This window comes from Nonomuraea insulae (assembly GCF_042656245.1).
The window spans coordinates 1-44,922 of sequence record NZ_JBHSPA010000095.1 but is presented as its reverse complement, the minus strand read 5'-3'; the positions used below and the strand labels follow the sequence as shown (position 1 = coordinate 44,922).

The window sequence follows — 44,922 nt, the reverse complement described above, 5'->3', positions numbered from 1 at the left end:
CGGCCATCCGTGGCGACCTCGAATTGGCCACCTGCGGGGACTTTTACATGGCCACGGACAGGCCCGTACCACCTCTGTGACGCGCCCGTCGTCCTTATGACTCGTCACAAGTTGATGGTTCCAAGCGGCCAGCACATCCCGCCCGCTTGATCCAACGACCCCATCGATCGCTACGAGAAAACTGCGCCGCTATGGCCTTACCAGACGGCAGGCGGCCATCCGGCCGGCAGTTGTCCTGAGCCCACCGCCACGCCAACCGATGCAGTTCCTGAACATGCTCACGCGCCCTGTCTCCCGGGCCCTCCTCACGAACAAGCGATGCCTTCGATGACCCGTCCGGCTCCGCATCATCCATCGTCTGCGGAGCCCGGCTCTGCCGGATCTGACCCATGAGCATCTCGTAGGCACCGATCAGCGCGAACGATGGCCAAGCAGCGATCACCCGGGCGATCACGGTCGGGTCGGCGACCGCCACATTCGCGGCCAGGCTGGCCAAGCTCCCTACAACCAGCAGGATCCACGGCAGCGCTCCCCCGCGGCGCCCGCACCGGCTCGCATGCAGGACCGACATGGACGAGGCCACGATCATGCCGTCCACCGCCAGCGGGATCAACGTCGCCCCCAGCCAGCTCTCCCCGTTCTGCACCGCCAGCTCATGCATGTGCTGATACGAGACCACCGCAGCGATCCCCGCCACCAACACCACCGACGTCGTAGTAGTCCGCCGAATCCAAACATCGGCACACGCGACACGCACCCTCATCGCCCCGCACCACCCTTGACCACCGCGACGCGCGCCTCAACGACGAGACGACCAGACGAAACCGCAGGTGGAACCGGCGAAGATTTGGTGCGTGCCCCGCCGGGGGCACTCACCTAGATAGGCATTTCTAGCCCCTGACCTGCGGTTTCTCAGCCGCAGGTCTTTTGCTTTGTGAACCTTGGCAGGCAACCAACAGTGTCCGCATGCAGCCATAAGACCATGATCAGGGGACATATGTGGGATGATCTTGGCCGCGTTTCCCCAGGTCACACCATAATTCTGGACCATTCACGGGTCCGGTAGCCCGCGAGGACCGCCCCCGGCACCGGACCAATTCAGCCGCTGGTCGTGCCAAATACGTGCGTGGCTCCCGCTTGCGGTGCGAGGTCTACCTGCACCGCAAGGGGCGGTCCGGCTGACGACAGGACGTGTTCGTCGCTGGGTACGCGAGCCACCCCGTCCTACATCGTGGCCGATCATGCCGGGCCGGACGCCGGCCAGCGATCGATCACTCAGCAGGCAGCCTCTATGGGGCACTGGAGTGATCACCGGCGCGCACGGGACAACCGCTCACATCGGTTTCTTACGTTCGTCGCGGGCGGGTCTGGCGCTGAAGAACGACTCAAGCTGGTCGTATCGGCTGTCAGCGACAGTCAGGAACGCCTCCACCATCTCAGGATCGAAGGACGCCCCCGATTCCTGGCTCATGATTTCGAGAGCCGCTTCGATGCTCCTCGCCGGTCGGTAAGCACGTCCAGTGACGACGGCGTCGAACACATCGGCCACGGAGACGACCCGGGCGCTCTCCGGAATCTCCCTGCCCGCCAAGCCCCTGGGATAGCCGCGGCCGTCGAACCGCTCGTGGTGGTGAAGAATGCCCTCCAGGGCAGCCTCGGTGAGGAGGATTCGAGCGGCTGGTTCCAGGAGGTCGTTGAAGAGTTCCGCCAGTCCTGCAACGATGCTCACGCCGCAGCTTGTGTGCGATTGGATCAGCGCGTATTCCTCCTGGGTAAGAGCCTCGTCTTTGTGGAGGACAGTGCCGGGGACAGCGAGCTTGCCGATGTCGTGAAACAGCCCAGCCAGGCGTACGGCCTCCAATGCGTCAGGGCGCATTCCCATTCCTTCGCCGATCATGACGGCCAGTCGGGAGATGCGTTCGCTGTGCCGGCGCGTGTAGGGACTCTTGATCTCCAGTGCCGTCATCAACATTTCGCCCAGATCATCGGCGGTCACTTCGCCGCCGAGCCGCTCAGGTGACCGGGCGGTGGCGAAGCGGCCGACATCGACCTGGGTCCGCCACAGTGCGGGCACGTCCTGCGGGCGCCCTTGTGCGACCAGGAGACCGGCCATCCGTACGGCGGCCGCTCTGTCGCCGGTGTCAGCATCGGCCTGCCTGCGTGCGAGCTCCCGTTCTGCTCGGTTCTGTTCGTCGAGAAGGCTGGTCAGCGTCGTTCTCGCGGCGCCCTCACCGGCATCGGCCCGGGCCCGCCACAGCGCCACCGCGTCAGCTGTTCGGCCCTGTCCGACCAGGAGCATGGCCAAGAGCCCAGTCGCCTGCCCGCTACCAGAGCGGATGGCGTGACGGTACAGATCTCGAGCATGCTGGTACAAGAGGCGATGTTGTGCGGCATGGCCGACACGAGTCTGGTCACCAGGGTCGGTGAGATGGTCGACCAGTGCCTGCCAGCAGGTACACGGCACCTCGACCAGATGGCGGTGCTGCCCGGCGTGCTGCTGGAGGTAATCGGCGACTTGGTAACCGTTGATCTGCCCCATGGTGGTGGAGCCGGCGACCGGGGCGAGGGCGGCCGCGGCGCCGTTCAACGTGCCGGTGGCATACGCGAGGGCGGTCTCGAACCAATCAGGTGGGGCGGCGGCGCGCTGACGGACGTCGCAATACCCGGGTGCTGCAGCACGCAGCAGGTCCGGGCTGAGCGGGGACACGACGCCGAGGCGAGTGGCGTCGATGGCGGCGTTCAGCACCGCGGCGGCGTAGGGATTCGCACCGCGCCACCGACCCACCAGTTGTGGAGCCGCGGCGATGATCTGGGTGAGTCCGTAGTCTCCGGATCGCAGGGCCAAGGCGATCCGCTGGTCCCCAGAGGTCGCCACAGCTTCGGCGCGCTCGCGCTCCGCGGCGCTGAAGGAGCCCTGCAGGTGAACCACGTCAGCCAGATCGAGCAGTTGCCTTTCAGCGGCGTACAGATCCGGCTGCCCTGGGCCCGGCATCGCTGTGTAGGCGGTATAACGCTCTGGCCAGATGGTCGCGACTAGTACTACGCCTGACTGCAGCAGGATGCGGACGGTGGCGGCGCTCAAGCCAGCCGAGCCGCCCAAGTATCGTTGTAGCTCGTCCAGCCATACGACCAAGCGTCTGGTCGTCTGCTCGGCGGCCTGACGGACCTGCCCGGCATCTGCGGGATGGAGCAGCCACCAGTGCGGTAACGCCGCCCGGATCGCCTCGTACGCGCATCGGGACTTACCCACCGATGACTCACCGACCAGCAGCACCATGCCGCCTTGGTCCGCGGCCTTCGCCAGCAGATCCCGAACTCCACGCGGGGTGGTATCGGTGTCGCGAAGGATGTAGGCGGGAAGGTCGCCGGTCGCGCCTGGAGCGTCGATCGCAGCATGCACACCCAGCAGCCGTGGGTCGGCCTGTGTCACCCGGATCAGGCCGGCAGCGCCAGGGGCATCGGCGGTGAGCGCGCGTTCCCGGGCTCCTTGCCACGCCCTCCACTGCTCGCGGGGAACCGCGCAGGCACGCAGGAACACCTCCAGCGTCTCCCGGCTGGCCCTGCCCTTGTTGAGCAGATCCGACAGCGTCGAACTCGGTAACCCTTCCTTCGGCCGGTTGCCGGGGTTGGCTGCCTTGTCGAGGTCGGCGTACGAGCGATCCGCCCGTAAGGCACGTAGCGCGGAGATCAGCTCGGGGATGGTGTGTACCTGACTGGGGTCGGGCATCTCAACGTGCACCAGTGACGCTCCTCCCCATCCTGAAATCCCACCCAGCCGCAGAGTCCTTCAGCCACTGACTCGGACGGCACCGGACCGGTTCTACCCCCATCGTCGGTGCAGCCCCAGTGGCCGTCCAGCCTGCACGCCCGGTTCGCCCTGCGCTGTCGCGCCTCCGGCATGTTCCGTATCCGATGCCGGACCCCCGTCCTGCGCTGACCATGAGAGCAACCACGCATATCTCGGAGGACCCGATGGAGCTTCTGGTTGACCTCATCCCACTGGCTGTCGCCGCCCTCGATCTGGCCATTACCCTTATCAACCGCAAAAGCGCACGCCGACACGCGGCTCACGGGGAGGACGAAGGCGGCACCTATTGCGGCCCGTGTAACAACTGCTCCCGTAGGTCCGACGCCAGACAGAGCGCGAGTCCGTCCCCTATCAGCACCACCGCGCCCATGAGCACGAACGTCGGCCAGCATTCCGCCCGCAGGAGTCCCCGTGCAATGGTCCGGTTGTGGACTGTTTTTGAGAAGAAATGTCCCTACGAGGATCAACCATCAACTCTCTGGTAAGAGTAATCAAAAACGTGCACAATTGCATCCGTGAAAGCGTACGTCGGGGTCACTGACGGAAGTTGGTACCGGTTCCTCTCTGCACGTCCAACGCTCACCGAGGTCAACTTCTGGCGACCCTCCAGCAGCCGCGAATTCCGAGCGCTCGACCACGGCGAACCGTTCTTCTTCAAAACCCACCACCCACACAACCGCGTAGTCGGCGGTGGCTTCTTCAGCGGCTTCGCACCCCTTCGTGTCTCGGAAGCCTGGGAGTTCTTCGGACAGGGCAACGGCTCATCAAGCCTCGGCGAGTTGCGCCACCAGGTCGGGCAATACCGCAGCCAATCGATGAACCCTGGAGAGGACCCGGTCATCGGCTGCGTCATCATCCGCGACGTCTTCTTCTTCCCCGGTGATCGAATCGCCGGACCGCCCCCGGACTTCGCGTCCAACATCGTGCAAGGCAAAAGCTACGACCTCGCAAGCCACCCAGCCGCCGACTACTTCCATGACCTGCTGCACAGAATCGGCATCGGCGTCAACATCGACCTGTCCGAGCCGTGGCACCGTGACGGGCCGGTCTACGGCGATCCCCGACTGGCCCCCCGGCGGCTCGGCCAGCAGGCCTTCCAGGCCGTGGTCCTGCACGCATACGAGCGCCGGTGCGCGATCAGCGGTGACAGAATCCGACCGGTCCTGCAGGCGGCCCACATCCGCCCAGTCGCAGCCGGCGGCGAACATCGCCTGGACAACGGACTACTTCTCCGCTCGGACGTCCACACACTGCTCGACCGGGGCTACCTGGCGATCGACCCCAAGCATCGACTGGTGGTCAGCCCCAGACTGCGCGAGGAGTTCGGCAACGGCGAGGAGTTCTACCGCCGGGCCGGGCAGGAAATCAACGTTCCGGACCGGCCTCGAGACCGACCCCATCCCGAGACCCTCGAGTGGCATCTCGACGAGGTGTTCTTACGCACATAGGCCGCACGGAACACTTGAGAACAGATCCACTAGAAGGTGGGGGGCTGGCGGGGTTGTAGGTGCACTCTGTCGCCAACACGATCGACAGCAACAGATCCGCCACCATAATGCAGGCGGCGGATCAATGACCCGACGACGTCGCGCAGATCGGCCACTCGGCCACAGTCCGCCGAGCCCCCAGCTCGCGCCCGGAGAATGAGCGAGCATCGGAAGTCACCGATCCGGCTTGGTTCATCTGGTGAAAATGGCGTTCACGGCCTTGCTCACCTCCGCGCGGGGAAGCTTCTCACGTTGGCGTTCGAAGGCGATCCATTCCTTGCCCTCCGCGGCTATCCCCTCCAGGACATGCAGAGCGTTGCCGAGCCCGGCCGTATTGAGAGTCCGCTGGGACGCGCCTTGCGGGTCCTTGTCCTCGGTCTCGGTGACGTCTGTGGGTGGATCGGTCACCTTGACCTTGATCGGATCGCCGTTGGTCAGCGTCAGCTCGAAGACGTTCTCTCCGCTGTCGGTCTCGGCGACCTGGACGGAGGTGAACGCGTCGTAGCGGTAGTTGGTGCGTGCCCGGCTGCGGGTGGTGGCCTTCTGGAAGTCGAGGTGCTGGGTCAACTGGCGCACGCCGTCCTTGGTGAGCAGGAAAAGCAGGATCTTGTATTTCGAATACCGCCATGGCCCGTTCTCGATGCGCGCCCTGGCGTAGGAGGGCGTGGCGGGTGCCTCGATGAAGGCATGGGCGAGGACGTCCTGCCTTTTCAGCCGGTAGAGGGTCATCGCCTGCTCCATCAGTGCCTTGCGGTCGCACTCCAGCCAGCGGGCCATTTCGAGATCGTCCGGCCTGTCTGCGAGCTTGTTCTTCCATCGGTCGAAAGCCGCCTGGCGGCCGGCCAGCAGGCTCTTCTTTTCCGCCTTGTCTGCGGAGTGCCGCCTGTACTCCACGGCGATGCGCAACCAGAGGCGAGCCGCGGACCAGACCGAGGCCAAGGTTGCGACCGCGGCCAGCGACACGAGCAACAGCCTGACGTGCGCGCCGCTCCAGATCAGGAAGGCGCCTGCCGCGATCGCCGTGATCGAGGTGAGCACGCATATCGCTTTGAGGACGAAGGGGACGCGCAACTCCTTGCGGTAGTCCCACAGCGTGCCCGCCTGCCAGCGCCGCACGACGTCGGCGACCAAATATCTGGTGAGCCAGGCAACTCGCTTGGCGTTGACCGTGCTCTCCCGGTAGATGGTGGCCACCTCGTCGCGCAGGGCACGACGGACACCTGCCGTCTCCGAAAGCCAGTCGTCCTTGTCCGCGCCGCGTGGAGTGTACAGCGCGAAATAGTGGTTGAACTGCCGGTCGATCTTGCTCGCGAAACCATCGCCGCGCGTGGTGGTAGCCGGCCTGCGCAGATACTCGCGGTCTCTCGCCTGGCGTCGCTGCTTCTTGTAGCGCCACTCCACGCCGCTGCGCACGCTCGCGTAGCAGGCGGCCGCGAGTACCAGCAGGGCGGACAGCGCCGCCGTCCCGTTGTACTGCCATGCCGTGGCGCCGATGAAGCCGACGCTCGCCAGGGCCAGCGCGGTAGTCGCCGTGGCGGCGGTCCGGGTGCCGAATCCGATGCGGAGAGGATCCGCCGGTCGTACCCGTGCGCCGATGGGATCAGGCTGGAAGAACTTCCATGCCCGGCCCAGCCGGTCCTTCGCGCAGCGGTCGCTCCTGGCCGCGTCGAAGGCGCGTGCCCAGAGGGCGTCCTCGGCGGAGCTGTCCAGGAACATCTCCATGTGCTGGAGGACGTCGTTGCGCTGCTCGTCGGTCAGTTTCTGGAACTCCTGCTCCAGGCCGACAACCCCGCTCTCCTGAGGACGGGACGTCAGGAGGTGGTCGACCAGCTTGATCGCGTCGGCCCATTCGTCGTCGTCCTTGACGGCACCGCGCACACAGCGCAACATGTCGATCTCGTTCGGCGGCACCTGTTGCAGGGTGCGTCCGCTGAGCAGGGCCAGCAGCAGGTAGAAGCACGAGTGGCCGTTGACGTAGTTGCGCAGGACCACGGCGTCACGAATGTGCTTGCGCGCCTCCGGAGCCATTCCCGCGCGCAAGGAATTGAGCCCCGCCTCGAAGGTCTTCTCGGGCGAAGGGGCGGCTGCGACCTGGTAGACGTTGACAGGTCCGTGGATGGCCTCCGCCTGGACGGCAACGTTCGCCGAATCCGTGGCGAGGTTGGTCGGACCGGAGGGGGAATCGTTCACAGAACGCTCCGTATGGCCGCGATGACGGCCGACACGTGCGCCGCCAGCTCCGCCACGTCCGCCAGGAGCCCGCGGAGCTTCTTGAGCGCGATCACCGCCTTGCTCCTGCCCGCCTCGGTGCTCTCGGACAACGACTCGGCGGCGACGGCGATCTCACCCTCCGCCGCAGTGAACGTGTCCTCGTCCACCTCCTGAGCCTTGCGCGCCCTGGCAAGCCGGTCGCGCAGCTCGGCAAGCTGGGCGACCGGGTCCGCTACCTGGTTCTGAGAAGAATGGCCGATGGTGACGTCGCCGTAGATGTGCCCCGCCTGCACGCCCACCCGAGCGTTGTCGCGGGCGACGTTCTTCACGCTGTCGGACATGCTGTTCGCCTCTTTCGCCTTGCTCGCCGGACGGTTCTCGTGCTCCACGGTCAGTTCATGGGCGAGGGCCATGGCGAAGGCGGCGGCGTTGGCCGCCGCCTTCGGCTGCCAGTTCAGGCCATCGGTCGCGGTCTTGTTGCCGTCGGCGTGGTCGCTGATGCCTCGCACCACGGCCATGGGCAGCGACCGGTTGTGATGGGCTGCCTGTGCCACGCCGGCCGACTCCATCTCGATCGCGAGCGCGTCGTTGTAGGTCTGGCGCACCCACTGGGCGTGCGCGGAGATCGCGGAGTCCTGGACGACCTCACCGGCCGCGATCGGGCCGAAGCGCAGCGCGGGCACGGCCGCGCCAGCAGGCAGGCGTCGGGTCCAGGTTTCAGTGCGGTAGAGGTGGCGGGCGATCTGGTCGGACTCGTGGTCGATCTCCCAGACGCGCGGGCGGGCTTTGAGGCCGTCATCCTCGCTCGTGCCGCCGTGGTAGGCGTACACGTGCGTGGCCACCACCACGTCGCCCAGGCCGATGCCGGACCACAGGGCCCCGGCCACTCCCACGAACAGCAGCGCCGACGGCGAGAACTCGGCGATCGCCCGCTCGGCGATCACCGCCGAAGGATGGTTGCCCTTGCCGACCAGCCCCAGGGCCACCCGGTGCCCGTCGCCGGCGATGCAACCCAGCTCGAAGCGGGTGCCGGCAGTGTGGCGGTGCACGCGCAGGTCGGTCAGATGCCTGCGTACGGCCTGATACTCCAGATCCAGCGCGGTAAGAATCACGATCACGACCATCGACCTCCTAAGGCCGAGTCATCGGGGGATTGAGGACGTGAACCGGACCCGCCTTGAAGAGCCGGGCGGGCCGCCCGTTCGGGGTCTTGCGCATCGGGCCGTCGGCGACGATGAAGCCGCGGGCGCCCTGTACCTTGCGGTAGAAGTTGCGGGGATCGAGGCGCACGCCCCAGACCGCCTCGTACACCTGCTGGAGCTCCGAGATGGTGAAGGACTCGGCGCAGAACGCAGTGGCCAGGGCGGTGTGCTCCAGCTTGGCACGCGCGCGCTCGACCCCGTCGATGACGATGCGGCGATGGTCGAACGCCAGCTTCGCACCCGGGGCCAGGGCGTCATCCACCGAGGTCCATGAGGCATCAGCGGCGTCGGTACCGGCGACGGGCTCCGGCAGGCGGGGCGCGATGGCCAGGTAGGCGACCGACACGACGCGGCCGCGCGGGTCGCGGCCCGGCTCGCCGTACACGGCCAAGGGCTCCAGGTGCACGTCGGACAGCCCCGCCTCCTCCGACAGCTCGCGCCGCGCCGCTGCCTCGATGTCCTCATGCTCGTCACGCAGGAAGCCGCCCGGTAGCGCTTTGGCGCCCTTGTACGGCTCGATGCCGCGCTCAACGAGCAGCACACGCAGGCGCGAATCACGCAACGTGAGGATCACCAGATCAACGGCGAGCAGGATGGCGGGCGGCTCCCATCGATCGTCGCTCATGGTTCTGACACTAGATTTTTGTCAAACTGACAAAAAGTAGCGCCATGGTTAGCTTCGCCATCCACCGGCGATGCGCGGGGCGGATGCATTTCCGCGCGTGCAACGTTCCAGGCCTGGCACTCCGGTGACAGTACGCCGCCCTTGCGACAATTTCGGCGTCATCCCCACTGACGTTCGGCTGATAGGTCGCGGGAGTACGCCAGCCCGGCAGGGCGTACAAACTCCACAGCCATGACTCAGCCGCGGGCGGGCGGGCGGAACACGTGGTGGCTGTGCAGCGCGCGGGCCAGGTCGGGATGCAGACGGTCGGCGGCCTGGCTCTCGCGCAGGCGGCCCAGCTCCGGGCCCGGGCTGCCAGGGCCATGGCGGGTGTCGACCAGCCAGAGGCCGTCGTTCGTCAGATGGTGGAAGGGGTAGCCAGGGCTGGTGTCACGGGGCGGGCCGTACTCCTTGAGCAGTTTCTTCAACTCGGCCTCGGCGGCGCTGAACGAGATGGGACTGTTGCCGTGCCGCTGGAAACGGCCCAGGGCGTACAGGAGGAGGAGCGGCTTGTGCGGCGCGCGCTCACCGCCCCTGCCCCAGCGCCGGATCTCGGCGACCCGCTCGATTTAGTCCACGATCGGCCAGTGTAGGACGATCTTTTCGGTCTCGGCATACGTATTTCGCGTTGGCCGGCCGCGCCCTATTGTCGCCGGGTGAGCGATCTCCAGCCGGGCGACTATCAGCATCTGGTCACTCGTGAGCTGGATGGCCACTAGGTCACACCGCAGCGTGTGGCGAAGCCACCAGGCCGTCACGCCCTGACCACTGCCGGCGCAACCATGGCTCATGAGGCTCCCGGTGCGGCGGGAGGCGAAGATCGCCGTACCTTATGGTCAACGATCAAGATCAGTGTTTGCGCTTCTTCCGGCGGCCTCGGGCTCCCGGCGGCCGGGTGGGGACGAGGCGGAGGGGATGGCGGACGGTCTGGCGGAGCGGCTCGGCCACCAGCTCGCGTAGCTCCCGCATTCCCACGACATCGGGGTGCCCCGACGCCAGGATCGCCTCCACGAACTCGTACGCGTCCCCGCCCCCCATCCTCTTGAGCTGCTCGACAAGGCCCTCAGGCCCCGCGAGCTCCAGCACCGACAGGAAGTTCTCCGCCCCCATCAGCAGGTTCTCCCGCTCACTCAACGACCCGGGCTTCATCTCCCCGGCATCGATGAGCAGCGTCCACACGGCCGGCCCGAGGACCGGGTCGTGACGTAGGTCATGCAGAAGCCGCCTTTCGGGAAGGGCGTCGGCCAGAACACGCAGCATCGCCCCCACCCGCGTACGGAACGGGCAATCCCGCACGGCCTGCAGCAACATCTCGATGTCCTGCCCCGGCCAGGCCAGCCACCCGTGGAGCTCCGTGACGGCGTCCTGCGGCGGATAGTGCTAGGCGAGCACCCCGAGCAGCTCGGCCGGCGGGGCGGTGGCCAGTTCGCCGATGAGGGGAGCGTCGCGGCCCTCGGCGAGGAGGCGATCGCGGACGCCGCGCACGCCGAGCGGGGTGAGGCGGACCAGCGGAAGGTCGGGCTCGGCGAGAGTGGTGCGCAGGCGTTCGACCGCGTCCGTTGGCAAGGGTTGGTCGTCGTGGTCGAGGTCGCTCGCGTAGAGAGGGTCGGCGGGGCCGCGGGTGAGCTCCACAGCCCCGAGGTCGGACAGGACCTCGAACATGCGCCCCAGGTCCCGGAAGGCCTCGCGGCGCCAGAGATCACGCAGGCGCTCTTCCACCTGGTCAAGAACGAAGTACTCCTGGCAGGCCAGCCACACCGTCTCTTCGAGCCGGACCACCGGCATCTCGTCCAGCCCGTACATGGAGTTGAGCACGTCCGGCAGGATCTCGTCGAAGATCTCGGCCAGGATGGGCTCGGGCCGCCACGTCGCGGCGGGCACGGTGACCACACGGCCCAGCTCCGGCAACGCCTCGAACGCGCGCCGCCACAGCGCCTGCGGGTCGCGCAGCAGGGGCTCGGCCTTGGCCACGCGGAAGAGCCGGCCCTTGCTGGTGCGGGTCAGGCGCAGCTTCTTGGCCCAGGCGAGCAGCAGGTTGAGCTGCGGCAGATCGGTGGCACTGCGGACGCGCAGCTGGTCCTCGCCGGTGCCCAGCAGGGCCGACACCTCAAGGGCGTCGGCGACGCGGAGGTTGCCCGCGTCGGTGAGGGCCCGGCCGTCCTTGCCCACCCAAGCGGCCAGGGTGATGAGACGTTGGACGGTCTGGCTGCGCGCAGCGGCCTCCGTCAGCTCGGACGCAGTGGGCAGGGAGACAGGCAGCTGAGGAAAGGCGCGTTCCTCGCCGATGCCGCCGTTCACGAAGCGGTTCTGCATGATCTTGTCGAGCACCTGCTCGTCATACGGAACGCGACCGCCGTCGAGATCGCGCTTGAACCGCTCGAACGCCCCCGGAACGGTGAGATCGACGCCCTGGCCGAGAGCTGTGTGCGCCCAGAACGTCGCCACCCCCCGCAGCGTGGGATCGTCGAGCGCGGCCGCGTACTCCGCCCGCGCGTCGGCGATGATCTCCTCCGCCTCCGCGAGCGTGGCGCCGCGCGGGTCGCGAAGGCCCGTGACGTCGAGATAGCGCAGGTACGTGCGCAGCACCTCCGGGGCGAGGTCGAGCTCCTCCCGCGGGGCCGTCACCTTGTACGGCACGTACCGCAGCAGGAAGAACCTGATGCGCGCACCATCCCAGTACGCCAGCCGGCCGTCACGGCTCTCGTGCCGCGCGTCGACGGCGGCGGAGAGCAGCAGGTCATCGACCGGATGCCCGTGCTCCTCCGCCCAGGTGACACACCGCCGGATCAGCAGGTCCTTGGCGGCCTCGAACTCCTCGGCCTCTTCGGGCTCGAACCAGGTACGCACCATCCAAGCCTCCCATCCTTCAGGGTCACCGTCTCGCCTGTCAGACGGGAGTTCCCGGCGGCCCAGGCGGATGGCGCACTTCGTCGGGCTGCACGCCATGCGGGATAGCGAGTCGGGACACAGGCCCCGCACGCAGAGCCGTCCCTCTCAGTCGCCTCGCACTGACCGGCTCGGGCGGCAAGTGGACCCGGATCGCGGCGAAGCCACCCCGGAGACCTGCGGGGCCGCTCGCTACGCCTGCTGTTCCGCTTCGACGTAAATCGCAATATCCGTAAGATATGTGGCTCAAGTATCGGATGTTACTTAAGGGGCATACGTGACCGGCCTTTCCCGCAGGGCTCTTCTCGCTGCGGCGCCGGCGGCGCTGATCGCCGCGCGACCGGCGCAGGCGGCGGCACCCGTCCCTGTTGTACGCACGGCGGGAACCGCGCCGACGCAACTGGCGGGATACGACAACCTGCTCAAGAAGTTCGTACTGAATCGCCAGATCAGAGCCGCGCAGCTGGCCATCATGAAGAACGGCAAGATCCTGCTCGCGCGCGGCTACACCTACGACGACTACTCCAGGGTGCCGTCCATCCCGTCGCCGACGTCGTTGTTCCGAATCGCCAGCCTGAGCAAGAACATCACCTCGGCCGCCGTCATGCGCCTGGTGCAGGACGGCAAACTGAGCCTGTCGGCCAAAGCCACCCAGCTGCTCGGCCTCACCCCTGCCGACACCCGGATGGAGCAGGTCACCGTACTCCGCCTCATGCAGCACCTCGGCGGCTGGGACCGCGACGCCTCCAAGGACCAGCTCTGGCTGGACCACACCATCTCGGCCGCGCTCGACGTGCCGCTGCCGATCGGGCACGACGACATCATCCGGTACGCCACCGCCCGCCCGCTCGATCACGCCCCGGGCACCAAGATGGTCTACAGCAACTACGGGTACCTGCTGCTCGGCCGGATCATCGAGAAGGTCTCGGGACAGCCCTACGAGACATACATCAAGACCAAGCTGCTCCAGCCGCTCGGCATCACTCGTATGCGACTCGGCAAGAGCCTCAAGAGCGAGGCCGCGGCCGGCGAGGTCAGCTACGAGTCGCAGTACACGAACAAGACCGTGCTCGACACCTCCGGCACCACCGTCCCGTACCCCTACGGCGGCTTCAACATGCCCAACCAGGACGCCAACGGCGGCTGGCTGGCCTCCGCCGCGGACCTGGTCCGCTGGACTCTCGCCTTCGACCGGCCGGGCACCGTGCTGAGCTCGGCCTCGATCGCCAAGCTGATGGCCAAGCCGGAGATCGGCGTCAACGAGTACGGCACCTGGTACGGCGGCGGCTGGTGGTGCCGCCAGGTCACCGGCCACCTCAACACCTGGCACAACGGCTCGATGCCGGGGACGTTCACGTATCTGGCGCGGCTGCAGAACGGGTTCAGCTACGCCCTGCTGTTCAACCGGCGCGAGGAGAGCGGCTCACTCGACTACGACGGGATCGACGACGACATGAACAAGGTGACCGTGTCCTCCTGGCTCACCACCGACCTGACCTCGAAGTACTTCTGAGCTGCAAGATCGCTCCCCGGGACCCGGGCTATGCACGAACGCAGGTCCGAATCCTGCCGGGGGCACTTTGTGATGTCTCAGGACATCGGAAACCCTCGAACCTACGGGTCCGGGGGTTTCGTCTTGTTGAGGTTTGCCTGGGGTTGGTAGTCGCGGGCCGGGTCGATGGTCAGCTCGCGCAGAAGTTCTCCGGTGATGGCGTCGACGACGCGGACGTGCAGGTCGTCGATCAGGAGAATGGCGTGGGTCCGGGCGTGGGTTCGTCCGACGCCGATGTAGTGCAGCCGGCCGTTCACGCACAGGGTGACGACGCCGGAGAGGTCGTGGCGGACGCGGGGCGTGGGTGTCGGCGTCGCGGCTGCCGTCGGGCAGGGCTTTGGGCGCGGCGGTGTAGGCCGCTGCCGGGGTGGCGCGGTGCGGCAGGGACCGGTGCGGGCGGTGGTGACTGTAGGTGTCGCAGAAGCGGTTCAGGAGTGCTTGCAGGTCGGTGAGGGTGGCCGGCCGGATGGGCTGGGCTCGCAGCCAGTTCTTCATGGTCTGCTGGAAGCGCTCGACCTTGCCGCAGGTGGTGGGGTGGTTGGGGGTGGAGTTCTTCTGCCGCACGTGCAGACGGCGCAGTTCGTGTTCGAAGGCGTTGCGGCCACCACGGCCGCCGGCCAGCCGGGTGGTGAACACCATGCCGTTGTCGGTCAGCGTGGAGGCCGGGACGCCGTGCGCGGCGACGGCCTGGCGGAAGGTGCTCCGCACGATCGGCCCGGTGACGCGGGCGTGCGCGGTCAGCGACAGGGCGTAGCGGGAGTGGTCGTCCAGCCAGGACAAGATCTCGGTGTCGGTGCCGTCGGCAGCCGGTAGTGGGTGAAGTCGGCCTGCCAGGTCTCGTTCGGCAGCGCCACCTCGAACCGGATGTAGGACGAGCGGGGTCGCTTCTTCGGCTCGGGTGTGACCAGGCCGCGCCGGGTGAGATGGCGGCTGATCGTGGCCCTCGACACCGTCCGCCCATGGTGTCGTTTCAGGTGCCAGGCGATCGTATCCGGGCCGGCGTCCAGGCCTGCTCAGCGAGCTCCTTGCGCAGCCGGACGATCAACTCCACGGTGCCGGCGTCGATCGCGTTCGGCGAGGTCTTCGGTCGTCGCGACCGGGGCTCGAACGCCGCCTCACCCTCGGCTCGGTAACGCGCGACGAGCTTGGACACCCAGCCCTTGGAAACCCCGTACGCGCGGGCGACCTCTGCCTGGGACCGGCCCTCGACGACAACGGCGGTGATGACAACTCTGGCCTTGGACACACCACCCAGGCTCATGATCCGCGATGATTGCCTATGTCTCGAGACACACTCTGTTGAAGTTTCCTATGTCTTGCGACATGGGTTTCCTATGTCCTGAACCAGCACACTGTCGGGGACATTCACAGGAAGGATAGGCCGGGATGCGGATCGGTGTGCAGAAGAACAAATGGCCTCTGCCAGGCACGAATGCACCCAGGGTGGCGGCGGAATGGGACGCACGGCTGTTGGGCACCGACGAGTTCGGTACGTGGCTGTTCAGCCGAGCAGGCGAGGTCCATCGGAAGGCCGATGGCACGTCGATGGCGCTCCCCAGCGACGGTGTGCAATTGCTCCCACGCAATGGCTGGTGGGCGGCTTGGTGGTGGCGTAACGACCGCTGGATCAGCGTCGACATCTGCACGCCGCCGACCCTAGGTGTATCGGGGTGGAGTTATTTAGACCTCGAACTGGATTTGGCGCGGTTTGCGGATGGCACTGTCCTGCTGGTCGATGAGGAGGAGTTCGAGCAGACAGTGGCCGAGTGCATGGTTCCCCAAGCCGTCATCACCGCGGCCCGCGCCGCGGCGTCCAACCTGCAGACCAGGCTGGCTTCTGCCACCGAACCGGTCCTCCCCGCGGGCTGGGAGTGGCTGGAGCGGGCCTGACGAGCCGGGTCCACAGGCCACGGTGGTGCTGACTCGTCGAACTCCGTGCGGATCTCCGGGCTCTGATCGACGTTCTGCATGAGCCAGGTGGTCATCGTGGCCTCGCGGATGCGGCGGATGGTGTGTGGAAGCCGTACGCGTCCACAGCCTGTGCGTACTCCTCCGGCGCCACCCACCGGAACCCCCTGAACGGGATGCCGATGCCGCGACAGAAATCCCACTCCCGCGGCCCAGGCGAACGCCTCGAAGTCGAGCACGACCACGCTTCCCCTCCGTGCAGCGCAGCAGCGTAAAGGTCCTTGACACGCTGACGCAGGAACTCGAGATCCTCATCCGCGATGGTGGAGGCGCAGTCCAAGCGATCCTCCACCCGGGCCCATCAATGCCGCGGACGTCTCCGCCTCTTTCCCAGCACTGCACCGGTGGCTCAAACGTCTCGCCGAGATCATCGAGAACGGAAACCCGGACACATTCGTGAACCCTTCTGCGCACAACGCGGAGGCGATCGAGGATGGTACCTCGGAGCGGATGTGCGGCAGCCCGCGAGCCCTGGCCAGCGACCCCGTGACGTGGGTGACGGCGAGTCGATTCTTGAGGCGGAAACTGGGACTGGTCCTACGGACATGTTCTGGGGTCTGGCCACATTTCGAAATCCACCGCTCTGCCGGGCATCGCGGTGGCCCATGCCGTCGTGCTGACGACAGACGACCGCGTCGTGCTGGCGCAGCGGAGTGGCACCGTCGGTTACGCGCCGGGGCCGCCTCCCATGGTTTCAAGGAGGAGTTCGGCGCAGAGATAGAGGAGTTGTGACGCTCCAGGCTCGCACCTGACGCTTGGGAGGCCCAGGACGCGCGGTCTCTTCCCGTACGAGACCTCCCACGGCTGAGCGGCGGAGCCCCGCGGGACGTCGCACCCCTGCACCCCACTTCGGCGATCCGCAGCGCGCCTCTCCAGCGGTGGCTCGCCGCCAATCCGTGAGCCTCCGCGTGGCGGCAGTGGATCAGTGCAGAGAACCGCCGGTCTCCTTCAGGTCTGAGGTCGTGGTGGCCGCCGCGGACACGATCGCCGTCAGCGCCTCGGCGATCGACTGGACGGACATCGACGGCTCGTCGCCATCCGGGACCTGTTCGGGAAGGTAGGGCACGTGCACGAAGCCTCCGCGCACCCCCGGCCGACCGGACTCGATGAGATGCATCAGCCCGTAGAAGACGTGGTTGCAGACGAACGTGCCCGCCGTGTGCGAGACGGACGCCGGCAGGCCGGCGTCGCGGACGGCGGCGACGCACGCCTTCACCGGGAGGGTGGAGAAGTACGCCGCCGGGCCGTTCACGACGATGGGCTCGTCGACGGGCTGGGCGCCCTCGTTGTCGGGAATGCGAGCGTCGTCGAGGTTGATGGCGACGCGCTCGACCGAGATGCCCGGCCTCCCGCCCGCCTGCCCGACGCAGACGACGACCTCGGCACCGGACTCCTCGACGGCCGCGCGCAGCCGTGCGATGGCGTCGTGGAAGACCACCGGCAGCATCACCGTCGTCAGCGACACCCCTTCCGGCGGTGTGGTCGCGGCCCGTCGCACCGCCTGCCACGACGGATTGACGCCGGAGCCGTCGAACGGCTCGAATCCGGTGAGCAGCACGTGGGTCATGGGTCTCCTCTCGTACGTCGGCGCCTCGACTTGGCCATGACCGACGTCAGGCGCGTGTCACGAGGATGCCGTCGTCATCGCTGAACAACTCGGCTCCGGGATGGAAGGCGGCGCCGCCGAAAGTGACCGGGACGTCGCGCTCGCCGGCTCCCGTCTTGCCGCTCTTGCGTGGGTTGGAGCCCAGCGCCTTGATGCCCAGGTCCAGCTCACGCAGGGCGGCGACGTCTCGTACCGCGCCGTTGACGACCACGCCGGCCCAGCCGCCGGCGACGGCCAGGCCGGCGATGACGTCCCCCATGAGGGCGGTGTGCAGCGAGCCGCCGCCGTCGACCACCAGGACACGTCCCTCGCCGGGCTCCTCCAAAGCGGACCTGAGCAGCACGTTGTCCTCATGGCAACGAATCGTGACGACCGTGCCGGCGAAGGCGCGGCGGCCGCCGTACTGGGAGAGCTGGAGGTCGCAGGAGTCGAACTGCTCGCCCCGCTCGTCGTAGAGGTCTGCGGTCACAATGGTCAAGGCGCGGCCTTTCAGCGAATCGGCGGGGGCATCGGCACCCCACTGGTCGAAGCGGTGCTCCGGTGAGCGACCGTACAGGCTCAGCCGTCCGGGGCCGGGAGCGGGCAGGGGGAGGGTGCGCTTGACGCCGGCGCGGGTTTCATCTCATAGCGCCTGCTCGGTTTCTGACCAAGCAGGGGTGTAATCGACGAAGGAAGCACGGCCGGTGCGTCGCAGACAGGTGGACATCGCTACAGACCCGGATGCTTCCGAAGCCTTCTACCAGCGCCATGTCGACGCGATCACGTCGTTCCTCGCCCGGCGAGTCGCCGATCCGAACACGGTCGCCGACCTGATGGCGGAGGTCTCGTCGCGGTGGCTCGACTCCGGCCACCCAGCCGGCACCATCCGAGCGCCGGCGCTGACCGCGCTGATCACCGACGGCGACACGGCGCCGATCCTGCGCCTCCTCTACGCTTTGCCCGATCGGGCATCGATGGGAATGTGTGCCGGGGGTGACTCTGCTCGGCGACGCCACGCACCTCTCGGCCCCGAACGGCGAAGGCGCCAACCTGGCCATGTACGACGGCGCCGAACTCGGCGTCCAGGCCTTTCCTGATTTCCTGCGGTGGTGTCGAATGGCGTCCCTGGAAAGGATCAGGTGGGCAGATGGCTGGCGCAGCAGATCGAGACCGGTGACCCGGACATGTTTCGATCCACCGACCTCCTGGAGTCCGTCGGCGGTGAGCAGACCGGCGGCCAGCTCTATCACCACCTGCGCGCACTGCACAGTGCCAGGCTGATCGCACAACGGCGGCGCGGCGAGTACGAGCTTGCCCCTCAGGTCATGATCCAGGTCCTCGCCATCCTCGCCGCCGCCTTCGACCCCCCGCTCGACCCACCGTTCGATCCCCCGAACCCGGAATGACCAAGCGGGCACGATGATCCGCTGGCCGGTGTTCCCCGGCGCAGGCGGCGATGAATCCCCTGCCCGCAGGCCTGCGCACCATGCGCTGCGTCGCCGCCAACCACACCGCCCTGCGCACGGTGCTACCCCTGCGCCAGGGCGGCCACCTGGACCGGGCCGGCAAGGCGGCACAGCTCATCCTCGGCCCCGACGCGCCGCTGGCCGAGCGCCTGCGCGTCCGGATGGCCCTGCTCAGCCGTGCATAACGCCGTACTGGTCGCCCCTGGCACCGAGGCCGCAGAAGAGCTCGCCACACGAGGCGACCCTGCTGGTCGGCGACCTGTTCTTGCCGCTACGCCTGCCCGCCCCGAAATGAGCATCACAGGGCGTGACGAAAAGGATACATTCCCGAATCATTTTTCAGTAGTCGTACGGTTACCGTTCGCCTAACGTATGTGGGGCTGATCTCTCCCCCGAGAGGAGCCCGGCATGTACACCAGCCCGCCCACAGCGGACCCGACGGCCACTCCGCAGGTCCCCTTCGGCGCGGCCATGCGGAACGCGACCCGGTACATGGCGGTCGCGGCGTACCTCGATCCGTCGTTCCGCGAGACGGCGCTGCGCGAGCTCATCCGCAACCGGCACCGGGGCGTGGCGCCCTCGCACGGCGGCTTCGACGTGGTCCCGGTGTTGCGGCACTGCCTGCGCGCACGATCGTTCCTGCTCGCGCGGGAGATCGTCCTGACCGGAGTGCTCGCCGGCGGCCTTCTCCTGCTCACCGAGGGCACGATCCAGTGGCTCGCCGTGGTGATCCCGTTCGCGCTGCTCACCGTGCGGCCACTGCGCCGGCTCTCCCGCCCGTACAAGATCCTCGTCTGGTTCGTCATCTCGACACTGGTGGCGATACCGGCCGCCTTCGCGATCGCGGCCATCACCACCGCACGTGCGATCAGCTCCTTCCGCGAAGGGGGCGCGCCGCCGAGCGCTGCCGCGCTGTCGCTGCAGTTGCTCATCGTGGTGCTCCTGTCCCTCGGCGTGGCGGCCGGCTACCGGATCGCCGTGTTCCGCATCATCGGTCGCGACCTGCGCCCCGGAGCGCCGCCATCGCCGCCCGGCCCGGCAGCCGACGCGGATACCGAGCAGCGGCTGCGCTGGATCGGCGCGGCACAGCACGGGAACGTCACGCTCTACTCCGGCCGCAACCCGTTCCTCGGAGCCGGCGACACGGCCCGGGCCTGGACCATCGCGGTCGAGCTGGACCGCACGCCAGGCCCGCGCGACGGCTCGGGGCCGGCGCGGCCGCTGGTCGAGATCGACCCGGTGGAGCTTCACACGTTCGTACGGGAACGGCTGGCGCAGATGAGCGCGCAGTCCCACCCGGCAGGCATCATCAACCTGCGCATCCGCGACCAGATCGTCGCCACCGGCCGCTTCAACCAGTTGCACGGCTGGAACGGCAAGGGCCCGGCGCTGCATCCACTGGTGGATCCCGGCCAGCTCTGCCCGTGGACGAACTTGCCGGAGCAGGTCGTCGCCGCAGTGATCCGTACCCCGCAGGCAGGCGCGCGGCACTACCAGCGGCTGGACATCAACTCCGAAGGCCCGCACGTCCTGGACCCGGCGGGCCGCACCGTCATCCCGGCCGTGGACCGGGGGACCTCCGTCACCGCGTTCGTGCACCTCGCGGTCGAGGGCCGCATGCTCTACACCGAGTTCGTCGTCACGGTGCTGCCGCCCGTGGCCGGGGTGTACCGCTCGGTGGATGAGCTGCCGCTCTCCTCGCCTCCGCTCCTGGTCTACCACGCGCTGCGCGGGCGCTGGCTGTACCTGTTCCGCGACATGGTCGCCGCTCCGGTACGGCTGCTGCGCATGGCCTGGCAGGCGTTCCGGCACGCCATCGGCGTGGACGACCCGCGGGCGTACACCGCCTACGACTACGGGGCCCGGCTGAGCCTGCGCGAGCTGGGCGCGGCCGAGCGGGCCGACACCCTCATCCAGGAGCTGGACACCTTCAAGTACACCAAGCTCGTCGAGGAACGCCTGAACTCGGCCGTCCTCGACTTCCTGGAGGACAAGGGCGTAGACACCACCGCCTACCGGCGCCAGGCAACCGCGGTCTCGATCTCCAGCACGACCCACTACGAGTACAGCGGCAACTACCCGGGCGCGCAGTTCGGCGGCCCTGGCTCCCAGTTCGTCCAGAACATCAACCCGCAGCGGGGCGAGGCGAACTCATGACCGACAAGGACAAGTACACCTACAGCGGAACGTTCACCGGCAGCCAGTTCGGCGGCCCCGGCTCTCACTTCACCCAGAACGTCACGACGAGCGGCCGGCCCGCAGATCCGAACCTGGGACAGCTCCAGGCGCTGCTCACCGACCTGATGGCCCGCGTCGCAGCCCACTCCACTGAGATCGACCACCCTGAACGGGCCGGCCGCGACGCGGAGGAGATCCTCACCGAGGCCGCCCGCCCGGCGGCGGAGCGAGACACGGGCCGCCTCGCCGACGCCTTCCGCCGTCTACGCGATCGCCTGCGCCCGATCGCCGATTTCGCCGACTCGCTCAGCAAACTCGCCGACCTCCTGACCAAATTCCTCCCTTCCTGAACGAAGCTGGAGCCGCGCACGCCGAACAACCCATCCAACTACCGCATGCTGAACTTCGACCAGTACTGGATCGACATTCAGTAGCGGACTCCCCCATAGCCGTCCAGGCTGCCCGCGGGCAGCCTGGACGGCTCCATGTCAAACAGGAACCTCTTGGACGACCATGACCGAGATCATCGCCCAACTGCTCGACCAGCAAGAGATCTTGAAATATCTCACCGGAATCGCGGACGTGGAGGAGGAGTCTGACATCTACGACATCGACCCTGAAGGGTGGATCAACGCGGGCGAGAATGCGATCGCGATCAACGAGCGGCGAAGCCGGCGAAGCCTGATCAAGTACGAGCTCTGGAACGGGGAGCCACCACCACTCGGCTCCTGGGACCGTAGCTGGTCAGGAGACGTACGCTTCGCGTCCGGAAGAGTGTTCGCCCTGAGCGACTACGACGGCGACACGACCTACGGCGAAGAGTTCGACCTGGGCCGGCGGGACACGCTCTGGCGGGTGAGCATCCATCGCAAGGCGCTGGCCTACGAGGACTTCACTCCGGACCTCGTCGGCGTCACCCTCCTGAAGGCCCGGTTCTGGCCACCGGCCTAGAAGATCGGGAACGGCCGGGAAAAGCCGGCTCTCGCGGGGGCGGCGGTGGGCTCTCGCACCGCCGGAGGGTCTATCGTGATGACGTTACTTCTCGAACACCTCCCGCGGCGGCCGATCCTGCACGGACCGCATCAGGGAGACGACGGCGCCCTCCCACCGAGGCGAACACGCCGAGACGGGCCGCCGAGTTCCGCCCGAGTCACATGTCGGTGATGAGCTTGTCCACTCGCTCGTCGACGCTGCGGAACGGGTCCTTGCACAGGACGGTGCGCTGGGCCTGGTCGTTCAGCTTGAGGTGCACCCAGTCCACGGTGAAGTCGCGTCGCTTCTCCTGCGCCTTGCGGATGAACTCGCCGCGCAGCCGCGCCCTGGTGGTCTGCGGCGGCACCGACTTGGCCTCGAAGATCTTGATGTCGGCGGCCACCCGCTCCACGGCCCCGCGCCGCTGCAGCAGGTAGAACAGCCCCCGCTTGCGGTGCACGTCATGGTAGGCCAGATCGAGCTGCGCCACCCTCGGCGAGGACAGCGGCAGGTCGTACTTCTTACGGTAACGCTCGATCAGCTGGTACTTGATGACCCAGTCGATCTCGGCGGGACACCAGGCCCAGGTCCCGTGTCTCCACCGCGCGCAGGGTGCGCTCCCACAGCTCCAGCACCCTGTGGGTGATCGGGTCGCCGCCATGCCGGTCCACGAAGTTCATCGCTTCGCCCAGGTATTCCTGCTGGATCTCCAGCGACGACGCCTCCCACCCGTTGGCCAGACGGACCCGCCGCCGTCCGGTCATGTCGTGGGAGACCTCGCGGATCGCCCGGATCGGGTTCTCCGGGCTCAGGTCACGCAGCACGACCCCGGCCTCGACCATGCGCAGCACCAGGTCGGTCGCGCCGACCTTGAGCAGCATCGTGGTCTCGCTCATGTTCGCGTCACCGACGATCACGTGCAGGCGGCGGAACCGCTGACCATCACGCTGGTGCTCGCCCTGGCCGCGAACACAGCGTTCGGCGGGCTGCCCGTGCTCGCGTGCCGCGTGCCTTCCCGCACCACATCGAGGTCATCGGCGACGAGGACATCCACTTCCTGATCTTCTTCGACCAGCCCACGCCCGGCGACATCGGCTACCGGGCCACGGCGTCGGCGTTCTCCCGCGAAGTGCTCTCCGCGAGCTTCGCCATTCCCGAGCGCGAGCTGCCGCAGTTCCCGTTCACGCCGGTCGACCCGCTCATCGTCGGCAAGGCCAACCCGAGCGACCCCGTCAGTCGATGAGGGCCGCCCGGCTCATCGGCCTCGCTCGCGCGACAGGAAGAACAACGAGCGGACCAGCTCGTTCCCCCCGAGTATCCACACGGCGAACGGGATCGCCGCGCACGTGAGCAGCAGCGTGAGCGTGAGCCAGCCGGTCGCGCCGAAGATCGCGCAGCCGGCGGTCAGCACGGCGAAGGCGGCGAATTTAACCCGGATTCTGGACAGGGAGATCGGAATCAGTATCTCCGGCGAGGGCTGGGCCGCACCGGGCGGAGTGTGGTCGCGCATCGGAAGACCCCGTTCGCAGGTCAGAACAGCAGGATAACCGGCAGGGAGCAGCCGACAAGTGCCACGAGCGCCGCGGCGGTCCCCGCGATCCACGTCGTGTGCGGCGCGTTGACGAGCGGGGCCGGCAGCAGCGCTCCCTCGCCGCCGAGCCGCGGGACGAGCCCGGCGGCCAGCCCGCTCACGGACTGGTTGCCCGCGGCGATGATGTCGTAGCCGATGCCCACGCCCACGAACAGCAGAGCCGCGGCGCTCATCAGCTCGAACGAGCGGGTGCGGCCCTTGCGCCGCAGTTCGAGCAGCAGGAGCGACACCACCGCCGTGCACACGGCCGACACCGCCACCGGCATGCCGAACAGCAGTTGCATCCCGATCGCCGCGCCCACGAACTCGGCGACGTCCGTGGCGAGCACGACGACCTCGGCCTGCAGCCACAACATGAGCCTGCCCGCCCTGGTGAACCGCCTGCGGCACAACCGCGGCAGGCTCTCCCCCGTCGCCATGCCGAGTTTGGCCGCCTGGAACTGCACGAGGATCGCGACGACGCTGGCCGCCACGACGACCCACACCAGGGTGTAGCCCAGCGTCGAGCCCGCGGTGAGGTTGGTGGCCACGTTGCCTGGGTCCACGTATGCGATCGCCGCCACGAAGGCCGGCCCCAGCATGGGCGCCACCCGCGTCGTCCTGGGAGAGATGGTCCGGGGGTCGGAAACGGCGGAATCGACGCCGGGGATCATCGAGCTTCCTTCATGAGGAAGAGGTTCCCTGACAAAGAAGGTCGTGAAACCTGACTATATTCTGCAAATGCCGATCGCCGTCAGATCATTTGTTTTCAAGACTGGTACGGCGATGTGCCGGGACATGCCAACTTCCGTCTCCGTGGACGAGTACTGAGCCTGTTCCACATTCTTCGGCAAGCAATTGCCAGGCGCGATTATCGTCGGCCTTGTGATCGGGGGCATGGCTGCCCTACATTCACTCGCTCGCCACCAAGCACAGTGTCGTTCACCCTGCTCGACGGGGGCTCGCAGCTGGCGTCACCTTTGGCCCGTTCAGCGAAATAAACAACGGTGGTCATCACGCCTGGGTGATCTCCCGCATCAGCCTTGCCTGGCTGGCTGTCATGCACAAACTCCCTGTCTGGTTCTTGATCTGGGTTTCACGGGTGCCGAGCGCCGGTCAAGCTCGGGAGTCAGCGCGCGAGCCGTAGGCCGGGCCGAACACGACCAGCAGCGCCAGATCCTCCGCGATATCCACGAAGCGGTGTTCCTCGCTCCCATCAGGGAGCGGAGGAGTCGCCGGATCTGACCGATACCGAATGGGCGCCCTCAGCCAGCGAGCAGGCCCCGGGCCTCCAGATCGGCGATGACGGTGGACGTCAGCGCGGGGCATCCATTCACCCTTACCTCCTTGAGGGACGGCAGGTCGATGAGCGTCCCCAGGTCGGCCAGGGCTCCACAGCGGTAGAGGTCCAGGATGCGCAGGTCAGGCAGGTTTCCGGGGTCGCCGAGGGACCGCAGGTGATCGTCGAAGGCCACGTGGAGCTCCTCGAGCCGCCACAGCCCGGCGAACGGGGTCAGGTCGGTGAGCTGGTCAAGACCCTGCAGGGTGAGCTCGCGCAGGGCGGGCATGCGGGCCAGGGCGGAAAAGTCGCGCAGGTCCTCGGCGTAGGTCAGGCTGATCTCGGCGAGCGAGGGGTGGTCCTCCAACCCGTCCAGCGAGGTCAGTTTCTGCCACTTGTTGATATTGAGCCCGGTAAGGGCGGGCAGGCGAGACAGCGGGCGCAGGTCCGGGATGCGCGCGTCCGGCAGGCCGAGGTTGGTCAGGTGGGGGTGGTGGCCAAGGCCGTCGAGGCTGGTGAGGTTCGTACAGCCGCTAAGCCACAGCCGGCGCAGCCCGGGCATGGCGTCGATGCCGTCGAGACTGGTCAGGCGGGCACAGTGCAGGGTCAGCTCGGTGACGGAGCCCAGGTCGCGCAGCCCGGCGATGGACCGGATCTTGGTGCCGGAAAGGTCCAGCTGGGTCAGTCGACGCAGCCCCGACAGGGGCAGGACATCCTCGATCGCCCGGCAGTGGTCGAGGTCGAGGTGTTCCAGGTGGGGGAAGGCGTCGCCGACCCCTTCGACGCTGGTCACGCCGCTGCTGCGCAGATCGAGATGGCGCAGGGTACGCAGGGTGAGCAACGGGGTGATGTCGGTGAGCGCCCGGCTGCTCCGGAGGATGAGCGTTTTCAGTGCGGGGAGACCCGAGAGCGGGGTGAGGTCGGTGACGGCCGCGCAGCCGTCCAGCTCAAGCCGGAACAGCCCGGTCAGCGCAGCGAGGTCGGACAGGTCCGTCAGGTGCTTGCAGTGGTCCAGGCGCAGTGTCCGCAGCATGGTCAGGTGCCGCACCCCCGTGATCGTCTCGCGGCGGCGCAGCTCCAGCGTGGTACGCCCCTCGCGGGTGAACGCGGGCCCCAACAGCAGTGCGGCGAAACCGTCCGGGTCGGGCGCCTCCGACCAGAGCTTGAGCAGCTTGTCGGTGGAAGGCTCGGCGATCTCCGCGAATTCGGCGGCCAGCGCGAGGGCGTCTTCGCGGCCGTCGAGGACGAGCTCGCGTGCCGTTTTCCAGGCGCGCGCGGGAGAAACCGAGTCGAGCTTGGCCCGGTAGCCCGGCAAGTCTGGTCCTGCTGGGGAGAAGGTCATGCCATGGCAGCGTAGGGAGTCGTACCGACAGAAGCGGTCGTTCTCCCACCGGAGCCGACCACTGGGCTCATCGTGGCCGGCTCTCCTCACCGACGGTGGTCGCGCTCTCTGGAACCACCGATCGTGTTGATTAGAGCCGTACGCGTCGGGGAGTCAGACTTCGTGGAGTGACTCACGAAAGGGGAGGCAACATGAACGACCCGACCCCTGACCAACCCGGTTTCCGGCCGGCGCGGCGGTATCGTGCGACCCGTGGCCGCCGTGTGGGCGACGCGATCATCGGGGTGTTCACCTGGGCGGGCCTGGTTCCCAGCTCCTACCTGCTGACCACCCGGGGCCGCAAGACCGGCCTCCCGCGCACCAACCCCGTGACCATCGTCGAGTACGACGGCAAGCGCTGGCTGGTCGCGCCCTATGGGCCCGTGTCGTGGGTGCACAACGCCCGTGCCGCGGGGCAGGTGATGATTCGGCGCCGGTTCGACAGGCGTGCCTACACGGTGCGGGAGGTCGCGTCCCAGGAGGCCGGGCCCGTACTCAAACGGTACGTGAGCATCGCCACCGCCACCCGGCCGTACTTCCAAGCCGCCAAGGATTCCCCGGTGGAGGACTTCATCGCCGAGGCGGAGCACCATCCCGTGTTCGAACTCACTCCTCTCTCCAAGGAACGTTGAGCGTCTCTCCAAGGAACGTTGAGCGGCCGAATCCACGCACCAGCCGTGATCAGTGGCACCACATCCGACGAACGGTGTGGGGCGATGGGGGCAGGGTGCCGCGGTCGGCTACGTCGCTTCCGCCGGTGAGTCGGCCCAGTCGAGGGGTACGCCGAAGGTCTCGTACAGCCCGGCCTGTCCGGCCTCGGTGAGCTGAACGACCCGCCGCGCCCGCCCGCGACGCAGCCACTCCAGCGCGAACAGCCGATCGGCGATGGCCGCGCCGAGCGCGCCGGCGAGGTGATGGCGGTTCTCGCCCCAGTCGACGCAGTAGCGGATCGCCGGCCGCCGCCGGGAGAACTCCTCGACGTCGACCCCGAAGGCCGCGAGCCGGTCGAGGCCGGGCTCGGTGATGCGGTAGCTGCCCGCGTCATTGACCAGGACCTCCCGTTCGATCAGGCCGGCGAGCAGCGCGACCCCGAGCCGTCCCGCGAGGTGGTCGTAGCACAGCCGCGCCCGCATCAGCGCCTGTGTACGCACGCTCTCGCGCAGTGACCGGACCGGCAGCGGCCGGGCGATCCTGGCCAGCTCCTCCAGCGCCCGCCCCACGTCTCTGCTGGCCAGGCGGTAGTAGCGGTGCCGGCCGTCGTGCTCGACGGTGAGCAGCTTCGCCTCACGCAGCCTGGCCAGGTGACCGCTGATTGTGGACATGCTAACGCCGACCTCGGCGGCCAGCGCGCTGGCCGGCAGCGCTCTGCCGTCGCCGAGCGCACGCAGCACCTTGGTCCGTGACGGGTCACCGATGGCCGCCGCGACCTCGGCGATGTCGGTCTCCGTTGCGGAGTTCCACATAGCGCCAGTGTACGACGACGACATTTCGGCGTTCACCGTAGTAGTTCCGCTACAGACTGATGGTCATGACGGTCACCACAAGGGGACCCTCCCCCACACGAACCGACTGGCTGCCCTTGGTCGCGATCTGCCTCGGCTACTTCCTGGTCATCCTGGACGTCACCGTGGTCACTGTCGCCATCCCCGCGATCGGCTCCGGCCTGAACGCCGGGCTGGCCGAGCTGCAGTGGGTCGTCGACGGCTACACGCTGGTCTTCGCCGGGGCGCTGCTGTTCTGCGGCGGGCTGAGCGACCGGTTCAACGGCAAGCGAGTGTTCCTGGCCGGGCTGGTGCTGTTCACCGTGGCCTCGGTCGGCTGCGGGCTGGCGCCGAATCCCGGTGTGCTGGTCGCGGCCCGGCTGGCGCAGGGCGCCGGGGCCGCGCTGATGGTGCCGGCCTCGCTCGCGTTGTTGCGCGGGGCCTACCCGGACCGCGGGTCGCGGGCGCGGGCGTTCGGCGTGTGGGGCATGGTCGCCGGAGTCGCCGCCGGCGCCGGCCCGGTGCTCGGCGGCGCGCTGGTGTCCGCGGTCGGCTGGCGCTGGGTGTTCTACGTCAACCTGCCGTTCGGCCTGCTCGGCCTCCTGCTGACCACCAGGTACGTACCCGCGCGCCCCACCGAAGAGCCAGGGCCGAACGTACCCGCACGCCTTGCCGAAGAGCCGGGGCCGAACGTGCTCGCACACTCCGTCGGACGGCCAGGGCCGAACGCGCTCGCACGCTCCGTCGGACGGCCAGGACTGGACGCGCCGGCGCAGATGACCAGCGCGTTGTGCCTCGGCGGGCTGGCCTGGGCGCTGATCGAGGCCGGGCCACGCGGCTGGACGGCACCGCCGGTGCTGCTCGGCCTCGCCCTGTTCGTGCTCGCGCTGCCGGCGTACCTGCTGCTCGAACACCGGGCCCCGGCGCCGATGTTGCCGCTGGAGCTGTTCGGCAGCCGGAGCTTCACCGCATCGGCGATCATCGGCGTGCTGCTCAACCTCGGCTTCTACGGGCTGCTGTTCGTCCTGCCGCTGTATTTCCAGCAGGTACGCCACCTCGGCCCCCTGGAGACCGGACTGGCCATGTTGCCGATGGCGCTGATGCCGATGATCTCCTCGCCGTTGAGCGGCCGGGTCGCCGCGCGTACCGGAGCCCACGTACCGATGGCGTTCGGGCTGCTCATCGGCGGGATCGGGCTGCTCGCCTGGCTGCCGACCGGAGCGGACACGAGCTACTGGGCGCTGGTGCCGCCGATGATGCTCACCGGCTTCGGAATCGGTTTCACCATGCCGGCCGCCACCTCGGCGATCATGGAGGCGGCGCCGGCCGAGTTGGGCGGGGCGGCGTCCGCCGTGTTCAACACCGCCCGCCAGACCGGGAGCGCGATCGGGGTGGCGCTGGTCGGCACGCTGGTCACGGATGGCGACCTGGTAGCCGGCCTGCACGCCGATGTCATCATCGGCGGCGTCGGCTACCTGCTCGCCGCGGTGCTCACCGTGACCGCTGTCCGGCCGGCCGAACACAACCGGTGAGATACAACGCGATCCCGGCGTCGTGCCGAGGTTCGATCAGAGCTTGAAACGGGTCAACACTTTCCTGCCGTCCGTCATGAAGATCTCGAAACTGTCCTCGCCGACCGCGTGGCCCGGCGAGACGGACGCGAAGGCGAGTTCGTCGTTCCCGTCGCCGTCGTAGTCCCCCGCCGCCAGTGGCGTGGCCCCGGTCAGGCCGTGGACCTTGTCGCCGGGGCGGAGGCCGGCTGAGCTGCCCCAGAAGATCCGGGTCGGGTCGAAGCGGTTGTTCGCCCCGCCGAAGGCGAGGTCGTCACGGCCGTCTCCGTTGAAGTCGCCGGAGACCGCCGGGCCCTGGTTGCCCTTGAACGTCCTCGTACGGCCGTCCCCGTAGTAGACGGTCAAGGTCTTCGCGACCGAAGGGGCCTCGGTTTCGAGGCCGGGCTCGTCGTTGCGGACGCCGTCGTCGCCGATGGCCACGTCCCTGGCGCCGTCGCCGTCGAAGTCGCCGAACGCTGCCGACAGCCCCCGGTTGAGCTTGCGTCCCTGCTTGGACAGCCCGCGGGGCCCGGCGTCGAGCAGCCAGCCGGAGGTCTGCTCCCCGTCGTCGGGTCTGAAGACGACCAGCCCGGTCGTACGCCGCCCCTCGATCTTGTCCACGGTCATCCGCCAGAACTCATCCCCCGTCGGCGACGGCTGGACGCTCTGACGGGTCGACGCCCCCTCACGGCTGAACGGGCCGTACAGGACGATCAGGTTCCACTCGAATTGGCCGCCCGGTGACTTCGACGGCGACGGCCTGGACACGGCCACGTCGGCGTTGCCGTCGCCGTCGAAGTCACCGGCCACGGCCCGGTTCGCCGCTCCCCCGGCCCCCTTGGCCCCTTCGGGCAGCGGTAGGCGGGTCGGAGGCGTCCTGGCGTCGATGCCACGCGGGCCGCCCCAGAAGATGTGCGGGCCCGAGTTCTCGCGCTCGTTCGGCCGGCCGTATCCCATGATGTCCCCGAAGCCGTCGCCGTCGAGGTCGGCTTCGCTGCTCGGGCGCATCAGCCAGGAGTAGAACACATCCGACGGGACGATCGTCTTGTTCCGACCGTCGAGGCCCCGGGGTGAGCCGTAGATGACGGCGAGGTAGTGCACCTGCTTACTGATCAGGTCCACCTCGACGACCAGGTCGGCCCGGCCATCGCCGTTGAGGTCGTCGGCACGCCGCTTGCCCTCGGCCACGCGAGGCGTGGACGTCGGCGGCGCGGCGGTCGTGAGAACGGGGGAAGCCGTGGGAACGGGGGAAGCCGTGGGTGTTGTGGTCGGGGGCCTCGGCTCGTTGCCACAGCCCGCCAACAGGAGGATCAACGCCAGGTACACCCTTAACGGCATGAACACGGAGCCTACTCTCGCGCGTTCGCCTGGGTGACCCGCTTGCGCTCGGGTGAGCGGTGGTGCCGAGCACGCGGACGCGCCTGGTAGCGAGCTCGATGACGGCCAGGATGTGGCTGGCGTTGCCCGTTCAGGGTGAAGATGTACGGGGTCGGTTAGCGCAACTCGTCTCGGGCTGCGTCGAACAGTTGCTTTCGCAAGCGATGGAACTCATTCTGCTCTGGCAACACTTTCCGCTCGCGCATCAGGACCAGGTCCGCGAAGCTGCCCATGCCGCCGGAGAGATTGAGTACGTGACGGACCGCGTACTGGAGCAGTTCGGGCGAGTCGCGGTCACGGGCCTCGTCGACCTCCAGGAGGTGGCGCCTCAGGGCGTCGGCCCAGCCGGTTTCGCCGACGCCGACGAGCAGCTCGATCAGGGCGACCAGCACGTTGTGCAGGCGGTCTTCCTCTAGTGAAGTGGCCATGAGTTCAACACCTCAACTCCGGGGATGTTCCAAGGTTCTCGGATGTAGACCTGATCGGTGCCGCCCATGTACCAGGAGCCTTGGTTCGCGACTTCTCCTTCGAAGACTCGCGCACCCGAGGGGATCTTGATGGCGTAGCCGGTGTTTACGATGCACTCCTTGCCGTCATCCCATACCGGCGGAAGTGCCTTGTCGATACGCGTCTGGATCGCCCCCACCGGTCTCTGCACGGAGTAGTACTCTCCCAGTTCCCTCGCCGTGTTGCCGGCCCGATAGAGGACGGTGTCCTCCGTCAGGATGCGGGTTGTGTAGCGACTTCCCGTGAAGGTGGCGGCGGTCACCGGGTCCAGGACGTCATCCCCGCCCCGCACGCCGTAGGGGGCCAGGCCGAGAGGGTCGGCGGTGGTGATCGGGTTGTGTACGAACGCGTACGGGTTCGGGCCTGGTGCCAGGCCGAGCGGGTCGCTGCTGATGTAGTGGGCGGTGGCCGGGTCGTAGTGGCGGAAGAGGTTGTAGTGCAGGCCGGATTCGGTGTCGGCGTACTGGCCGGGGAAGCGCAGCGGGCAGTCGGCGCCGGTGGACAGGGTGCCGAGGTCGGTGCCCCATAAGGTGGGGCGGGTGCGCCAGGCCACGCCTCCGTCGGGAGTGATCAGTTCGGTGGGGGTGCCGAGCAGGTCGGTGGCGATGGCGTAGAAGGCCTGGTCGATCTGCTCCTGCGGGATGCGTTCCGTCTGAGTGAGGGGACGGTGGGTGCCGGGTTCGAAGTCCCAGGTGGTGGTGCGTTCGGTGGTGGTCTGTTCGGCGATGATCTGGCCGTCCCAGACGAAGTCGACGCGGCCGGTGCCGTCGGCTCGTTCCTTGGCGATCCGGCGGCCCAGGGCGTCGTACAGGTAGCGCCAGGTCTGGCCGTCCGGGGTGCGCACCTCGGTCAGCCGATCGTCGGCGTCCCAGGTGTAGTGCCAGGTACGCGGCCCGTTCGACAGGCCTTTGCGGCGGCGCGCGATGACCCTGCCCTGGCCGTCGTACTCGTAGCGGTCCTGCCCGGCCCTGCGGATCAGGGTGCCGGTGTAGGCGCGCTCGCCCTGATCCGATGAGGGGGTGGCCCAGGTGGCCCGGGTGATCTGGCCGGCCGGGTCGTAGGCGTAGCGTTCGTCGAAGCCGTTGCCGTGTACCGCCGTGACGCGGCCGGCGGGGTCGAGGTCGAAGCGGCGGCGGCCGGACAGCAGGTCGTCGATGGCGCTCACGTGGCCGTCGGCGCGGTAGTCGTAGCTGCGGCGCTGGCTGACGTGGCGGGAGACGCTCCAGGTGTGGGTGCGCAGGCGGGAGTCGGGGTCCCATTCGCTGGACAGGGTCAGGCCGGGGCCGATCTGGCGGGTGATCTCCCGACCCGCCGGGTCGTGGACGAAGTCGATGGTGTGCCCGCCGGTGTGGAGGGTCTGGGGCAGGTCGCGGTGGTCGTACTCCCAGCGGCTCTGCGCGCCCGAAGGAGTGCGGCGCAGCACGCGGCGGCCGAGCCGGTCGTAGACCGTGGTCACGGTGGCGCCGTTGCAGGTCTCGGCGATGACCCGGCCCTGCTCGTCACGGTCGAGGCGCAGGTCGGCATCGGCGTTGACGGCCCTGGTCAGGTGGCCGAGCGCGTTGTACTCGAAGGTGGACACCCGCTCGCCGGAGCGCTGCTCGGTGATCCGGCCGAGCAGGTCGCGGGCGTAGCGGATGCTCTCCCCCGCACCGTTGACGCGTTCGACGAGTTGCCCAGCCACGTCGCGGCGGTAGGTGAGGCGGCGGTCGTTGAAGTCGGTCTCGGCCACCAGGCCGCCGGCCGCGTCGTAGCCGTAACGCCAGACCAGGCCGTGCGGATTGCTCACCGAGACGAGCCGCAACTCGGTGTCGTAGCCGAAGCCAAGCCGGGCGCCGTCGGGGGTGATCTGTGCGGCGGGCAGGTCGAAGGGGCCGATCTCGGTACGGGTGACCTGGCCGAGCGGGTCGGTGTGCTCGATCTGGTTGCCCTCGGCGTCGTACCGCCAGCGCTCGGTGGCGCCACCCGGCAACGTTCGGGCGGCGAGCCGGCCCTCCACCGTCCAGGCGTAGCGGCAGGTGTTGCCCAGCGGATCGGTGACAGTGGTGATCCGGCCGAAGGCGTCGCGCTCGTAGCGGGTGCTCGCGCCCGACGGGTCGGTGACCGCCACCGGCAGCCCCGCCGGGTCGCAGTCCACGCTCCAGGTGTGGCCCAGCGCGTTGGTGAAACCCGCCAGGCCGCCGTGGGAGTGATAGGCGTACTGCGTGTCGTCCCCGCGCTCGGTGAACAGGTTGCCCCGCTGGTCGTAGTCGAGCACGTGTGTACGGCCGTCGAAGTCGACGATGGTGACGGCCAGGCCGAGCTGGTCGCGGACCAGGCGGGACACGGCGCCGTCCGGGCGGACGATCGAGGTCGGCAGACCGTGCCCGTCGTAGGTGTAACGGGCTGTGCGGCCCCGCGGGTCGGTGCGGGCCAGCAGGTGGTCGTAGCGGTCCCATTCATAGGAGGTCTCGTGCCCCAGCGGGTCGATCTCTCGGACGACCTGGAGCTGCTCGTTGTAGTGGTACGTGGTGGTGTGGCCGAGCGAGTCGCGGGCCACGGTCACGCCGTCGCCATAGTCGATCTCGACGTCGAACACGCCATCGGTGCCCGTGCCGCGCATGCAACGGCCCTGCTCGTCGTAGGTGTAGGCGTACCAGCAGCCGATCCGATCCACCCAGCGGGTCATCCGGCCCTGCTCGTCGTAGCTGAAGCGCAGGGGCAGGCCGGAGGAGTTGATCACCTCGATGAGGTTGCGGTGCTCGTCGTAACGGTAGGCGATGAGGGTCTGGCCGGCCTCGCGCAGCCGGATCGACACGATCAGGCCGGCGTGCGTCTCGATGTCGAGGTGGTAGCCGCCGGAGTGGATCACCTCGGCGAGCACGCCGCCGGCGTAGCGCAGGTCGATGCGGTTGCCGTTGCGGTCGCTGATCGCGATGAGCGGCAGCACGTCGCCCACGTCTTCTTCCACCGCGGTGAAGTGCAGCATGTGGCCGGTGGCGGGATCCGTCACCTGATACCCGTCGCCGTCGCGGGCCAGCATCAGCCGCGGCCCCTCCTCCGGCAACACCACCTCATCCGGCCCCGGATGCGCGAAGCTGAGCAGCGCGCCACTGGCCAACGCCAGGCACACACCCCGGTCGTCGATCTCCAACCGCTGGTCAAAGGTGGAAGCCCAGGACGGCCCGAACCACCGTCCGGCCCGATAAGTCGACAGATGGGCACGTTCGAGAACCAGCGGCAGCACGCCGGGCAACTCGAAGTCGCTCTGAGGCAGCAATACCGTGCCGGTCGGGAAGTACACCGGATCCTTGCTGAAGAACTGCTTGGTCTTCTGCCACGCCGTGCCCGCCGCCGTCGACGCCCGACCCGCCCCGCCCCCCAGCGCCCCGCGCAGCCCCGCACCCCTGACCGCCGTCGCGCCTGCCGGGATCCCGGCGCGGAACAACCCCATCGCTGTACCGCCCCCGGCCCGCACGCCCGCCGCCAGCCCGCCCAGCGCCGCAACCGCCTTGCCGCCCTGGGCCAGCAGCCCCACCTGACGGCCACCCGGGATCACGCCGATGCCGTCCAGGACGACCTGGCCCAGACCCGCCTTGCCCTGCCGGTACTTGTTCAGCGAGTCGGCGAACACCACCGCCCCGGCCACCACCGCCGCCCCGAGCAGGATCGCCCCCGCCACCCCACCGGTCCCGATGATCAGCACCGCGATGCCCGCCACCATCGCCACGTTGCGGGCCAAGTTCACAAAGTCATCCCACGACCGGAACGGAGTGGAGACCGTCTCCCACGCCTTCTCCAGCCACGACCTGTTCTGAATGCCGCTGCCTTCCAGCGCCCGCTCGATCTCACCGACCGCCCGCGACTCCGCATCCCCGCGCAACCCGGCCGCCTCATCAGCGATCCGCCGCGCCCGGCCCCGATCCGCCTCCGCGTTACGCGCCCGCGCCACCGCCGGCCGCACCGTCGCCTGCACCGCCGGATCGGCGGCCCCGATCGCCGACTCCACCTCGGCCAGACTGCCGGTGGTCGCCGAGCCGGGCAGCTGGGCCCGGATCTCACGCAGCGCGCCCTGGTACTGCTGCTCCGCCGTCTGTCCCTGCCGCAGCGCCGTTCCGGCCTGGGTCTTGGCCTGCTCCAGACTGCCGGCATAGGTGCTCAGCGCGCTTCCCGCACCGCGATAGGCCTTGGCCAGCTTGGCCAGCTCCCCGGGCAGCGTCTGCAGCGCCTCGGTGTATTTGGCCGCGTAGTCGCCACGCATGTTCAGCGCCGAACTGTTACCCGAGACCCCGTCCAGCCGGGCCGTATTGTCCTCGGCCAGCTTCGCCTGCTCCACCAGCCGGGTGGCCAACGCGCGGACCTGCGCCGGATCCCCCGGAGCAGGGTCGCCTGTCAGCCCAAGCGTCTCCCAGCCACCCGGCATGTGATCACCCGCTTCGCCGACCCCTGATGAGGTGTCGCGGGAATGTACGCAGCCGGCGAAGCTCGCAGTTCAACAACTGCCGTCATCGGCATAGATCGACCGCGCATCGACCGTCAACCCGAACCGGTCGTAACCGGGCCTGCCGAGCGAAATCCAGTGCCCGACAAGCGGACAACAGCGCCCAAAACCGCCGGTCGCGGAGCGGATGACGCCTAGTGTTCTACCGGGAGTAGGGCTGGCCGTACTCGGCGAGCAGGTCCGCGCTGAGCCGGCGGCGCTCGGGGGTGAGCGGGTGGGACCGAGGTATCCAGACGCTGCCGCGGTCTGGCGCCCGGTGGTCGCCCTCCACACCGTTGTGGGAAAGCGTCCAGATCAGGCCGTTCGGCTCGTCCAAGTAGGCCCTCGGTTCGTACAGCATGGAGGGGCCGGGCGGCCCCGGCGGAAGCGGGATCTTCGTCAGGCTGGTGAGGGACACCTCCGCCCACTCCTCGGGAGTCGGATTGCTGTAGTCGTCGGGGCCCTCCGGGCGCGGCCACCGCCACGTCTGGAGCAGGGACTCGGTGCGCTCGGCCAGGGCGCGGCGACGCGCTGCCGTGGCCGCCTCACGTTCGAGGACGGGTGCGGCTTCGTCGGGGGTGGCGGCGCGGACGATGCTCTCGTGGATTTCGTACCAGATCTCGTCGTCGGGGTCGTAGTCGCCGCGGCTCTGTGTGGCGAGGCCGACAGCGATGAACGAGATTGTTGCGTTGAGGTAGAACTCTCTTGTTTCGAAGCCGATCGCGTCGGTTGGCCGGGGCTCGCCCGGGCCGAGAAAAACTTTGACGCGAGCTGTCTCTCCCGCGGCGGGACCTGCCGGCATGTCCGGAATCCTGGGACTGTCTCCGGCGAGGATTCGCCAGGTGGGGGCGCTGTCCGGGTTGAACGGGTGGGGCGGGCACGCGCCTTCGCCGTGGGTGACGCGCCAGTAGCCGCCGGCGCCATGCACCTCGCCACTCCCGAAGGGGACGTCTTGCAGGCACTCGACGCACACACCGGGCCTGGCGTCGTCTGGAGCGGCGGGCGCGGCCGGGACGGGAGTGTCGCGGCACTGACCGTCCTCGTGCTTGACCAGCCACGTGCCGTACTGGCCGCGGGTCTGGTAGAGAATGCCTTCCCCCACGGGGACGGGGTGGCGGCAGTTGCCGCATGCCTGCTCATAATAGTTGTGCAGAGGTGGGCGAGGCGGGCATGTTGTGTGGCAGACGCGGGCCCGGCCTTCGACCTGCATCAGCCTGCCCTCACCGGCCGGGACTTCGAAGCGGCACAGGTGGCAGTCCTCAGCGCGGGTGTTCGGCCGGGCCGGGCCGGAGCTGAGCATGAGCGGCCTGTATCGCCGCGGCTTGAGCGTGGCGACGTGGCCGGAGATGTCGGCCAGGACCTGAGGATCGATGGTGCCCGCCGGGTTGGTCCACGTCCTCAGCTCGGTGAGCGGGGCGTCCTCAGCGTCGGACACCTGGTGAAGGGTGACGATCGCGGCGCCCCCTGGGGCCTTGTCGAACATGACGACGAGCTCGCCGGCTGCCAGGGCGTAGACGGCCCCGCGGTCCAGCCAGTCGCCTTGCAGCGCGGAGCCCTCTCCGGCGGCGTCGGCGTTGACGGCGTGCACAGTCTTGGCCCACGACTCGGCGGGGGGCTCGATCGGGTCAGGGATAAGGGTCCTCATGGTGGTCCCTTCCGACAGGCGGAATGTCTCGAGGATCGCGCGACGGTCGCCGTCGCGTCCAGGGCTGCGCCGCCGCCAAGGGCGCTCCCGAGATCAACAGGCCTCCGGTCCTGACGGCTGCCGGCACCGTCACCTCAAGCGACCGAGACCAGGCATGGATGAAACACGCATGGTGCTGGCGTTGAACCTCTTCGTAGGAGAGTTGGCCGACCTAGGGACGGATGACATGCCTCTTGAGGGTGAGTACGAACCCAGCGCTGCGCAGTGGGTACGTGAGCAAGTGGAGCTGTACGAGAACTCCGGCGGTACCAAGGGCACGACCTTGAGGGACACGGGATGGCCCGTCATCGTGATGACCAACCTGGGCGCCAAGAGCGGCAAGATCCGCAAGACGCCGCTGATGCGGGTGGAACATGAAGGCCGATACGCCGTGGTCGCCTCGCAGGGCGGCGCTCCCCAGCACCCCGTCTGGTACTTCAACCTCAAGTCCGAGCCCCGTGTGGAGCTTCAGGACGGCCCGGTCAAGCAGGACATGAGGGCTCGTGAAGTGACCGGCGCGGAGAAGGCCGAGTGGTGGCAGCGTGCGGTGGCGGCTTATCCGCCGTATGCCGACTACCAGAAGAAGACGGATCGGGAGATCCCAGTGTTCGTACTGGAGCCGGTCGAGGACTGATCGCAGGAAGGCCTGCCCCACTGCACGCGTGCCACCGCCGCCGGCACCCGTGAATCCCGCGCGCTCGCCGTCCCAGTGGGGCTATGGGAGAGAGGTTCCCTGCACGGCCTGGATGTCCAGCTCGACCTTCACCATCGCGCCGACCAGGTTGATTCCGGCCCGCACCACCTGGTTGTACGTCATCGCGAAGTCCTCGCGACGCAGCTCGGTCTCGGCGTGGAAGGCCGCCCGCAGGCCGCCCCACGGGTCCGGGCCGGTGCCGAGGTAGGCCAGGTCGAGGTCCACGGGCCGCGACACCCCGGCGAGGGTGAGCGTCCCGTGGACGGTCCACCGGTCGGGGCCCGCGGGGCTGAGCCCGGTGCCGCGGTAGGAGATCATCGGGTACGACGCCACGCCCAGGAAGTCGGCCGAGCGCAGGTGATCGTCCCTGGTGGCGTTGCCCGTGTCGATCGAGGCGGCGGCGATGTCGGCGGCCACCGTCGAGCCCTCCGGGGTCGTGCTGACCTCGATCCGCCCGGCGAACTGCCGGAACCGCCCGCGTACGGTGCTGAGCCCGAGGTGCTGGGCGGTCGCCGCGATCGTGCAGTGGGCCGGGTCGAGCGTCCAGAGGCCGGGCGGCGGCAGGTCGTCGCCGCCCTGCCTGGCCAGCACCACAGTGCCCAGCTCGGCCACGCCCGAGGCGGTCACGATGGCCGTCAGCGCGGCCGGCGCGTAGCCGATCGCGGTGGCGACGGCCGTGTACACGCCGGGCGCCAGCGGGCCGCCCGACACGATTCCGTCGGCATCGGCCTCGGCCCGCACGACCTGCTGCCCGGACGTGTCCGTCACCGTGACGACCGCGTGCTGCACGGCCCATCCGTCCTTTGTGCGGACCGCGGCACGCAGGCCCCGCCGACCGGTCGAAAGGCCCTGCTGCCTGTGCTGGCTGGTGTCCATGGTGCGTGCTCCTGCTCTCCCCTGCTCGTACGTCCGGAGCAGTGCTTCGTTCGGAAATCTGGGACGGTCAGTCCTTGTGGGCCAGCCACAGATCGCGGTCGTCGTCGTCCCTGCCGTTGATGGTCACGGTGTCGGCGATGGGCGGGTAACCGGTGGCGATGAGGGTGTACTGGCCGCCGGTCAGGTCGGCGAAGGCGTACGCGCCGTCGTCCGCCGTGGTCGTGGTGCCGACCACGTTCCCGGCCGCGTCCAGCAGCGTCACCCGGGCGTCGGCCAGCGGGGCTCCTTCGCGTACCCGTACGGTGCCCCGGATCCGGGTGCCCGGCCGCAGCTCGACGTCCTGCCGGGTCTGGCCGGCGCCGTGGGTCTCGACGAAGACGGCGGTCGGACGGTAGGAGTCGGCGCTGACAGCGAGCGTGTAGTTGCCTGCAGACACTCCGGAGAAGGAGTACGTGCCGTCCGGATCGGTCGTGCTCGTGGACAGCACCTCGCCGCGGACGTCGGTGAGTACGAGCACCGCGCCGCGCACCGGCTTCCCCTCCAGGTCGCGTACGGTGCCGATGAGCTTGCTCGATCCGGCGAGGATCAGATTGAAGTCGAGCGGCTGCTCACCCACGACGAGCGTGGCCACCTGCGGATCGCGGTGGGCGGCGGAGGCGATCAGGACGTAGGTGCCGGTGCCAGGCGCCCAGATGCTGTAGCCGCCGTCGGCCAGGCTCATGGCCCTGCCGAGCTGGTGGCCGTGCAGGTCGATCAGGGTCAGCGTGGCATGGCCGACCGCCTGGCCGTCGTCACCGCTGACGAAGCCGCGGATCTCGACCGCGCCCTCCGGCCGGGCCGCGTACGCGCGCTGGGGCTCCTCTTCCAGGACGGCGGCGGCCGGATGGGTGGTGGGGGTGTGGTGCGGGGCCGCAGCGGCGGCGGCCGGGTTGCGGCGCGGCACGAAGGCGGCGAGCAGGAAGGACAGCAGGGCGGCGCCGGCGCCGATGGCCAGCACCACGCGGAAGCCGTCCTCGGAGGGCAACTCGGCGGGCCCGAACCGGGTGGTCATCTCGGCCAGGATGACCCCGGCCACGGCGCTGGACACGGAGGTGCCGATCGCGCGCATCAGGGTGTTGAGGCTGTTGGCGGCGGCCGTCTCGGAGATCGGCACCGCGCCCATGACGAGGGCGGGCATGGAGGCGTACGCGAATCCGATGCCGGCCCCGATGACGCAGGAGACCAGGACGAGCTGCCAGACCTCGGACATCAGCACGATGTTGAGGCCATAGCCGGCGGCCACGATGATCCCGCCGAGCATCAGCGTCACCTTCGGCCCGTAGGCCGCGGACACGCGGGCCGCGATCGGCGCCAGCAGCAGCATGACCACGCCGGACGGCGCCATGACCAGGCCCGCGGCCAGCATCGACTGGCCGAGCCCGTACCCGGTGGCCTCGGGCAGCTGGAGGAGCTGCGGCAGCACCAGCGACATCGCGAACATCGCGAAGCCGAGCATGATGGAGGCGAGGTTCGTGAACAGCACCTGCCGCCGCGCGGTGGTGCGCAGGTCCACCATCGGCTCCCGGGTACGCAGCTCCCACCAGCCCCACAGCAGCAGCACCACGACCGCCGCGGCGAACAGGCCGATGGTGAGGGGGTCGCCCCAGCCCCAGTCGGCGCCCTTGGAGATGGCGAGGAGCAGGGACACCAGCGCGCCGGACAACCCGACGGCGCCGACGAAATCGAAGCGCCCGCCGCTGCGTACCGCGGATTCGGGCACGAGCGTCAGCACCAGGATGAACGCGACGACCCCGAGCGCCGCCGCGGTCCAGAACAGGACGTGCCAGTCGAAGTTCTCGGCGATGAGGGCGGCGGCGGGCAGGCCCAGCGCGCCGCCCACGCCGAGCGAGGCGCTCATGGAGGCGATGGCGGAGCCGAGCCGCTCGGCGGGCAGTTCGTCACGCATGATGCTGATGCCGAGCGGGATGACGCCCGCGGCCAGGCCCTGCAGTGCCCGGCCCACGATCATGAGTGTCAGGGAGTCGCTGAGACCGCACAGGACGGAGCCTGCGATCAGCAGGAACAGGCTGACCAGCAGCATGCGCCGCTTGCCGTACATGTCACCCAGCCGCCCCATCACCGGCGTGGCGGCGGCGCTGGCGAGCAGCGTGGCGGTGATCGCCCAGGTGGCGTCGGCCGCCGAGGCGTGCAGCAGTGTGGGCAGCTCGGGTACCAGCGGGATGATCAGGGTCTGCATCAGCGCCACCGCGATCCCGCTGAAGGCGAGCACCACCACGAAGGTGCTCGCCCGTGGCGGGCTCGCCGCGTGCGCGGCGTGGGCCGGGTTGTCAGTCATGCGGGAAGCCTCCGTTGCGCGGGGAATTCAACGTCCAGAAATTAAGTCAATCAGTTGAGTTAAGATTAGCAGCGGAGATCTGGTCGCTCATCGCGGGATCAGGTTTGGCGAAGTTCACAACGCGGCGAGATCATGGTGAACGGACTCAGGTGAGATGGTGACGATGACCGACAGGACCGCGCGTGCCGAGCGCGTCGAAGTGACCCGTGACCACATCCTGACGGCGGCGGAGCGGCTGTTCGCCGAGCACGGCGTGTTCTCCGTGTCCAACCGGCAGATCAGCGAGGCCGCCGGGCAGGGCAACACCGCCGCGGTCGGCTACCACTTCGGCACCAAGACGCACCTGGTCCGCGCGATCGTGCGCAAGCACAGCGAGTCGATCGAGGGGCGACGCGCGCAGATGGTGAGCGCGATCGGCGGCTCCGACGACGTACGCGACTGGGTCTCCTGCATGGTGCGCCCGGTCACCGAGCACCTCGCGCAACTCGGCTCTCCCACCTGGTACGCCCGCTTCCTCGCGCAGGTGGGCACCGACCCCGCGCTCTACGCGATCACGGCCGCGGAGAACCACGCCTCCTCCGCGCTGCGACGGAACATCGAGGGCTTCAACCGCTGTCTGCCCGCGCTGTCCCCCACCGTGCGTACCGAACGGGGCGAGATGACGCGCCAGCTCGTCCTGCACACCTGCGGCGTCCGCGAACGGGCACTCGCGGAAGGCGCCTCCACCCCCCGCAAGAGCTGGCACGACACTGCGACCGGGCTGGTCGACGCCCTCGTCGGGCTGTGGCTGGCACCCGTCACGAGCGACTGACGTTCACCAGCCCATCACGAGCGACTGACGTTCACCAGGCCATCACGAGCGACTGACGTTCACCAGGCCGTCATTCGACGGCCGCGCATTGACCCGCTACCGGGTCAATGCGCGGCAACGGGCTCAGTCCAGCCAGCGGCCGACGCCACGCACGGTGACTTCAAGCAGCTCTGCCGGGTTCGCCGGGTCGGGATAGTAGATGATCATGGTCGTGCCGGCCGGAAGCAACATCTTGATGGCTTGGACGCACCCCGCCACGACCTGCCGCAGCTGATCGGGGGCGGTGTCGTCGATCGGCGCCGCGTCACAGACACCGCCACGATTGTTCATGACCAGCCGCAGCGTGTTCTCACGTAGCGCCACTGCCTTCGTGGCCACGCGATAGGCGAGCTGTGTCTCGAGCTGCGTCGCCGGGGGTGCGATGGGCAGGCCGAACTCCTGCCCGTACAGCAGGCCGAGGCGCTGTTCGAGGGCCGTCAGGTCGTCGTGCAGCCCGCTTTCGACCGTATAGTTCGCCCATTTCGCGAGATCATCGACTGGCGGCAGGCTCGCGATCGGCAGGCCGTTCGCATTGAGCACCCGGCCGGACTCGTCGACGAGATAGCCCTGGTTGTTCAGCTTCTTGATCGACTCGCTCACGTCCTTGAGCTGTTGCGCGGTGTCCGCGTACGGGCACTGCCCTCCGTCCATGACGCATCCGATCGGAAGAATGCGCAGGAGTGAGGTCGCCAGATCAGTCTCGTGAATCGCCGAGAGGATCGTCCGGTCGGACAGGTGATCGCGCAGGTACATCGTCCCCCAGACCGAGTTGTACTGCGCGAACCGAAGCTCCTCCGGGACGAGCGACTCCACGAAGGTTCCCTTCCACTGGCTCGAGTATTTGTCCCAGTCGGGATTGGTCTGGTCCAGGAGCCCGGTGACGCAGTCCGAGAAGTTCTCCTTCATGCTCGCGGAGCCGCCCACGCCGAGGGACTTGCAGGTCTTGACCACATTCCACTGGGAGGCGGCGTTGATCAGGTCCAGTCCGGTCAGGGCCATGTACTCCTCGGCTAGGCGGTGGGCTTCGGTCTCCCGGTCGGAGATCCCCCTTGCCGCGAAGGAGAACAGAGGACTCAGGACGACGGACATGCAGGCGTCCTGGGCCTTGCCGACGAACTGCTCCCTGCAGTGCTTGATTCGTTCCTGGGCGTAGCCGTCCGGGTCGTGGAGCGGGCCCTTGGGGTCGTTGAGAATCTTGTCGACGTAAGCGTTGCAGTCGTTGTATCCGGGCAGGCCGTCCTCGGGCCCCCACTTGCAGTGTCCGTACCACTCGGCCTTGAGATCAGCCAGACGCTTCCTGGCCTCTTCCTGATAGAAATCGAACACCTCGGCGGCTATGCGAGCCGCTTCTGACGCGCTCCTGCCCGCCAGGATCTGCGCCCCGTACGCGGCGTCGTAGGCGGCGAAGGCGCTGGCCGCGTCCTGTGCCGCGGAAACAGCCGAGGCGCGTGCCCAACGAGCCGAGAGTGACGCCTTCCCGGCCGACTGCTGGGCCTGCTTGGTCGCGTTGGCGGCGGTGCGGACGGACTCCGCGGCTCGTTCCGCGGACGCGGCGGCGTCGCGGGCGTGGGCGACGGCCTGGATCGCGAACGTCCGCGCCTGCTCGGCCGCCCTCCCTGCGTCGTTCGCGTAACCGATGGCCTCCTCCGCCGCGCCGCGGGCCTCTGCCGCCGCGGCCTGCGCGGTGCGCGCGAAATCGACGGCGCGCTGCGCGATCTGCGAGGTCTCGATCATCAAGGAGGAGGCGATGTAGTTGTGCGTCGCGGTCGCGTAGTCGCGTTCGGCCGCACGGTGCCGGTCCACCTCCAGGAACTCGACCTGCATCGACGTCGTGCCGGCGAGGGCGATCTGGGCGCCGTTTCGCACCTCCGTACCGTAGGAGTCGTCCCCGGCGATCGCGCCGACCTTCGACCGGACGTCGATCGTGTACGTGGTGTTGTGCGTCACCTCCAGGAATCTCTTGAGGGCGTCCGGGTCGTCCGAGCGCAGGGCGAGGTTCGCCGCTTCCTCGGTCTGCGCGCTGCCGGCGCCGCGGGCCTCGGCGAGGATCCGCCCGACCTGCTCGCGTTCCTCGGCGGCGAGTTCGGGGTAGTCCGGGTCGTTGAGGAACGCGACGACGCCGGTCCACCCGCCGTCGAGAACGTGCTGAGCGGCGGCCCTCATGGCCGGCGTGCCGGTGACCATGAGACCGGTCAGCGTGGTGCGGTCGTCCTGCTCTTCGGCGGCGGCGAGCCCGCTCTTGACGAAGGCGAGGACACGGACGGGTTCGTCCTCACCGAGCGCGGTCACGGCCGCCGAGCTGGTCCACGTGCCGGGCACCGTCGCGAAGTATCGGGCCACCTGCCGTGCCTTGCCGACCGCCAGGACCGGATCGGCCTGCTCGGCCGCGGCCTCGGCGATCAGCGCGTCGATCTGCGGAGTGTGATATTTGCTCATCGGCACCGCGAAGCCGCGAGCATCTCCCAATTTGGCCTTGGCGGCTTCCTGGCTGACGTGCCGGGCGAAGGACAACTCGAGCTCGAACTCGTCCTTGAGCCGTTGGGCGTCCGCCTCACGCGCCGCTTTGTACACGGTTTGGGCCGTCTCGGCCGCCGTCAACGCGTCCTCCGCCGCGTGGTAGGCATTGTTCGCGTGCTGCGTCGCCAGCTCGGCCGCGTTGACGGCGCTGCCCGCGTGCCGCGCCGCGCTCGCCGCGGCGCTCGCCGAGGCCTCCGCGTAGGACACCGCGCGCGTCGCGGCATCGCGGGCCTTGCCGGCGGCGTCCTTGGCGATGTCCGCCTGACGCACCGTCTCCACGGTGGCGCGCTTCGCCCGGTCCGCGCTCGCCTTCGCCCGCGAGGCCGCGGCGAACGCGGCCTTCGCCTCGGCGCTGGACTGCCCCGCATAACGGCCGGCGGCCTCGG

36 protein-coding genes and 2 pseudogenes are annotated in these 44,922 nt (G+C 68.6%); 14 read left to right on the top strand and 24 right to left on the bottom strand.

All coding sequences use genetic code 11. The features are described 5' to 3' along the window. Positions 1 to 94: 94 nt before the first annotated feature. Positions 95 to 706, bottom strand: a complete 612-nt coding sequence (locus ACFPZ3_RS58190; RefSeq protein WP_379523061.1) for a DUF2637 domain-containing protein — start codon at positions 704 to 706, stop codon at positions 95 to 97. Positions 707 to 1,333: 627 nt separating this feature from the next. Continuing rightward, complete coding sequence (locus tag ACFPZ3_RS58185) at positions 1,334 to 3,739, bottom strand: HD-GYP domain-containing protein (RefSeq protein WP_379523060.1); 2,406 nt, start codon at positions 3,737 to 3,739, stop codon at positions 1,334 to 1,336. Positions 3,740 to 4,323: 584 nt separating this feature from the next. Between ACFPZ3_RS58185 and ACFPZ3_RS58180 the strand changes: the two genes are divergently transcribed. Further along, a complete protein-coding gene (locus ACFPZ3_RS58180; RefSeq protein ID WP_379523059.1) occupies positions 4,324 to 5,256 on the top strand; it encodes an HNH endonuclease in 933 nt (310 codons plus the stop codon). A 231-nt stretch (positions 5,257 to 5,487) separates the two neighbouring features. On the opposite strand, the gene ACFPZ3_RS58175 is transcribed toward ACFPZ3_RS58180, so the two are convergent. The 6 genes and pseudogenes from ACFPZ3_RS58175 to ACFPZ3_RS58150 form a co-directional block, all read right to left on the bottom strand. Then, positions 5,488 to 7,485 carry a hypothetical protein gene (locus ACFPZ3_RS58175; RefSeq protein WP_379523058.1) on the bottom strand — a complete coding sequence of 666 codons (1,998 nt, stop codon included), beginning with the start codon at positions 7,483 to 7,485 and terminating at the stop codon, positions 5,488 to 5,490. Next, on the bottom strand, positions 7,482 to 8,624 hold the full coding sequence (locus ACFPZ3_RS58170) for a 5'-methylthioadenosine/S-adenosylhomocysteine nucleosidase family protein (protein ID WP_379523057.1): 1,143 nt from the start codon (positions 8,622 to 8,624) through the stop codon (positions 7,482 to 7,484). Before ACFPZ3_RS58170 ends, ACFPZ3_RS58175 begins: the two co-directional genes overlap by 4 nt. A 13-nt stretch (positions 8,625 to 8,637) precedes the next feature. Beyond that, positions 8,638 to 9,333, bottom strand: a complete 696-nt coding sequence (locus tag ACFPZ3_RS58165) for an NUDIX hydrolase (protein ID WP_379523056.1) — start codon at positions 9,331 to 9,333, stop codon at positions 8,638 to 8,640. Between the two features lie 275 nt (positions 9,334 to 9,608). Beyond that, positions 9,609 to 9,941: pseudogene (locus ACFPZ3_RS58160) on the bottom strand (phosphorothioated DNA-binding restriction endonuclease family protein); the annotation flags it as partial. 280 nt (positions 9,942 to 10,221) lie between these two features. After that, positions 10,222 to 10,683 (bottom strand): hypothetical protein, encoded by a 462-nt coding sequence (locus ACFPZ3_RS58155; protein ID WP_379523055.1) that lies wholly within the window; start codon positions 10,681 to 10,683, stop codon positions 10,222 to 10,224. Positions 10,684 to 10,752: 69 nt separating this feature from the next. After that, on the bottom strand, positions 10,753 to 12,222 hold the full coding sequence (locus ACFPZ3_RS58150) for a hypothetical protein (protein WP_379523054.1): 1,470 nt from the start codon (positions 12,220 to 12,222) through the stop codon (positions 10,753 to 10,755). 313 nt (positions 12,223 to 12,535) lie between these two features. Between ACFPZ3_RS58150 and ACFPZ3_RS58145 the strand changes: the two genes are divergently transcribed. Next, the gene (locus ACFPZ3_RS58145) at positions 12,536 to 13,771 is read left to right on the top strand and encodes a serine hydrolase domain-containing protein (RefSeq protein WP_379523053.1); all 1,236 of its coding nucleotides are present in this window, start codon (positions 12,536 to 12,538) and stop codon (positions 13,769 to 13,771) included. Here ACFPZ3_RS58145 and ACFPZ3_RS58140 read toward each other — a convergent pair. Next, positions 13,682 to 14,374, bottom strand: coding sequence for an integrase core domain-containing protein (locus tag ACFPZ3_RS58140; RefSeq protein ID WP_379523063.1), 693 nt, complete (start codon positions 14,372 to 14,374; stop codon positions 13,682 to 13,684). The two genes, ACFPZ3_RS58145 and ACFPZ3_RS58140, sit on opposite strands and share 90 nt — an antisense overlap. Here ACFPZ3_RS58140 and ACFPZ3_RS58135 point away from each other — a divergent pair. Continuing rightward, positions 14,277 to 14,564 carry a hypothetical protein gene (locus tag ACFPZ3_RS58135; RefSeq protein WP_379523064.1) on the top strand — a complete coding sequence of 96 codons (288 nt, stop codon included), beginning with the start codon at positions 14,277 to 14,279 and terminating at the stop codon, positions 14,562 to 14,564. The genes ACFPZ3_RS58140 and ACFPZ3_RS58135 overlap by 98 nt on opposite strands. Before the next feature lie 216 nt (positions 14,565 to 14,780). Here ACFPZ3_RS58135 and ACFPZ3_RS58130 read toward each other — a convergent pair whose 3' ends face one another. After that, complete coding sequence (locus ACFPZ3_RS58130) at positions 14,781 to 15,071, bottom strand: helix-turn-helix domain-containing protein (RefSeq protein ID WP_379523052.1); 291 nt, start codon at positions 15,069 to 15,071, stop codon at positions 14,781 to 14,783. A gap of 125 nt (positions 15,072 to 15,196) precedes the next feature. Here ACFPZ3_RS58130 and ACFPZ3_RS58125 point away from each other — a divergent pair, with 125 nt between their 5' ends. Next, entirely contained in the window at positions 15,197 to 15,700 is a 504-nt protein-coding gene (locus ACFPZ3_RS58125) for a ribonuclease FAU-1 family protein (protein ID WP_379523051.1), read from the top strand. A gap of 1,000 nt (positions 15,701 to 16,700) precedes the next feature. Here ACFPZ3_RS58125 and pcp read toward each other — a convergent pair. Together pcp and rraA are read right to left on the bottom strand one after the other, a co-directional pair. After that, on the bottom strand, positions 16,701 to 17,345 hold the full coding sequence (gene pcp / locus ACFPZ3_RS58120) for a pyroglutamyl-peptidase I (RefSeq protein ID WP_379523050.1): 645 nt from the start codon (positions 17,343 to 17,345) through the stop codon (positions 16,701 to 16,703). A 46-nt stretch (positions 17,346 to 17,391) separates the two neighbouring features. Further along, the gene (rraA, locus tag ACFPZ3_RS58115) at positions 17,392 to 17,862 is read right to left on the bottom strand and encodes a ribonuclease E activity regulator RraA (RefSeq protein WP_379523049.1); all 471 of its coding nucleotides are present in this window, start codon (positions 17,860 to 17,862) and stop codon (positions 17,392 to 17,394) included. Between the two features lie 640 nt (positions 17,863 to 18,502). Between rraA and ACFPZ3_RS58110 the strand changes: the two genes are divergently transcribed. From ACFPZ3_RS58110 to ACFPZ3_RS58090, 5 genes are all read left to right on the top strand, one after another. Then, on the top strand, positions 18,503 to 18,769 hold the full coding sequence (locus ACFPZ3_RS58110) for a hypothetical protein (protein WP_379523048.1): 267 nt from the start codon (positions 18,503 to 18,505) through the stop codon (positions 18,767 to 18,769). 50 nt (positions 18,770 to 18,819) lie between these two features. Next, entirely contained in the window at positions 18,820 to 19,014 is a 195-nt protein-coding gene (locus ACFPZ3_RS58105; RefSeq protein ID WP_379523047.1) for a hypothetical protein, read from the top strand. A 223-nt stretch (positions 19,015 to 19,237) separates the two neighbouring features. Then, a complete protein-coding gene (locus ACFPZ3_RS58100; protein ID WP_379523046.1) occupies positions 19,238 to 20,986 on the top strand; it encodes a hypothetical protein in 1,749 nt (582 codons plus the stop codon). Continuing rightward, complete coding sequence (locus tag ACFPZ3_RS58095) at positions 20,983 to 21,357, top strand: hypothetical protein (protein WP_379523045.1); 375 nt, start codon at positions 20,983 to 20,985, stop codon at positions 21,355 to 21,357. The genes ACFPZ3_RS58100 and ACFPZ3_RS58095 overlap by 4 nt, the downstream gene beginning before the upstream one ends. Before the next feature lie 163 nt (positions 21,358 to 21,520). Continuing rightward, entirely contained in the window at positions 21,521 to 21,958 is a 438-nt protein-coding gene (locus ACFPZ3_RS58090) for a hypothetical protein (protein WP_379523044.1), read from the top strand. A 199-nt stretch (positions 21,959 to 22,157) separates the two neighbouring features. Here ACFPZ3_RS58090 and ACFPZ3_RS58085 read toward each other — a convergent pair. Further along, positions 22,158 to 22,923, bottom strand: a pseudogene (locus ACFPZ3_RS58085) (proteasome accessory factor PafA2 family protein); the annotation flags it as partial. 56 nt (positions 22,924 to 22,979) lie between these two features. Here ACFPZ3_RS58085 and ACFPZ3_RS58080 point away from each other — a divergent pair. Continuing rightward, a complete protein-coding gene (locus ACFPZ3_RS58080) occupies positions 22,980 to 23,222 on the top strand; it encodes a cupin domain-containing protein (protein WP_379523043.1) in 243 nt (80 codons plus the stop codon). 12 nt (positions 23,223 to 23,234) lie between these two features. Here ACFPZ3_RS58080 and ACFPZ3_RS58075 read toward each other — a convergent pair whose 3' ends face one another. The 3 genes from ACFPZ3_RS58075 to ACFPZ3_RS58065 form a co-directional block, all read right to left on the bottom strand. After that, positions 23,235 to 23,489, bottom strand: coding sequence for a hypothetical protein (locus ACFPZ3_RS58075; RefSeq protein ID WP_379523042.1), 255 nt, complete (start codon positions 23,487 to 23,489; stop codon positions 23,235 to 23,237). Between the two features lie 20 nt (positions 23,490 to 23,509). Beyond that, positions 23,510 to 24,223, bottom strand: a complete 714-nt coding sequence (locus tag ACFPZ3_RS58070) for an Nramp family divalent metal transporter (RefSeq protein ID WP_379523041.1) — start codon at positions 24,221 to 24,223, stop codon at positions 23,510 to 23,512. 591 nt (positions 24,224 to 24,814) lie between these two features. Then, positions 24,815 to 26,170 carry a leucine-rich repeat domain-containing protein gene (locus ACFPZ3_RS58065; RefSeq protein WP_379523040.1) on the bottom strand — a complete coding sequence of 452 codons (1,356 nt, stop codon included), beginning with the start codon at positions 26,168 to 26,170 and terminating at the stop codon, positions 24,815 to 24,817. 191 nt (positions 26,171 to 26,361) lie between these two features. On the opposite strand from ACFPZ3_RS58065, the gene ACFPZ3_RS58060 reads away from it, so the two are divergent. After that, entirely contained in the window at positions 26,362 to 26,841 is a 480-nt protein-coding gene (locus ACFPZ3_RS58060; RefSeq protein ID WP_379523039.1) for a nitroreductase family deazaflavin-dependent oxidoreductase, read from the top strand. A gap of 108 nt (positions 26,842 to 26,949) precedes the next feature. Here ACFPZ3_RS58060 and ACFPZ3_RS58055 read toward each other — a convergent pair whose 3' ends face one another. Next, positions 26,950 to 27,672: an ArsR/SmtB family transcription factor gene (locus tag ACFPZ3_RS58055; protein ID WP_379523038.1), complete on the bottom strand. Its 723-nt coding sequence runs from the start codon at positions 27,670 to 27,672 to the stop codon at positions 26,950 to 26,952. Positions 27,673 to 27,737: 65 nt separating this feature from the next. On the opposite strand from ACFPZ3_RS58055, the gene ACFPZ3_RS58050 reads away from it, so the two are divergent. Then, positions 27,738 to 29,222 carry an MFS transporter gene (locus ACFPZ3_RS58050; RefSeq protein WP_379523037.1) on the top strand — a complete coding sequence of 495 codons (1,485 nt, stop codon included), beginning with the start codon at positions 27,738 to 27,740 and terminating at the stop codon, positions 29,220 to 29,222. 36 nt (positions 29,223 to 29,258) lie between these two features. On the opposite strand, the gene ACFPZ3_RS58045 is transcribed toward ACFPZ3_RS58050, so the two are convergent. From ACFPZ3_RS58045 to ACFPZ3_RS58030, 4 genes are all read right to left on the bottom strand, one after another. Next, the gene (locus ACFPZ3_RS58045) at positions 29,259 to 30,428 is read right to left on the bottom strand and encodes an FG-GAP repeat domain-containing protein (protein ID WP_379523036.1); all 1,170 of its coding nucleotides are present in this window, start codon (positions 30,426 to 30,428) and stop codon (positions 29,259 to 29,261) included. Between the two features lie 305 nt (positions 30,429 to 30,733). Further along, positions 30,734 to 31,045 (bottom strand): DUF6966 domain-containing protein, encoded by a 312-nt coding sequence (locus ACFPZ3_RS58040; RefSeq protein ID WP_379523035.1) that lies wholly within the window; start codon positions 31,043 to 31,045, stop codon positions 30,734 to 30,736. Continuing rightward, positions 31,030 to 35,523 carry an RHS repeat-associated core domain-containing protein gene (locus tag ACFPZ3_RS58035; RefSeq protein ID WP_379523034.1) on the bottom strand — a complete coding sequence of 1,498 codons (4,494 nt, stop codon included), beginning with the start codon at positions 35,521 to 35,523 and terminating at the stop codon, positions 31,030 to 31,032. Before ACFPZ3_RS58035 ends, ACFPZ3_RS58040 begins: the two co-directional genes overlap by 16 nt. Positions 35,524 to 35,743: 220 nt before the next feature. Beyond that, the gene (locus ACFPZ3_RS58030; protein ID WP_379523033.1) at positions 35,744 to 37,225 is read right to left on the bottom strand and encodes a hypothetical protein; all 1,482 of its coding nucleotides are present in this window, start codon (positions 37,223 to 37,225) and stop codon (positions 35,744 to 35,746) included. Between the two features lie 226 nt (positions 37,226 to 37,451). On the opposite strand from ACFPZ3_RS58030, the gene ACFPZ3_RS58025 reads away from it, so the two are divergent. Further along, a complete protein-coding gene (locus ACFPZ3_RS58025; RefSeq protein ID WP_379523062.1) occupies positions 37,452 to 37,898 on the top strand; it encodes a nitroreductase family deazaflavin-dependent oxidoreductase in 447 nt (148 codons plus the stop codon). An 81-nt stretch (positions 37,899 to 37,979) separates the two neighbouring features. On the opposite strand, the gene ACFPZ3_RS58020 is transcribed toward ACFPZ3_RS58025, so the two are convergent. After that, positions 37,980 to 38,834, bottom strand: a complete 855-nt coding sequence (locus tag ACFPZ3_RS58020; RefSeq protein ID WP_379523032.1) for a YceI family protein — start codon at positions 38,832 to 38,834, stop codon at positions 37,980 to 37,982. Positions 38,835 to 38,901: 67 nt separating this feature from the next. Beyond that, on the bottom strand, positions 38,902 to 41,169 hold the full coding sequence (locus tag ACFPZ3_RS58015; RefSeq protein ID WP_379523031.1) for an MFS transporter: 2,268 nt from the start codon (positions 41,167 to 41,169) through the stop codon (positions 38,902 to 38,904). A 154-nt stretch (positions 41,170 to 41,323) separates the two neighbouring features. On the opposite strand from ACFPZ3_RS58015, the gene ACFPZ3_RS58010 reads away from it, so the two are divergent. Further along, complete coding sequence (locus ACFPZ3_RS58010) at positions 41,324 to 41,980, top strand: TetR/AcrR family transcriptional regulator (protein WP_379523030.1); 657 nt, start codon at positions 41,324 to 41,326, stop codon at positions 41,978 to 41,980. 123 nt (positions 41,981 to 42,103) lie between these two features. Here the strand turns inward: ACFPZ3_RS58010 and ACFPZ3_RS58005 are convergent. After that, positions 42,104 to 44,922: hypothetical protein (locus ACFPZ3_RS58005; protein WP_379523029.1), on the bottom strand; the 2,819-nt coding region annotated here is incomplete at its 5' end.

Excerpts from the sequence above, each read along its gene's own strand:
- ACFPZ3_RS58125 (WP_379523051.1), top strand. The coding sequence starts at position 15,197 with ATGCGGATCGGTGTGCAGAAGAACAAATGGCCTCTGCCAGGCACGAAT.
- ACFPZ3_RS58095 (WP_379523045.1), top strand. The coding sequence starts at position 20,983 with ATGACCGACAAGGACAAGTACACCTACAGCGGAACGTTCACCGGCAGC.
- ACFPZ3_RS58020 (WP_379523032.1), bottom strand. The coding sequence starts at position 38,834 with ATGGACACCAGCCAGCACAGGCAGCAGGGCCTTTCGACCGGTCGGCGG.
- ACFPZ3_RS58065 (WP_379523040.1), bottom strand. The coding sequence starts at position 26,170 with ATGACCTTCTCCCCAGCAGGACCAGACTTGCCGGGCTACCGGGCCAAG.
- ACFPZ3_RS58100 (WP_379523046.1), top strand. The coding sequence starts at position 19,238 with ATGTACACCAGCCCGCCCACAGCGGACCCGACGGCCACTCCGCAGGTC.
- ACFPZ3_RS58075 (WP_379523042.1), bottom strand. The coding sequence starts at position 23,489 with ATGCGCGACCACACTCCGCCCGGTGCGGCCCAGCCCTCGCCGGAGATA.
- ACFPZ3_RS58165 (WP_379523056.1), bottom strand. The coding sequence starts at position 9,333 with ATGAGCGACGATCGATGGGAGCCGCCCGCCATCCTGCTCGCCGTTGAT.
- ACFPZ3_RS58035 (WP_379523034.1), bottom strand. The coding sequence starts at position 35,523 with ATGCCGGGTGGCTGGGAGACGCTTGGGCTGACAGGCGACCCTGCTCCG.
- ACFPZ3_RS58010 (WP_379523030.1), top strand. The coding sequence starts at position 41,324 with ATGGTGACGATGACCGACAGGACCGCGCGTGCCGAGCGCGTCGAAGTG.
- ACFPZ3_RS58040 (WP_379523035.1), bottom strand. The coding sequence starts at position 31,045 with ATGGCCACTTCACTAGAGGAAGACCGCCTGCACAACGTGCTGGTCGCC.
- ACFPZ3_RS58070 (WP_379523041.1), bottom strand. The coding sequence starts at position 24,223 with ATGATCCCCGGCGTCGATTCCGCCGTTTCCGACCCCCGGACCATCTCT.
- ACFPZ3_RS58055 (WP_379523038.1), bottom strand. The coding sequence starts at position 27,672 with ATGTGGAACTCCGCAACGGAGACCGACATCGCCGAGGTCGCGGCGGCC.
- ACFPZ3_RS58135 (WP_379523064.1), top strand. The coding sequence starts at position 14,277 with ATGGGCTGGGCTCGCAGCCAGTTCTTCATGGTCTGCTGGAAGCGCTCG.
- pcp (WP_379523050.1), bottom strand. The coding sequence starts at position 17,345 with ATGACCCACGTGCTGCTCACCGGATTCGAGCCGTTCGACGGCTCCGGC.
- ACFPZ3_RS58105 (WP_379523047.1), top strand. The coding sequence starts at position 18,820 with ATGAATCCCCTGCCCGCAGGCCTGCGCACCATGCGCTGCGTCGCCGCC.
- ACFPZ3_RS58060 (WP_379523039.1), top strand. The coding sequence starts at position 26,362 with ATGAACGACCCGACCCCTGACCAACCCGGTTTCCGGCCGGCGCGGCGG.
- ACFPZ3_RS58025 (WP_379523062.1), top strand. The coding sequence starts at position 37,452 with ATGCCTCTTGAGGGTGAGTACGAACCCAGCGCTGCGCAGTGGGTACGT.
- ACFPZ3_RS58090 (WP_379523044.1), top strand. The coding sequence starts at position 21,521 with ATGACCGAGATCATCGCCCAACTGCTCGACCAGCAAGAGATCTTGAAA.
- ACFPZ3_RS58030 (WP_379523033.1), bottom strand. The coding sequence starts at position 37,225 with ATGAGGACCCTTATCCCTGACCCGATCGAGCCCCCCGCCGAGTCGTGG.
- ACFPZ3_RS58150 (WP_379523054.1), bottom strand. The coding sequence starts at position 12,222 with ATGGTGCGTACCTGGTTCGAGCCCGAAGAGGCCGAGGAGTTCGAGGCC.
- ACFPZ3_RS58015 (WP_379523031.1), bottom strand. The coding sequence starts at position 41,169 with ATGACTGACAACCCGGCCCACGCCGCGCACGCGGCGAGCCCGCCACGG.
- ACFPZ3_RS58050 (WP_379523037.1), top strand. The coding sequence starts at position 27,738 with ATGACGGTCACCACAAGGGGACCCTCCCCCACACGAACCGACTGGCTG.
- ACFPZ3_RS58130 (WP_379523052.1), bottom strand. The coding sequence starts at position 15,071 with ATGAGCCTGGGTGGTGTGTCCAAGGCCAGAGTTGTCATCACCGCCGTT.
- ACFPZ3_RS58155 (WP_379523055.1), bottom strand. The coding sequence starts at position 10,683 with ATGTTGCTGCAGGCCGTGCGGGATTGCCCGTTCCGTACGCGGGTGGGG.